This window comes from Methylobacterium sp. J-059 (genome assembly GCF_022829485.1).
GTDB lineage: Bacteria > Pseudomonadota > Alphaproteobacteria > Rhizobiales > Beijerinckiaceae > Methylobacterium.
In genome coordinates, this window is the sequence record NZ_JAKSYA010000133.1 from 1 (window position 1) to 54851 (window position 54851).

General features: G+C 71.4%; 57 protein-coding genes (1 of these 57 running past the window's edge). 34 read left to right on the forward strand and 23 right to left on the reverse strand.

The window, feature by feature from the left end:
• The coding region (locus tag MKK55_RS19165; protein ID WP_409566091.1) for an elongation factor 1-alpha C-terminal domain-related protein at nucleotides 1-724 on the forward strand (724 nt) is incomplete at its 5' end.
• A gap of 142 nt (nucleotides 725-866) precedes the next feature.
• Here MKK55_RS19165 and MKK55_RS19170 read toward each other — a convergent pair.
• Together MKK55_RS19170 and MKK55_RS19175 are read right to left on the reverse strand one after the other, a co-directional pair.
• The gene (locus MKK55_RS19170; RefSeq protein ID WP_243937168.1) at nucleotides 867-1883 is read right to left on the reverse strand and encodes a fumarylacetoacetate hydrolase family protein; all 1017 of its coding nucleotides are present in this window, start codon (nucleotides 1881-1883) and stop codon (nucleotides 867-869) included.
• A gap of 173 nt (nucleotides 1884-2056) precedes the next feature.
• Nucleotides 2057-3079, reverse strand: a complete 1023-nt coding sequence (locus MKK55_RS19175) for an LLM class flavin-dependent oxidoreductase (protein WP_243937245.1) — start codon at nucleotides 3077-3079, stop codon at nucleotides 2057-2059.
• A gap of 184 nt (nucleotides 3080-3263) precedes the next feature.
• Here MKK55_RS19175 and MKK55_RS19180 point away from each other — a divergent pair, with 184 nt between their 5' ends.
• The 3 genes from MKK55_RS19180 (at nucleotide 3264) to MKK55_RS19190 (ending at nucleotide 6078) form a co-directional block, all read left to right on the forward strand.
• A complete protein-coding gene (locus tag MKK55_RS19180) occupies nucleotides 3264-4466 on the forward strand; it encodes a pyridoxal phosphate-dependent aminotransferase (RefSeq protein ID WP_243937170.1) in 1203 nt (400 codons plus the stop codon).
• Nucleotides 4467-4561: 95 nt separating this feature from the next.
• Entirely contained in the window at nucleotides 4562-5425 is an 864-nt protein-coding gene (locus MKK55_RS19185) for an NAD(P)-dependent oxidoreductase (RefSeq protein WP_243937172.1), read from the forward strand.
• A gap of 356 nt (nucleotides 5426-5781) precedes the next feature.
• Entirely contained in the window at nucleotides 5782-6078 is a 297-nt protein-coding gene (locus MKK55_RS19190; protein WP_147725955.1) for a hypothetical protein, read from the forward strand.
• Between the two features lie 78 nt (nucleotides 6079-6156).
• Here the strand turns inward: MKK55_RS19190 and MKK55_RS19195 are convergent, their stop codons facing one another.
• On the reverse strand, nucleotides 6157-6735 hold the full coding sequence (locus tag MKK55_RS19195; RefSeq protein ID WP_147843062.1) for a type 1 glutamine amidotransferase domain-containing protein: 579 nt from the start codon (nucleotides 6733-6735) through the stop codon (nucleotides 6157-6159).
• A gap of 145 nt (nucleotides 6736-6880) precedes the next feature.
• Between MKK55_RS19195 and MKK55_RS19200 the strand changes: the two genes are divergently transcribed.
• Nucleotides 6881-7087 carry a hypothetical protein gene (locus tag MKK55_RS19200; protein WP_243937174.1) on the forward strand — a complete coding sequence of 69 codons (207 nt, stop codon included), beginning with the start codon at nucleotides 6881-6883 and terminating at the stop codon, nucleotides 7085-7087.
• 7 nt (nucleotides 7088-7094) lie between these two features.
• Here MKK55_RS19200 and MKK55_RS19205 read toward each other — a convergent pair whose 3' ends face one another.
• On the reverse strand, nucleotides 7095-7484 hold the full coding sequence (locus tag MKK55_RS19205) for a hypothetical protein (RefSeq protein ID WP_147843063.1): 390 nt from the start codon (nucleotides 7482-7484) through the stop codon (nucleotides 7095-7097).
• A gap of 292 nt (nucleotides 7485-7776) precedes the next feature.
• Between MKK55_RS19205 and MKK55_RS19210 the strand changes: the two genes are divergently transcribed.
• Together MKK55_RS19210 and MKK55_RS19215 are read left to right on the forward strand one after the other, a co-directional pair.
• Nucleotides 7777-7986, forward strand: coding sequence for a cold-shock protein (locus MKK55_RS19210; protein ID WP_147725959.1), 210 nt, complete (start codon nucleotides 7777-7779; stop codon nucleotides 7984-7986).
• Between the two features lie 187 nt (nucleotides 7987-8173).
• On the forward strand, nucleotides 8174-8410 hold the full coding sequence (locus MKK55_RS19215) for an AsnC family transcriptional regulator (protein ID WP_147725966.1): 237 nt from the start codon (nucleotides 8174-8176) through the stop codon (nucleotides 8408-8410).
• A 73-nt stretch (nucleotides 8411-8483) separates the two neighbouring features.
• Here the strand turns inward: MKK55_RS19215 and MKK55_RS19220 are convergent, their stop codons facing one another.
• Nucleotides 8484-9317: a 3'(2'),5'-bisphosphate nucleotidase CysQ gene (locus MKK55_RS19220; RefSeq protein ID WP_147843064.1), complete on the reverse strand. Its 834-nt coding sequence runs from the start codon at nucleotides 9315-9317 to the stop codon at nucleotides 8484-8486.
• A gap of 354 nt (nucleotides 9318-9671) precedes the next feature.
• Here MKK55_RS19220 and MKK55_RS19225 point away from each other — a divergent pair, with 354 nt between their 5' ends.
• Nucleotides 9672-10196: a DUF6101 family protein gene (locus tag MKK55_RS19225; RefSeq protein WP_243937176.1), complete on the forward strand. Its 525-nt coding sequence runs from the start codon at nucleotides 9672-9674 to the stop codon at nucleotides 10194-10196.
• Nucleotides 10197-10200: 4 nt separating this feature from the next.
• Here the strand turns inward: MKK55_RS19225 and ubiA are convergent, their stop codons facing one another.
• Nucleotides 10201-11151: a 4-hydroxybenzoate octaprenyltransferase gene (ubiA, locus tag MKK55_RS19230; protein WP_147843065.1), complete on the reverse strand. Its 951-nt coding sequence runs from the start codon at nucleotides 11149-11151 to the stop codon at nucleotides 10201-10203.
• Between the two features lie 52 nt (nucleotides 11152-11203).
• A complete protein-coding gene (locus MKK55_RS19235; RefSeq protein ID WP_147843066.1) occupies nucleotides 11204-11668 on the reverse strand; it encodes a hypothetical protein in 465 nt (154 codons plus the stop codon).
• A 294-nt stretch (nucleotides 11669-11962) separates the two neighbouring features.
• On the opposite strand from MKK55_RS19235, the gene MKK55_RS19240 reads away from it, so the two are divergent.
• From MKK55_RS19240 to MKK55_RS19255, 4 genes are all read left to right on the forward strand, one after another.
• On the forward strand, nucleotides 11963-12715 hold the full coding sequence (locus MKK55_RS19240; protein ID WP_147725963.1) for a 16S rRNA (uracil(1498)-N(3))-methyltransferase: 753 nt from the start codon (nucleotides 11963-11965) through the stop codon (nucleotides 12713-12715).
• 225 nt (nucleotides 12716-12940) lie between these two features.
• Nucleotides 12941-14311: a glutamate--cysteine ligase gene (locus tag MKK55_RS19245; RefSeq protein WP_243937179.1), complete on the forward strand. Its 1371-nt coding sequence runs from the start codon at nucleotides 12941-12943 to the stop codon at nucleotides 14309-14311.
• 131 nt (nucleotides 14312-14442) lie between these two features.
• Entirely contained in the window at nucleotides 14443-14718 is a 276-nt protein-coding gene (locus MKK55_RS19250; RefSeq protein ID WP_147728331.1) for a sulfurtransferase TusA family protein, read from the forward strand.
• Between the two features lie 55 nt (nucleotides 14719-14773).
• Nucleotides 14774-15346: an NUDIX domain-containing protein gene (locus tag MKK55_RS19255; RefSeq protein ID WP_147844208.1), complete on the forward strand. Its 573-nt coding sequence runs from the start codon at nucleotides 14774-14776 to the stop codon at nucleotides 15344-15346.
• Between the two features lie 25 nt (nucleotides 15347-15371).
• Here MKK55_RS19255 and MKK55_RS19260 read toward each other — a convergent pair whose 3' ends face one another.
• The 5 genes from MKK55_RS19260 to selD form a co-directional block, all read right to left on the reverse strand.
• The gene (locus MKK55_RS19260; RefSeq protein WP_243937180.1) at nucleotides 15372-16304 is read right to left on the reverse strand and encodes a WecB/TagA/CpsF family glycosyltransferase; all 933 of its coding nucleotides are present in this window, start codon (nucleotides 16302-16304) and stop codon (nucleotides 15372-15374) included.
• The gene (locus tag MKK55_RS19265; protein ID WP_147728333.1) at nucleotides 16297-17781 is read right to left on the reverse strand and encodes a GumC family protein; all 1485 of its coding nucleotides are present in this window, start codon (nucleotides 17779-17781) and stop codon (nucleotides 16297-16299) included. The genes MKK55_RS19260 and MKK55_RS19265 overlap by 8 nt, the downstream gene beginning before the upstream one ends.
• A 262-nt stretch (nucleotides 17782-18043) precedes the next feature.
• Nucleotides 18044-19144: a glycosyltransferase gene (locus MKK55_RS19270; RefSeq protein WP_243937181.1), complete on the reverse strand. Its 1101-nt coding sequence runs from the start codon at nucleotides 19142-19144 to the stop codon at nucleotides 18044-18046.
• Complete coding sequence (locus MKK55_RS19275; RefSeq protein WP_243937182.1) at nucleotides 19144-21321, reverse strand: glycosyltransferase; 2178 nt, start codon at nucleotides 21319-21321, stop codon at nucleotides 19144-19146. Before MKK55_RS19275 ends, MKK55_RS19270 begins: the two co-directional genes overlap by 1 nt.
• An 85-nt stretch (nucleotides 21322-21406) precedes the next feature.
• The gene (gene selD, locus MKK55_RS19280) at nucleotides 21407-22456 is read right to left on the reverse strand and encodes a selenide, water dikinase SelD (protein WP_243937183.1); all 1050 of its coding nucleotides are present in this window, start codon (nucleotides 22454-22456) and stop codon (nucleotides 21407-21409) included.
• A gap of 159 nt (nucleotides 22457-22615) precedes the next feature.
• Between selD and moaB the strand changes: the two genes are divergently transcribed.
• The gene (gene moaB, locus MKK55_RS19285; protein WP_243937184.1) at nucleotides 22616-23170 is read left to right on the forward strand and encodes a molybdenum cofactor biosynthesis protein B; all 555 of its coding nucleotides are present in this window, start codon (nucleotides 22616-22618) and stop codon (nucleotides 23168-23170) included.
• 3 nt (nucleotides 23171-23173) lie between these two features.
• Here moaB and MKK55_RS19290 read toward each other — a convergent pair whose 3' ends face one another.
• A complete protein-coding gene (locus MKK55_RS19290; protein WP_147844223.1) occupies nucleotides 23174-23692 on the reverse strand; it encodes a hypothetical protein in 519 nt (172 codons plus the stop codon).
• Between the two features lie 174 nt (nucleotides 23693-23866).
• Between MKK55_RS19290 and MKK55_RS19295 the strand changes: the two genes are divergently transcribed.
• On the forward strand, nucleotides 23867-24979 hold the full coding sequence (locus MKK55_RS19295) for a PA0069 family radical SAM protein (protein WP_243937185.1): 1113 nt from the start codon (nucleotides 23867-23869) through the stop codon (nucleotides 24977-24979).
• Between the two features lie 102 nt (nucleotides 24980-25081).
• On the opposite strand, the gene MKK55_RS19300 is transcribed toward MKK55_RS19295, so the two are convergent.
• From MKK55_RS19300 to MKK55_RS19310, 3 genes are all read right to left on the reverse strand, one after another.
• On the reverse strand, nucleotides 25082-25708 hold the full coding sequence (locus MKK55_RS19300) for a ribonuclease HII (protein WP_409566092.1): 627 nt from the start codon (nucleotides 25706-25708) through the stop codon (nucleotides 25082-25084).
• 78 nt (nucleotides 25709-25786) lie between these two features.
• The gene (locus tag MKK55_RS19305; RefSeq protein WP_243937189.1) at nucleotides 25787-26857 is read right to left on the reverse strand and encodes a glycosyltransferase family 4 protein; all 1071 of its coding nucleotides are present in this window, start codon (nucleotides 26855-26857) and stop codon (nucleotides 25787-25789) included.
• A complete protein-coding gene (locus MKK55_RS19310) occupies nucleotides 26854-27693 on the reverse strand; it encodes a UDP-2,3-diacylglucosamine diphosphatase (RefSeq protein ID WP_279593195.1) in 840 nt (279 codons plus the stop codon). The genes MKK55_RS19305 and MKK55_RS19310 overlap by 4 nt, the downstream gene beginning before the upstream one ends.
• A gap of 48 nt (nucleotides 27694-27741) precedes the next feature.
• On the opposite strand from MKK55_RS19310, the gene MKK55_RS19315 reads away from it, so the two are divergent.
• The 12 genes from MKK55_RS19315 (at nucleotide 27742) to MKK55_RS19370 (ending at nucleotide 40665) form a co-directional block, all read left to right on the forward strand.
• Nucleotides 27742-27966: a hypothetical protein gene (locus tag MKK55_RS19315; RefSeq protein WP_243937190.1), complete on the forward strand. Its 225-nt coding sequence runs from the start codon at nucleotides 27742-27744 to the stop codon at nucleotides 27964-27966.
• Between the two features lie 399 nt (nucleotides 27967-28365).
• Nucleotides 28366-29574, forward strand: a complete 1209-nt coding sequence (locus tag MKK55_RS19320) for an aminotransferase class V-fold PLP-dependent enzyme (RefSeq protein WP_147842908.1) — start codon at nucleotides 28366-28368, stop codon at nucleotides 29572-29574.
• A 144-nt stretch (nucleotides 29575-29718) separates the two neighbouring features.
• Nucleotides 29719-30657, forward strand: coding sequence for a D-2-hydroxyacid dehydrogenase (locus MKK55_RS19325; protein ID WP_147726357.1), 939 nt, complete (start codon nucleotides 29719-29721; stop codon nucleotides 30655-30657).
• Between the two features lie 223 nt (nucleotides 30658-30880).
• Nucleotides 30881-31741: an NADP-dependent methylenetetrahydromethanopterin/methylenetetrahydrofolate dehydrogenase gene (locus tag MKK55_RS19330; RefSeq protein ID WP_147726359.1), complete on the forward strand. Its 861-nt coding sequence runs from the start codon at nucleotides 30881-30883 to the stop codon at nucleotides 31739-31741.
• A gap of 17 nt (nucleotides 31742-31758) precedes the next feature.
• Nucleotides 31759-32385 carry a methenyltetrahydrofolate cyclohydrolase gene (gene fchA, locus MKK55_RS19335; RefSeq protein ID WP_147842904.1) on the forward strand — a complete coding sequence of 209 codons (627 nt, stop codon included), beginning with the start codon at nucleotides 31759-31761 and terminating at the stop codon, nucleotides 32383-32385.
• A gap of 243 nt (nucleotides 32386-32628) precedes the next feature.
• The gene (locus MKK55_RS19340; protein ID WP_147726361.1) at nucleotides 32629-33801 is read left to right on the forward strand and encodes a malate--CoA ligase subunit beta; all 1173 of its coding nucleotides are present in this window, start codon (nucleotides 32629-32631) and stop codon (nucleotides 33799-33801) included.
• A gap of 29 nt (nucleotides 33802-33830) precedes the next feature.
• Nucleotides 33831-34721 carry a succinate--CoA ligase subunit alpha gene (gene sucD / locus MKK55_RS19345; protein WP_147726362.1) on the forward strand — a complete coding sequence of 297 codons (891 nt, stop codon included), beginning with the start codon at nucleotides 33831-33833 and terminating at the stop codon, nucleotides 34719-34721.
• A 179-nt stretch (nucleotides 34722-34900) separates the two neighbouring features.
• Nucleotides 34901-37660: a phosphoenolpyruvate carboxylase gene (locus MKK55_RS19350; protein WP_243937192.1), complete on the forward strand. Its 2760-nt coding sequence runs from the start codon at nucleotides 34901-34903 to the stop codon at nucleotides 37658-37660.
• Nucleotides 37661-37800: 140 nt separating this feature from the next.
• A complete protein-coding gene (locus tag MKK55_RS19355; RefSeq protein WP_147726364.1) occupies nucleotides 37801-38775 on the forward strand; it encodes an HpcH/HpaI aldolase/citrate lyase family protein in 975 nt (324 codons plus the stop codon).
• 175 nt (nucleotides 38776-38950) lie between these two features.
• Nucleotides 38951-39385 carry a GlcG/HbpS family heme-binding protein gene (locus tag MKK55_RS19360; RefSeq protein ID WP_243937195.1) on the forward strand — a complete coding sequence of 145 codons (435 nt, stop codon included), beginning with the start codon at nucleotides 38951-38953 and terminating at the stop codon, nucleotides 39383-39385.
• A gap of 288 nt (nucleotides 39386-39673) precedes the next feature.
• On the forward strand, nucleotides 39674-40393 hold the full coding sequence (locus tag MKK55_RS19365; RefSeq protein ID WP_243937197.1) for a cache domain-containing protein: 720 nt from the start codon (nucleotides 39674-39676) through the stop codon (nucleotides 40391-40393).
• 95 nt (nucleotides 40394-40488) lie between these two features.
• Nucleotides 40489-40665 carry a hypothetical protein gene (locus MKK55_RS19370; RefSeq protein WP_187274652.1) on the forward strand — a complete coding sequence of 59 codons (177 nt, stop codon included), beginning with the start codon at nucleotides 40489-40491 and terminating at the stop codon, nucleotides 40663-40665.
• A 112-nt stretch (nucleotides 40666-40777) separates the two neighbouring features.
• Here the strand turns inward: MKK55_RS19370 and MKK55_RS19375 are convergent, their stop codons facing one another.
• The 6 genes from MKK55_RS19375 to MKK55_RS19400 all read right to left on the reverse strand — a co-directional run bounded on the left by MKK55_RS19375 (nucleotide 40778) and on the right by MKK55_RS19400 (nucleotide 46091).
• Complete coding sequence (locus tag MKK55_RS19375; RefSeq protein WP_243937199.1) at nucleotides 40778-41173, reverse strand: hypothetical protein; 396 nt, start codon at nucleotides 41171-41173, stop codon at nucleotides 40778-40780.
• 117 nt (nucleotides 41174-41290) lie between these two features.
• A complete protein-coding gene (locus MKK55_RS19380; RefSeq protein ID WP_147729737.1) occupies nucleotides 41291-41497 on the reverse strand; it encodes a hypothetical protein in 207 nt (68 codons plus the stop codon).
• Nucleotides 41498-41641: 144 nt separating this feature from the next.
• Entirely contained in the window at nucleotides 41642-42436 is a 795-nt protein-coding gene (locus tag MKK55_RS19385) for a formylmethanofuran dehydrogenase subunit C (protein ID WP_243937201.1), read from the reverse strand.
• Complete coding sequence (fhcD, locus tag MKK55_RS19390; RefSeq protein ID WP_243937203.1) at nucleotides 42433-43386, reverse strand: formylmethanofuran--tetrahydromethanopterin N-formyltransferase; 954 nt, start codon at nucleotides 43384-43386, stop codon at nucleotides 42433-42435. Before fhcD ends, MKK55_RS19385 begins: the two co-directional genes overlap by 4 nt.
• Before the next feature lie 33 nt (nucleotides 43387-43419).
• Nucleotides 43420-45063, reverse strand: coding sequence for a formylmethanofuran dehydrogenase subunit A (locus tag MKK55_RS19395; RefSeq protein WP_243937205.1), 1644 nt, complete (start codon nucleotides 45061-45063; stop codon nucleotides 43420-43422).
• Nucleotides 45063-46091, reverse strand: coding sequence for a formyltransferase (locus MKK55_RS19400; protein ID WP_243937207.1), 1029 nt, complete (start codon nucleotides 46089-46091; stop codon nucleotides 45063-45065). Before MKK55_RS19400 ends, MKK55_RS19395 begins: the two co-directional genes overlap by 1 nt.
• Before the next feature lie 335 nt (nucleotides 46092-46426).
• Here MKK55_RS19400 and MKK55_RS19405 point away from each other — a divergent pair, with 335 nt between their 5' ends.
• From MKK55_RS19405 to MKK55_RS19440, 8 genes are all read left to right on the forward strand, one after another.
• Complete coding sequence (locus tag MKK55_RS19405) at nucleotides 46427-47401, forward strand: beta-ribofuranosylaminobenzene 5'-phosphate synthase family protein (protein WP_243937209.1); 975 nt, start codon at nucleotides 46427-46429, stop codon at nucleotides 47399-47401.
• An 81-nt stretch (nucleotides 47402-47482) separates the two neighbouring features.
• Complete coding sequence (locus MKK55_RS19410) at nucleotides 47483-48376, forward strand: NAD(P)-dependent methylenetetrahydromethanopterin dehydrogenase (protein ID WP_147842522.1); 894 nt, start codon at nucleotides 47483-47485, stop codon at nucleotides 48374-48376.
• A gap of 25 nt (nucleotides 48377-48401) precedes the next feature.
• Nucleotides 48402-49601 carry an ATP-grasp domain-containing protein gene (locus MKK55_RS19415; RefSeq protein ID WP_243937211.1) on the forward strand — a complete coding sequence of 400 codons (1200 nt, stop codon included), beginning with the start codon at nucleotides 48402-48404 and terminating at the stop codon, nucleotides 49599-49601.
• Nucleotides 49537-50505 carry a methenyltetrahydromethanopterin cyclohydrolase gene (gene mch / locus MKK55_RS19420; protein ID WP_243937213.1) on the forward strand — a complete coding sequence of 323 codons (969 nt, stop codon included), beginning with the start codon at nucleotides 49537-49539 and terminating at the stop codon, nucleotides 50503-50505. The genes MKK55_RS19415 and mch overlap by 65 nt, the downstream gene beginning before the upstream one ends.
• A 253-nt stretch (nucleotides 50506-50758) precedes the next feature.
• The gene (locus MKK55_RS19425) at nucleotides 50759-51667 is read left to right on the forward strand and encodes a RimK family alpha-L-glutamate ligase (protein ID WP_243937215.1); all 909 of its coding nucleotides are present in this window, start codon (nucleotides 50759-50761) and stop codon (nucleotides 51665-51667) included.
• Entirely contained in the window at nucleotides 51667-52515 is an 849-nt protein-coding gene (locus MKK55_RS19430) for a triphosphoribosyl-dephospho-CoA synthase (protein WP_243937216.1), read from the forward strand. The genes MKK55_RS19425 and MKK55_RS19430 overlap by 1 nt, the downstream gene beginning before the upstream one ends.
• A 222-nt stretch (nucleotides 52516-52737) precedes the next feature.
• Nucleotides 52738-53250, forward strand: coding sequence for a 5,6,7,8-tetrahydromethanopterin hydro-lyase (gene fae / locus MKK55_RS19435; protein WP_147726855.1), 513 nt, complete (start codon nucleotides 52738-52740; stop codon nucleotides 53248-53250).
• A gap of 216 nt (nucleotides 53251-53466) precedes the next feature.
• A complete protein-coding gene (locus MKK55_RS19440; protein WP_187274654.1) occupies nucleotides 53467-53640 on the forward strand; it encodes a hypothetical protein in 174 nt (57 codons plus the stop codon).
• 262 nt (nucleotides 53641-53902) lie between these two features.
• Here the strand turns inward: MKK55_RS19440 and ccrA are convergent, their stop codons facing one another.
• Nucleotides 53903-54851 carry the 3' portion of a crotonyl-CoA carboxylase/reductase gene (gene ccrA / locus MKK55_RS19445; protein ID WP_243937217.1) on the reverse strand. The gene runs 353 nt beyond the window's last position, so the window shows 949 of its 1302 coding nt (coding positions 354-1302); the start codon falls outside the window, past its right edge; its stop codon occupies nucleotides 53903-53905.

Consider the following 54851-nt stretch of genomic DNA (forward strand, 5'->3'; position numbering starts at 1 on the left):
GGCCTATCTCGAGAGCGTGCCGGTGCACGAGGAGGCGCTGGCCGCGCCGTTCCGCATGGCGGTGCAGTGGGTTAACCGGCCGAACTCGGAGTTCCGCGGGTTCTCGGGCCTCATCGCCGCCGGCACGGTGAAGCCGGGCGACGCGGTGGCGATCGCCCCGTCGGCGCGCACCTCCACGGTGGCGCGGATCGTCGGCCCGGACGGCGATCTCGCCAGCGCCCAGGAGGGCCAGTCGGTCACCCTGGTGCTCGCCGACGAGGTCGACGCCTCGCGCGGCAGCGTCATCGCCGCCGCCTCGCATCCGATGCAGGTCTCCGACACCCTCGACGTGCGCCTGTTCTGGGCCGCCGAGACCGAGCTCGCCCCCGGCACGGCGCTGCTCGCCAAGGTCGGCACCGTCACGGCCAACGCCGTGGTGGACCGCATCCGCAACCGCATCGACCCCGAGACCGGGCAGCCCGGCTCGGCGGAGAAGCTCGTCGCCAACGACATCGCCGACGTCACGCTCAAGCTCGACCGCGCGGTGCCGTTCGACCCCTACGCGGAGACCCGCGACACCGGCGGCCTGATCCTGATCGATCGCGAGAGCACGGACACGGCGGCTTTGGGGCTGGTTCAGGCGCCGACGCGGGCGGCCGCGGCCGCGCCGACGAGCGCCGCCGCCGCCGCGACGACCCCGACCGGCGGCTTCCTCAGCCGCCTGCGCGGGTTGTTCGGCGGCTGAGACGCGGCGGCCTCGGCCCTAGACGACAGAAAGGACCGCGCGGTGATCCGCGCGATCCCTCGGTTGCCGGTACGGAGCCACGTCGTTCCCGCAAGCGGTGTGGACCGTTGAGAGCGGGCGGATAGGTATTTCCGAACGCCGGTCAGACCAGGCTGAACTGCAGCTCGCCCAGCCCTTCGAGGCTCGACACGATGACGTCGCCCGGCTTCAGCCATTGCCGCTCCGCCCGCGGGATCTTCTCGCCGAAGATCACCCCCTGCGGCGTGCCGGTGTAGAAGACGTCGCCCGGCTTGATGGTCATCACCTTCGAGGCGAAGCTGATCAGCTGGCGGCAGTTGAAGATCATGTCCGCGGTCGTCCAGTCCTGCCGCACCGCGCCGTTGACCTTGGTCACCAGGCGCAGATTGTTCGGGTCGGGCACGCGGTCGGCGGTGACGAGGTAGGGCCCGAGCGGAGCGAACCCGTCCGAGGTCTTGCCGAGCATGAACTGCGAGGTCAGCGTCTGCAGGTCGCGGGCGCTGAAGTCGTTGCCGGTGGCGTAGCCGGCGATGTAGTCGAGCGCGTCGGCCTCCGAGACGTCGCGGCATTCCCGGCCGAAGACGATCACCAGCTCGGTCTCGTAGTCGAACTCGCGCGCCGCCTGCGTCGGCAGCCGGATCGTGCCGCCGTGATGGTTGAGCGTGTTGTTGTACTTGTTGAACAGCGGCGGGTCCTTCGGCGGCGGCGTTCCCGTCTCCTCGGCGTGCTTGCGATAGTTGAATCCCATCATGATGATCTTTTCCGGCCGGGTGACCAGCGGCGCGTAGGCGATCCGGTCCTCGGGGATCGTCAGCCGCGGGTCGGGGGCCGCCTCGACCGCATCGATCACCGCGCGCAGCATCGGGCCCTTCCCGTTCTGCAGAAGGTCGTCCATGTCGGCCGGCACCGGCAGGCCGACCGCCTTCCCGGCGGCGGCGACGTCGAGCACGCCGTCCGGGGTCTTCAGGCCGAGGCCGTAGCCGCCGTCGCGGCGCAGGTTGATCAGGATCATGTCGCGCGGCATGCCGAAGGCAGTCGGCGCGGGCGGCCCCTTCTCCGCGGCCCGTGCCGCGACCGGGGCGGCCATGGCGGTGGCCGCGAGACCGGCCGTCGCCTTCAGGAAATCGCGTCGATCGCCCATCGTTCTCTCCTCCCGAGATCGTCGATGCCTGGGTGGTGGCCCTTCGACGGGCCATCCGCGTGCCCGACGCCGCGAAGCCGCGTCGAGACCGCCAGGATGCGCCGATCCCGGATCGATGTCAGGAGCCCGGGACCGGTCGAGGCGACAGGCTGGTCAGGATGTCGTCCGGCGATTCACGCTGCCGCGGCCGTCTCGGCGAGTTCCCAGGCCTGCGCCAGCAGGCTGTAGGAGCGCCGCCGGGCCTCCTGATCGGGAACGGCGCAGACCACCATGATCTCGTCGGCCTGCGTCGCCTCGGCGAGGCCCGAGAGCAGGGCGCGCACAGTCTCCGGCGTGCCGACATGCAACCGGTCTCGGCCGCGGGCGATGCGGGCGCGCTCGGCATCGCTGTAGGGATAGGCTTCGGCCTCGGTAAGCGTCGGGATCGGAGCGTACTCGCCGCGCTCGCGCCGGAGCGTCGCCAGCTGGGTGCTGAGCGCCAGACGCTCGGCCTGCGCCTCGGTCTCGGCGCAGACGGCCGCGACCGCGAGGATCGCATGGGGCCGGGTGCCCCACCGCGAGGGCTGGAAGCCGCGGCGATAGTCGAGCATCGGGCCACGCGCGTCGAATGAGGCGAAGTGCTGCGCGAAGGCGAAGCCGAGCCCGAGGCGTGCGGACAGATGCGCGCTGTAGTCGGACGACCCGAGCAGGAAGATCGGTGGCAGCGGCACGCCGGCCGGCATCACGGTCACGGTGTTGAACGGATGGCCCTCGGGGAAGCCGCCGGTCTCCCACAGCATCAGCTCCTGCAGCCGCTCGAGGAAGTCGTCGCCGCCGCGCGGCGCCTCGCGCCGGCGCAACGCCTGGGCGGTGATGCCGTCGGTGCCGGGCGCGCGCCCTAGGCCGAGGTCGATCCGCCCGGGAAACAGCGCCTCCAGCACCTTGAAGCGCTCGGCGACCATCAGCGGCGCGTGGTTCGGCAGCATGATCCCGCCCGAGCCGACCCGGATCGTCCGGGTCGCGGCCGCGATCTGGCCGACCATGATGTCGGGGGCCGGGCTCGCGACCGAGGGCAGGGCATGGTGCTCGGCGAGCCAGTATCGCCCGTAGCCGAGGCGGTCGACGTGGCGGGCGAGGTCGAGGGTGTCGCGCAGCGCCTGAGCCGGGCTGGAGCCGGAACCGACGAACGACAGGTCGAGGACGGAGAGCGTTGCCATCGCCAGGAGATGGTGTCGCCGGAAGCCGCCGTCGAGGCGGCGGTCGAGCACGAGCCCTGCACCCTGTGCGTGACGTTTGCCGGCGAACCCCGAGCCGGCGCCTTGCTCGTCCCAGGAGCCGCGACTACGGTCCCGCCGCCGTCACGGGACGGCGAAACCTGCATGAAAACCGGAGCACCCGACCATGGGCTTTCTCGCCGACGCCCTCTCGCGCGTAAAACCATCCGCGACGATCGCGATGACGCAGAAGGCGCGCGACCTGAAAGCCGGCGGCATGGACGTGATCAGCCTGTCGGTCGGCGAGCCCGACTTCGACACGCCCGAGCACATCAAGCAGGCCGCGATCGAAGCGATCGCCCGGGGCGAGACCAAGTATCCGCCGGTGTCGGGCATCGTGCCGCTGCGCGAAGCGATCGTGAAGAAGTTCAAGCGGGAGAACGGGCTCGACTACAAGGTCTCCCAGACCATCGTCGGCACCGGCGGCAAGCACGTGATCTACAACGCGCTGCTGGCGACGCTCAACCCCGGCGACGAGGTCGTGATCCCGCGCCCCTACTGGGTGTCCTACCCGGAGATGGTGGTGCTCTGCGGCGGCACGCCGGTCTTCGCCGAGACCGACATGGCGCACGACTTCAAGCTCCAGCCCGAGGAGCTGGAGCGGGTGCTGACGCCGAAGACCAAGTGGATCATCCTCAACTCGCCGTCGAACCCCTCGGGCGCCGCCTACAGCCACGCCGAGCTGAAGAAGATCACCGACGTGCTGATGCGCTACCCGCACGTCTGGGTGCTCACCGACGACATGTACGAGCACCTGACCTACGGCGACTTCGAATTCGTCACCCCGGCGCAGATCGAGCCCGGCCTCTACGAGCGCACGCTGACCATGAACGGCGTCTCGAAGGCCTACGCGATGACGGGCTGGCGCATCGGCTACGCCGCCGGCCCGGAAAAGCTGATCAAGGCGATGGACTTCGTCCAGGGCCAGCAGACCTCGGGCGCGTGCTCGATCTCGCAATGGGCGGCGGTGGCCGCGCTCGACGGCACGCAGGCGCACCTCGCGCAGTTCAAGGCGGCGTTCCAGGAGCGGCGCGACCTCGTGGTCTCGATGCTGAACCAGACCAAGGGCCTGCAATGCCCGACGCCGGAGGGCGCGTTCTACGTCTACCCGTCCTGCGCCGAGACGATCGGGCGCACGACCCCGTCGGGCAAGACCATCGCCACCGACGAGGACTTCGTGACCGAGCTGCTGCAGGCGGAGGGCGTCGCCGCCGTGCACGGCTCGGCCTTCGGCCTCGGCCCGAACCTGCGCATCTCCTACGCCACCTCGACCAAGACGCTGGAGGAAGCGTGCAACCGCATCCAGCGCTTCTGCGGCTCGCTGCGCTAGCACGACGACGGCGGGCACCATCGGGTGCCCGCCACCTCGATACGGATCCGCCGCGGATCGTCCCTGTGGTTCGGGCCATGGCTTGAGGTGATTCGATGCCGACCATCGCCGTCATCGCCCCGGGCGCCATGGGAAGCGCGGTCGCCCGCCGCCTCACCGAGAACGGCGTCCGCGTCCTGACATCGCTGACCGGACGGAGCGCCGGGACCCGCGACCGCGCCCGGGCCGCCGGCATGAGCCACGCCGACGATGCGGAGATCGCCGCGGCCGACCTGATCCTGTCGATCGTGCCGCCGGCCGATGCCGCCGGCCTCGCGGCCCGCCTCGCCCCGAGCCTGGCGGCCCAGCCGAAAAAGCCGGTCTACGTCGATTGCAATGCGGTGTCGCCGGCGACGGTGCACGGCATCGCCGCGATCATCGCGGGCACGGGCGCACCGTTCCTCGATGGTGCGATCCTCGGGCTCCCGCCCGAACCCGGCGCGAAGGGGCCGCGGGTCTACGTCGGCGGCGACGACCTCGCGCCGCTGATGGCCCTGCGCGCATGCGGCCTCGACATGCGGGCCTGCGCGGGCGGCGTCGGGGCGGCGTCCGCCCTGAAGATGGCCTATGCCGGCATCAACAAGGGCCTGAAGGCGGTGGCCGCGGCGATCGTCCTCGGCGCAGAGCGCGCGGGCGCCGCCGACGCGCTGCGGGCGGAGCTGGCGGAGAGCGAGCCGGAGCTGCTCGCCCGCTTCGCCGGCGGGTTTCCCAACATGATGCCGAAGGCCTACCGCTGGGTCGCGGAAATGCACGAGATCGTCGACTTCCTGGCGCCGGACCCGGCCGGCGGCGCGATGTTCGCCGGGGCGGCCGAGACCTTCGCGCATCTCGCGGCGCCCGAGGGCGAGGACGACGTCGCCACGCTCCTCGCCTTCGCCGAAGCGGCAGGCGGATCGTCGCGGACGCGCGGATCGTCCTGAGCATCGGTTGCCGGCTCTTTGCACTTCACCTACATCGGCGGTCCCCGCGGCCGATGCGCCTGAAGGTTTCGCGAGCCCGCTCGGGCCTGCATGGACGCGGGGTCGGCAGTGACGGGGCGGCCCGGACCAGTTCTCTGGACCGCTCCTGTGAATCCTGGTGGGCCGGGGTGCTGCAGGCGTGTCGGAGGCGCGGGGAACAGGAACCGCGGACCCGGCGCATGGCCCACACAAGTTTCGCCCCGTTCCGGGACGGCAGCCGGTGCCGACCTTCGGATTTCGTTCACGCTCATCGGCAACAGTGGCAATGGGCCGGGGAACCGGTCGCGTGTCACTGCGTTTTGTCGGGCTTGACCATCATGCGGGGGTTCCTCACCAGTGGCGTCAAGGCGATCCTGGCGATCGCGGCGCTGTCCACCGCCGCCCATTGGGCGCTGCGGGTCCAGCGCGATCCGGCGCCGAGCACTCAGGTTCTGGCGAGCCTGCCCGATCCGGTGACCACCGGGTCGATCGAGCCGCGCAAGCCCGAGCGCGTCGCCGCCCAGCCGGCGCAGAAGGCGGCCGCGGACCTCGACCAGGATCACCTCTCGGCGCTGATCGCCAGCACCACCGGCCTGAAGCCGAAGGCGCAGAAGGCCGTCGTCGCCAAGCGCTGAGCGGCGCACGAGGCTTCCATTCGACGAAAAGGCCGCCCGCCGAGAGGGCAGGCGGCCTTCCATGATTTCGTCGCGCGATCAGGCGGCGAGGGAGCGGGGCTCGTGCCGCCCTTCGGCGATCTCCTCGATGATCTTCGCCGAGAACGCATCGAGATCGCCGGGATTCCGGCTGGTGACGATGCCGTGGTCGGTCACGACCTCGCGGTCGTGCCAACGGGCGCCGGCATTGATCACGTCGGTGCGGATCGAGGAGAACGAGGTCAGGTCACGGCCCTTCGCTGCGCCGACCTCGATCAGCAGCCACGGCGCGTGGCAGATCGCGGCGACGACCTTTCCCGAGGTCACGAAGGCCTTGATCACCTCCAACGCCTTCGGCTCGAGGCGGAGCTTGTCCGGGTTGATCTGGCCGCCGGGCAGGACGAGGGCATCGTAGGCAGACGGATCGACGGTCTCGAGGTCGAGGTCGACCGCGACGTTCTTGCCCCAATCGGTCTTGTCCCAGCCACGGATCGATTCCGGCTTCTCGCGCGATTTCGGCGACGCGACGTGGACCGTCGCGCCGGCCTGCCGCAGCTTGGCCTGCGGGACGGTGAGCTCGGTCTCCTCGAACCCGTCGGTGGCGAGGATCAGGACCTTGGCTTGCTTGATGTCGGGCATGGCGGTTCGCTCCGATGGATGACGTCGGCCGGCAAACCGGGACGTCTCCCCGCGGTTCCCCGACGATCCGGCAACCCAGGAATGCGCGGAACCCTCGCGCAGGCGATCCGTTGGCTAGCTCATTCCCAACTGCACGAGGCAGCGCATGGCCAATCCCGGCCTTCCGACCCCCGATCCGACCCCCGGGGACCTTCCGCCGCCCGTCCCGCCGGACGAGATGCCCGATATCGGGCCGACCGGGCCGCGCACGCCCTATCCGGTGAACGAACCCGGCATCGACGAGCCCGGCGGCCCCGGCTCGGAGCCGGACGTGTTTCCCGGCGCCCCGACCGATCCCGGCGTCAGGATGTAGGACCGGCTCAGTGGCCGCCGTGCGACGCCCGCACGTCGCGCGGGGCCGCGAGGATCTCGGAGAGGCTCGTCGCCACGTGACGGGCCTCCTCGTCGGTCAGGCGCAGCTGGAACGGCGGCAGGGCGCCGGCCTGGAGCGCGACGACGGCCTGGCCCTGGTCGTCGGTGCCGATCTCGATCGCGGAGGAGGTCACGTCGAGCATCGCGATCTCCTCGTCGCCCATCTCCTCGGCCATGTCGGGCTCCTCGGGTTCGTCGATGGCGGTGAGCAGTTGCCCGACGGCGCGCACGAGGGCGCGGGCGGCGCGGGCATCCATCACCACGGCGGTCGCCTGATCGTCCTTCTGGAAGGAGAGCTGGATGTTGGCCCCTTCCAACGAAACCGAGATACCTGCCATGGATCGCCTAAAAGCCTGAGCGCGAACCCTTATATGCACTGGGGCCCGCGAGAATCCCAGCCGCCGGGCCTCCGCTTTTGCCCGGGCACGCCGAGAACCTGCATCCCTGCCTTGTTGCGGCCGCAGGGAGCCCTTAGATAGGGTTGTGGGGGGCCCAAACCCTGGGACGGACGCCGGTTACGGGTTCCTTGCCCGACGCCCTGCCACCCATACCAGACTTAGAAGTCAGTCGATCCGTTCGCGCTTTCATGAGCGCGAGGGCTCGACCCATCGTCGATACGAGGTTCTTTACGTGAATACCGGTACCGTGAAGTGGTTCAACGAGACCAAGGGCTACGGCTTCATCCAGCCGGATGACGGCGGCAAGGACGTGTTCGTCCACATCTCCGCCGTCGAGCGCGCCGGCATGCGCAACCTGATCGAGGGTCAGAAGGTGTCTTACGAGATCCTGACCGACAAGCGCAGCGGCAAGGACGCCGCCGGCAACCTCCAGGCTGCCTGAGGCCATCGGTCTCCCATCCACGCGGCCGTGAACACGGTCGAAACCATCCGACGCTGCCATCCTCCGGGAGCGGCCGCGCCGGACGGTCAAGGTAAACGCAATCTTAATCGCAACACCACAGAAACAGAGCCGGGCCCGCCGCGTGGCGGAGCAAACCCGGTCACATCGGAAGACAATCAAACACACCATGTTGTTCGAATACACCCGACGCCGTAGCGTCCGGTCGCCCGTCACGGATTCGGCGACCTTCAAGGTGGGGTGCATCAAGCAGAGCGCGACGTCGGACGCCCCGACCCTCGACCTCTCCCACCTCATCGATCGATCCTACAATTATCATTCGCCCCGAGAGTTGCGCTGGCATCTGGCCGACCGCCTCGGGCTCGCGCCGGCCGCTCTGGCCCTTCGCGAAGCCGCCCACGCCTGATCGCGCCGAGCCGATCCTGCAGATGCGGGATCGGCTCTTCTTCGTTTCAGGCCGGCTCAAGCTCGCGAGATCGTCACGACCGGCCCCGGTCCCAGGCCGACACGACGACGTCGCGCAGGTCGTTCGGCAGCGCGACCAGCTCGCCATGCACCGGATCGGTCCGGTTGTAGACGGTCGCGACGCCGGACATGTCGCAGACGGAGCCGCCCGCCTCGCGGAGGATCAGGTCGGCCGCCGCGAGATCCCAGTCGCGGGCATCCGAGGAGACCAGCCCGACATCGACCGAGCCTTCGGCGACGCGGGCCACGCGCAGGGCGAGCGACGGAATCCGGTCGATGCGCTCGAAGGCGGCGTCCCCCAGATCGCGCGAGACGCCACGCCCCAGCCGGTCGATCATTGGCTTCGGGCCTGTGACGCGGGCCGTCGGCAGCGCGACGCCCTGCCGCGCGCCGATCGGCTCGCCGTTGCGCGTCGCGCCCCGCCCGTGGATCGCCTCGTAATCGTGCCCGAGCGCCGGCGCGTTCACGAAGCCGATCACGGGCTCGCCGGCCTTCAGCAGCGCCACCGCGATCGACCAGTCCCGATGCCCGGACAGGAAGGCGCGGGTCCCGTCGATCGGGTCGACGATCCAGACGAGGTCGTGACCGATCCGCACGGCGTCGTCGGCCGTCTCCTCGGACAGCCACGCCGCCGCCGGCACGATCTGGCTCAGGCGGATCTTCAGGAAGGTGTCGACGGCGACGTCGGCTTCCGTCACCGGCGAGCCGCCGGCCTTCGACCAGATCTTCGCCGAGGTCTGGCTGCCGGCCCGGAAGAAGGGCAGGGCGAGGGAGGCCGCCTCGCGAAGCGCCTCGCGCAGGTCCGGCATCAGGGCGTGCACGAAGTCCGCTGAGATCGTATCGGTCATGGCGGTCCGTGTCCGGCGACGGGGGAGGGGATCGGCATCGCGGCTCGCGCCGACCCGCGCGCCGATGCGACGTGCGGATGGTCCCGATCGCGACAGGGGGGCGGCGCGCCGGAGCGCGCGACCGCACCGTTGTAGGGTCTGCCCCGAAGCGCCACAAGGATCGCGAGGCCGCAGCGGGAAACCGGCGGTTTTCATCGATCGCGGCAAGGAACCGTTGAGCATTCCGAGCGCGAACGCGCTGTCCACGATCGCTTAACGCTCACTCTTAAGGCACCGTGGGGAGGTTAGACGCCAATCTGCTTGGCATAACGGACGACCCGAGCAGGTCGCCACTTGCAAATGGACGGCGGGCAGATGAACACGTTCGACACCATGGACCGGAACCCGACCGATCATCTTGCCGAGACCGATCGCCTCGATCGCGACGGCGCCGCGCCGGCGCGCTTCGCCTTCGACGCCTCGCCGCTGCCGGTGTTCGGCGCCGCCACCGCGACGTCCAAGGCCGCCGGCATCGCGCTCACCTTCGCGACCGACGAGGCGGAGAGCTGCGGCGAGGACCGGTTCGACCTCTGCCTCGTCAACGCCGCCGGCGCCGTCGTCGCCCGTCTCGGGCCGTTCTGCGAGGAGGAGGTCGTCGCGATCTGGCGGGACCTCGCCGCCCGCACCGGCTTGCCGCGGATGATCGTGCGCGAGGACGGCGTGCTCGCCACCGTGTCGGCGCAGGTCGGCCGGCTGATGCTCGGCAAGACCCGCATTCGGCGCCGGCACGGCTCGCTCGGCGACCGCCGCCCGCGCTTCCTCGTGCGCCGCAAGACCGGCCGCCTCCCGGTCCGCCCGCAGATCCACCGCGGCGAGAACGAGATCATCGCCCGCTCGTGAGCGCTCAGCCCGGCCAGCCCTGGTTGATCGTATCGGCGGCGAGCCCCGCGAACAGGATCAGCCCGGCCCCGCGATTCGAGCGGAACAGGGCCAGCGCCTCCCGCCCGTCCCGCGCCTTGAGCCGCCAGACCTGCCGGCCGAGATGGCCCGCGAACGCGGCGACGCCCAGGAAACCGAGCAGTCCCGCCCCGGCCCCGTAGGCCGCCGCGCCGATTAGCAGCACGGCCGCCCCGTAGCAGGCCCCGACGGCGACCCGAAGCCGGCCGCCGAAGAACCGCGCCGACGAGCGGATGCCGGCGATCTCGTCGTCCTCGATGTCCTGCACCGCGTAGATCGTGTCGTAGCCGACCACCCAGGCGATCGTGCCGGCGTAGAGCAGCCAGGCCGGTGCTGCGAGCTGGTCGAGCAGGGCGGCCCAGCCCATCAGCGCCCCCCAGGAGAAGGCGAGGCCGAGCACCAGCTGCGGCATCGACATCACCCGCTTCATGAACGGGTAGATCGCCACGGGGATCAGCGAGCACAGCCCGACGCCGATGGCGAACGCATCGAACTGCATCAGGACGAGGAAGCCGACCAGCGCCTGGGCGGCGAGGAAGATGGCGGCGGCGCGCGTGCCGACCTGCCCCGAGGGCAGGGGCCGCGAGCGCGTGCGCTCGACCTGCGCGTCGAGGTCGCGATCGGCGATGTCGTTGTAGGTCGAGCCGGCCCCGCGCATCGCCACCGCGCCGACGAGGAACAGCAGCAGGTGGCGCGGATCGGGCCAGGGCAGGCCGGCGCGGGTGGCGGCCAGCGCCGTCGACCACCAGCACGGCAGCAGCAGCAGCCACCAGCCGATCGGCCGGTCGATGCGGGCGAGGCGCAGGTAAGGCCGGGCGGCCCGCGGGGCGAGCCGGTCGACCCAATGGCCGGTCACCGCGTCGGCGACGCGGGATTCCACCGCCTTCGCGGCATTCACGACCGGGGCCCGGACGGGATGAGGAACGGGTGGGAGGCGGGTCGCATCCGCCTCAGAGCGCGCCCTGCGGCATCTTGAACTGGCCGGTCAGGCCGGGGCCGCCGAGGAGGCCGCCGCCGCCGCCGTTCTGGGCTTGAGCGCGGGCCTGAGCCTCCATCTTGGTCGCCTGGGCCGCGATGCCGCAGATCTTGGTGCGGATGCCCACCACCTTCGAGTGGTCGGCCTTGAAGCCTTCCGCGAACGAGTCGGGGATCGAGCACCACTCCTTGTTGGCGGCGATCCACTTCATGCCCTCGACGCCGTTGGACTGAAGCTTGCCGAACAGCGCGCAGGCCTCCTGCGGGGTCATCTTCTTCTTTCCGTTCGACGCCACGTTCGCCTTGGCGACGAGATCCTTGCGGGTCTGCAGCGTCGTCTGGATCGCGCCGCACTCGGCGGACTGAGCGAAGGCGGCCGTGCTGGCCAGGAAGCTGCCCGCGACGAGGGCGGCGGCCAGTCCGTAGGTCTTGTAGCGCATGGTCTCGTCTCCCTGGAGATCCGCCCCGGTCGCAGGCGATGCGCCGTCGGCATGGCGCGCAGCGTCGACGGATGTCGTCTTCGAGCCGGAGGTCGGCCGCGCTGCGGTACGGCCGGTCCGGAATGTCCGGGCTCCGCTTCGCCATAGGAATGTGGCGTCAATCGAGCCGCAAACGGGCCGGCTCCGACATGGCGGGGTAACGTTTCGAAAACCTGCGCCCGTGATGTTTCGGCAACATCGGCGCCGCCTCGCTCCGGCGTTGACAGCGGCGATCCCGCACGCGACGGAGCCCGGATGGCGGCCTACGACTTCACCGCGCCCCGTCTCCACGTGGCGCACGACCTCTTCGCGGGCGCGAACCTTCCCCTGGACCGGGCGCAGGCGAACTATCTGCTCAACGTCCTGCGCCGGCAGCCGGACGACCCGGTGCTGCTGTTCAACGGGCGGGACGGCGAGTGGCGGGCGAGCCTGGTGCCGTCGGGGCGCAAGAGCGCGCATCTGACCGTCGTCGACCGAGTACGGCCCCAGACCGCACCGCCCGACCTGCACTACCTGTTCGCGCCCCTGAAGAGCGCGCGGCTCGACTACCTCGCCCAGAAGGCGGTCGAGATGGGGGCGGGCACGATCCGGCCGGTCCTGACACGCTACACGCAAGGCGACCGCCTCAACACCGAGCGCCTGCACGCCAACATGATCGAGGCGGCCGAGCAGTGCGGCATCCTCGCCGTGCCGGCCTTGATGGAAGCCGCGCGCCTGCCCGCGGCGCTCGCCGACCTCGCGCCGGAGCGGCTGCTGGTGTTCTGCGACGAGGACGCCGCGATCGCCGACCCCGTCGCCGCCCTGCGCCGGGCCGCCGATCCGGCGGGCCCCGTTCCGCTCGCAGTGCTGATCGGCCCGGAGGGCGGGTTCGCGCCGGAGGAGCGCGCGGCGATCCTGGCGCGGCCCAACTCCGTGGCGCTCTCCCTCGGGCCCCGCATCCTCCGGGCCGACACCGCCGCGGTCGCGGCGCTCGCCCTGGTCCAGGCCGTGCTCGGCGACGCGCGGTGATAGATCGGTCGGCGTGCGCCCGCGCACATCGACCGCGCACGGCGCCTCCGACGCCCGACGATTGCCGGTCGAAGCGGGGCAGGGGCGCTCAAGGTCGCGTTGTCGGGTCCGGCGCCCTGGATTATGGACGACCCATCCCGGCGACGGGGCACGACCGCATCGCTCTTTTCCAGACGGCCGTCGCGCTTCCCGAGTTCAGCCCATGATTTCACGGCGAGGCAGCGCATGGCGCGCGATACGTCCGACACGACACCGCTCACCACGCGTGTCGAACTGATCGACTGGTTCGCGGCCGGCGAGAAGCCGCGCGAGAGCTTCGCGATCGGCACCGAGCACGAGAAGATTCCCTTCTACGTCGAGACGCGCGAACCGGTGCCGTATGAAGGCGAGCGCGGCATCCGCGCCCTGCTGGAAGGCGTCGGCCGCGAGACCGGCTGGGAGCCGATCCTCGATGCCGGCCACGTCATCGGCCTGTCGGCTGCGGAAGGCGGCGCGATCTCGATCGAGCCCGGCGGGCAGTTCGAGCTCTCGGGCGCGCCGGTCGCCGACGTGCACGCCACCGCCCGCGAGCTCGACGAGCACCTGGCCGCGACGAAGCGCGTGGCGGACGGCCTCGGCATCGGCTTCCTCGACCTCGCGATGAGCCCGAAATGGTCGCGCGCCGAGACGCCGGTGATGCCCAAGAGCCGCTACAAGATCATGGCCGGCTACATGCCGAAGGTCGGATCGCTCGGCCTCGACATGATGCTGCGCACCGCCACCGTGCAGGTCAACGTCGACTTCGCGTCGGAAGGCGACATGACGCGCAAGCTGCGCGCCTCGCTCGCGCTGCAGCCGGTGGCGACCGCCCTGTTCGCCAACTCGCCCTTCACCGACGGGCGGCCGAACGGCTTCCTGTCGCGACGCTCCGAGATCTGGCGCGACACCGACGCCGACCGCACCGGGATGCTCGGCTTCGCCTTCGACGCAGGCTTCGGCTACGAGGGCTACGTCGACTGGCTGCTCGACATGCCGATGTACTTCGTCAAGCGCGGCGACACCTACCACGACGTCTCGGGCGCCTCGTTCCGTGACCTGATGGCCGGCAAGCTCGCCCAGTTGCCGGGCGAGTACGCCACGGTCTCCGACTGGGCCAACCACGCCTCCACCGCCTTTCCCGAGGTTCGGCTCAAGCGCTTCCTCGAGATGCGCGGCGCCGACGTCGGCGATGCCGGCATGATCGCGGCGCAGGCCGCGTTCTGGGTCGGCCTGCTCTACGACGAGGCGTCGCTCGATGCCGCCCTCGACCTCGTCTCGGGCTGGAGCGCCACCGACCGGGAGGCCCTGCGCGCCACCGTCCCGCGCCTGGGCCTCGCGACCCCGGTCGCGCGGCGCAGCCTGGGCGCGGTCGCGGCCGAGGCGCTCGCCATCGCGCGGGCCGGCCTCAAGGCACGTGCCCGCCGCGACGGCTCCGGACGGGACGAGACGATCTACCTGCAGCCGCTGGAGGCGATCGTGGCGGCCGGGCGCTCGCATGCCGAGGACCGCCTCGCCGACTACGAGGGATCGTGGAAGCGCTCGGTCGACCCCGCCTTCACCCATTGCCGGTTCCCGTAATCGGGCGGGCGACCCGCACCGCTTCCTCGTCACGCGCTAGGGTTACGGCCGGCCGCTTCGCCCGGCTGACAAGCCGCATCGATCCGGTCTATCGACCCCGGCGACGGCGGCCCCGTCGTCGGGGTTCTCGCATGCCGGACGCACCACCGATCGACCTCGATCTCGCCGGCCTCAAGTGCCCGCTTCCGGTGCTGCGGACGCGCAAGGCGCTGCGCCGCCTGCCGCCGGGCACGCTGCTGCGGGTGACCTGCACCGATCCGCTGGCCTGCCTCGACATCCCGAACCTCGTGCGCGAGGAGGGCGACACCGTCGAAGCCTGGGACCGGATCGGCACGGCGACCCGGTTCTCGATCCGCCGCGGCCCCGGCACCTGCCCCGGAGACTCCGCGAAGCCGCCTCATTCCTGAACGATCGCCTGCCTAGAACGGCCTCGACGCGACTCGGGTAGGAAGATCCACAGGCATGGTACCCATCATCCGCGGGACACGCCTCGTTCATGACGGCTGGGCCCGGTTCCTCGTCGCCGAGGTGACGATGCCGGACGGCACCCGCATCACCCGCGAGATCGAGGATCACGGTCGCGCGGTGGCGGTGCTGCCCTACGATCCGACGCGCCGCGTCGCGCTCCTGGTCTCGCAGTTCCGCGCCCCGGTGTTCTTCGCCGAGGGCCCGCTGGACATGCTCGAGACCCCGGCGGGCATCCTCGACGAGGGCGACCCGGAGGACGGCGCCCGCCGCGAAGCCTACGAGGAGACCGGCGTCGACCTGAACGTGCTCGAGCGGGTGGTCAGCGCCTGGACCGCGCCGGGCATCTCGACCGAGCGGATGGACCTGTTCCTCGCCCCCTTCGGCGCGGCCGACCGGTCGGGACCGGGCGGCGGGCTGGCCGAGGAGAACGAGGCGATCACCGTCCACGAGGTGGCGCTCGACGACCTCGCCCGCCGCAGCGACGCCGGCGAGATCGCGGACATGAAGACGCTGACCCTGGTCTTCGCGCTGCGCCTGCGGCACCCGCACCTGTTCGCGTCCGCCTGAACCCGCGGAGCCGCGAAGCGGCGCGTCAGGCCGCGTCCCGGTTCCCGATTTCGCCGCGCAGGAGCGCGAGGAAGCGCCACGACCGCACGAAATAGCGCCGAAACAGCCGTCGCGGCGCGAAGGCGAACCGGAACGCCCATTCGAGCCCGGCACGCTGCAGCATCACCGGCGCCCGCGGCACCAGCCCGGCGGCGACGTTGACCGCCTCGCCCACCGCCAGCACGAGCGGCGTGCCGAGGGCCGAACCCTGGCGCGTCACCCAGATCTCCGAGCGCGGCGCGCCGACGCCCATGACCAGCAGGGTGGTGCCGTGCTCGCGAATGCGAGCCGACAGCGCGCGGCCGTACTCCGCGTCGTCGTCGAAGCCGAAGGGCGGCACGCAGGTCGCGACGGCATCCGCGTCATAGCCGGACCGCTTGAGCCGGTCGCGGATCGCCTCGGCGACCGCGTCCCGCGAGCAGACGAGGAAGACGCGGCGGCCTTCGACCGGCCGGGCGAACAGCGCGTGCGCGAGGAGGTCGTGTCCGGTGACGCGGGCGGCCGGCTGGCCGCGCAGCCGCGCGAGCCAGACCAGCGGCGTGCCGTCCAGCGTCCGCGCGACGGCGCCGGCATAGGCCTGCCGGAAGGCGGCGTTCTCCGAGAGCAGGACGATGTGGTCGACGTTGGCGGTGACGACGAGGCGCGGCCCGGCCGACGGCTGCATCGCCGAGGCGGCGAGGATCCCGGCTGCGGGACCGGCGGCGAAGTCGTGGCCGAACATCCGCACGCGCCAGGCGCTGCCGGCCTCGCTGCGGCGATCTAAGGGGGTTTCCGGCGTGGCGCCGGCCGCATGACCGGGTTCGAGGCGAGGGCTCGTCCCGCGGACGGCCCGGGGCCGCGGCATCGCGGGGTGAATGGCGAAGCCGGCGACCTTCACCGCGCCGTCGTCCTCGGCCTGCGCCTGTCCCGCCTCAAGCATCGGCAGCTCGGAAGCTCCGGGGCGGCACGGTCGCGGCGCGGCGCTCGTTGCGGTCGTTGCGACGGTCGCGGGCGGCGCCGAGCGACAGCGCGATGGCCACGCCCAGCATCATCCCGACGAGCAGGGCCAGCGGCAGCACCACCTTGGGCGAGGGCGGCCAGGTCCGGGTGCGGGCGGGGACCGCCGGCGAGATGATGCGGACGTTGATGCTGTTCAGGCGCTCCTGCTCGCTCGCCTCGCGCGAACGGCGGAGATAGGTCTCGTACACGCCGCGGCGGGATTCGAGCGTCCGCTCCAGCTCGCGCAGGCCGACATTGGCGCGATCGCTGGTGACGGTCTCGGCCTTGGCCCGGTCGAGGCTCTTGCGGATCGCCGTTTCGCTCGCCGCCGCGCGATCGTAGTCCTTCTGCGTCGTCTCGATGATCCGCTCCTTCTCGCGCTGGATCAGGCGCTGGAGGTCGCGCTGCTGGGCGTACTGCTCGGCCATCGCCGGGTGGCGCTCGCCGAGGCGGGTCGCAAGCTCGGCGGTGTTGCGCGAGAGCGTCGCGTATTGCTGGCGGAGCGCCTGCATCTCGAGCGATTGCAGCATCTCCGGCAGCGCCGTGCTGGCGTCGCCGGCCTTCATCTTGCGCGCCTGCTCGAGGCGCGAGCGCGATTCCGCGGTCTTGATCTGGGCCGTGACGAGCTGCTGGTTGAGGTCGCCGAGCTGCTGGTCGGTCAGCAGGCGACCGCTCGACGCGACGAGGTTGTTGTCCTCGCGGTACTTCAGGAGCTTGCCCTCGGCGAGCTCGACGTCGCGGCGCAGGCTCGACAGGCGGCCGTTGAGGGCGTCCGAGGCGCGGCGAGCGGCCTCGGTGCGGGCGCTGGCCTCCTCGGCGAAGTAGGCGTCGCCGATGGCGTTGGCGATCTTTGCCGCCTTCTCCGGATCGCGCGACTGCACCAGCACGTCGATCACGAAGGTGCGCTCGGCCCGGCGCACGGTCAGCTTGGTCTGCAGGGTGTCGACGGCGACGTTGACCGGGTCGCGGCTGCCGGGCGGCGGCAGCATGCCGAGCGCCGTGCGCAGCCAGACGATCGTCGGGTTGTCGGACTCGGGCTTGGCGAACTCGTCGTCGCGATCGAGGTCGAGCTTCTCGACCGTGCGCCGCAGGACGTTGTCCGACTGGATCACCTTGGTCTGGCTCTCGGCGAGCGACACGCCGCTGTCGGCCTGAGGCGTGCGGGCGCTGACGTCGTTGTCGACGACGCGGAGATCGGAGGGATCGACCAGGATCTGGATGCTGGAGGTGTAGACCGGGGTCAGCAGCCCGAGCAGCGCGACGGCGGCGGCGACCATGAACAGGCCGCCCAGCACGATGAAGCTCGCTCCGCGCCACAGGCGGCGGAGGATCGTGCCCGGGTCGGCCCGATCGGAGAAGCGCGGCGGCAGCGTCACCTCCACGGGCTCGCCGCGGACGGGGGTCGAGAAATCGAACATCGGTCTCTGTCCCTCACCTGCCCAACGGTTTCCAGGAACGATCCCGTTTCGGAGCGTTCCCGTGCCACCTTGAACCGGAAGCGCCCGGCGATGGCGGTGTTCGATGACGTCTCCGCAATCTGCGGACCGCAGGTTGCGCTCTCTGGTTGCCGCAAAATCTTTCCCAATGCCTTGGAAACGGGGGCGAACAGCGTCTCTTCAAGACAAGACAGCGTGGCATGCTTAACGATCCGCCGGCGCGACGTTCAATACGTAGTCCGCCTCACCGCTTGGGGATAACCGGATCGGGCGCGACCCCATCGGGCGCGACGAGGTTGTCTGGCCCGTAGGCCGACACGCCCGCGGCGAGGTAGCCGCGGAACGCCTCCGCGTCGCGCGCGGCCAAGCGATTCCATCGTGCGACGTTTGCCCGCGCGTCGGCCGCGGCTTCCGCCAAGCGGCCGGACCGGACGGCCTGGATCAGCGCCGAGGCGGCGCCCTCGGGATCGCCCGGGCGGAGGAACAGGCCGGATTCGCCGAGCACCTCGCGGAACACCGCGTCGTCGGGGGCGACCACCGGCAGGCCGCCATGCTGGATCTCGAGCAGGGGCAGGCCGAGGCCTTCGGCCTTGGAAGTCGAGAGCAGAAGGTGGGCGCTGGCGGCGAGGGTGCGCAGCGCATCGTCGCCGACATAGCCGTGCCAGGTGAGGAAGGGCGGCGGATCGTCGAGGAAGGCGTGCCGGCCCCAGCCGAGGCGGCCGACGATGTGCAGCTCGGCCGGCACGCCGGCGCGGTTCAACGCCGCCGCGAGCGCGATCGCCGCCGGGTAATCCTTGCGCGGCTCGATCGTGCCGATCGCCAGCATGCGCAGCGGCGCCTCGGGCCGATAGGCGGCGGGGCCGGGGAGCCCGTCGAGGCCGAACACGTCGCGCACCGCCGGCCGCAGCAGGGCGACGAGGGCGTCGTCGGCGCAGTGACGGCGCAAATCCGCGCCGGTCTTGCGCGAGATCACCAGGAAGCGCCGACCCCAGCGCATCGCGTAGCGGAACGCCGGCGCCATGTAGAGCCGGCTCTTCCAGGCGAGATCCTCCGGCCGGTCCAGGAGGAAGGTGTCGTAGACGCAGAGGATGCAGCGCTCCGCGAACGGCGCCATCAGCGGGCCGGGGGGAAAGCCGGCCATCACGAACTGCGCCTCGGGCTCCCGTGCCGCGCGAAGCGGCAGGCCGAGCTGCTGCGCGAGGATCATCCCCGGGATGCTGCGGCTGCGCAGGGGCCGGACCGCGCCGGCGAGCATCGCCGGCGTGAACTGGTCGAGCGCCACCCGCTCGATGCCAGTGACGTGGCCGCGGACATGGGTTTGGTCGAGGTAGATCGGGCCGCGCATCACCGGGCTCCGCCGAGCGATCGAAGCCGGACGGCCCAGTACAGGCCGCGCCGCGCCCAGGGCGGCAGGCGGCGCCCGAGCAGGCGCTGCTTGGCGCGGCGCAGCCCGCGGACGAGCGGGTTGGACGGCGCGGCGACGAGGCCGGTCGCGGCCGCAGCCGGGATCGCGGCGAACGGGAAATGGCCGAGCAGCGCCGGCGCGAAGCGCAGGCGGCCCCCGTCCGGCGGCAACAGGCCGCGCTCGCGAAACACCCGGTCGAGCGAGATCGCGCAGGAAGCCGGGCTGAACCGGCTTTCCAAGGCGATCCGCGCGAAGGCGCCGAGCCGGGCGAGCGCCGGCCGATCGGCGACGAGCTCGACGAGGGCATCGCCCAGCGCGCCGGGCTCGACCGGGACGAGTCGCCCGGAGACGCCGTCGATCACCGAGCTGGTCAGGCCGGCGGTGCGATAGGCCAGCGTCGGCGTTCCGCACAGGCCGGCCTCGATCGGCGTCTGCCCCAGCGTCTCGAGCCGGCTCGCCGTGACGTGCAGGTCGCAGGCGCCGTACCAGGCGGCCAGGTGCGCCTCGTCGGCGATCAGCCCGGGCGCGAACAGGTTCGGCAGGGCGAGGCGCGCGGGATAGTCGAGCCGGCCGATCGCGACGAAGCCGACGCCGGGACCGGCGACGCGGCGCAGGGCGTCCGCGAGATCGCCGACGTTCTTGTCCGGTCCGTCGAGCACCACCGCCGAGACCAGGATCAGCAGGTCGTCGGCGGGAAGCCCGAGTCTGCGACGCAGGGCCGAACGATCGCGGGGCCGGAAGACGCTCGTCGGAAAGGCCAGCGCCAGGGGCGCGACCACGGCGCCCGGCGGCGCGAGCGCCCGGGCGCGCGAGGCCGTCCAGGCCGAGTTGGCGAGCAGGATCGGACCGTCCCGCCGGGTGAGCACCGCACGCTTGCCGGCCTGCGCACCGGCGATGCGATGCCGGCCGAGCTGCGGATACTCGTCCGGCGTCGGGCAGGCGGCGTCGCAGCCGACGGTCTCGATCCGGGCACAGCCGCGGGGGTGGGCGCAGCGGCCGGTCAGCGGGAACAGGTCGTGCAGGACGAGCGCGACGGGCCGCTCGGCAGCGAGGCGCCCGGCGACGGCGAGGCTTCGGGTGGCGCCGTGCAGGTTTCCGGCGAGCACGAGGTCGTGGTCGCCGGCGTGGATCGCGGCTTCGGCGACGGGAAACGCATCGGTCCATTCCGCCGCGGCGGGCGGCGATTCGTGCGCGAGCACGAACTCCGCGACGCGGTGCCCGGCGAGCCGCAGCGCCTCGCCGATGCGCCGATGCGCGATCCCGGCACCGCCGGCATGCCCCGTGCCGGTGAGCGAGGCGATCGAGAGGGAAGCGGCACCACTCTTCCCTCCCCCCTTGGCGGGGGAGGGTACCCTGCGGAGCAGGGGGGGAGAGGGGCGCGACGGTGCCGGATACGGCGCTCCCCTCTCCCGACCCTCGCTGACGCGAGGCCCACCCTCCCCCGCGAAGGGGGGAGGGGAAGACGCGGATGGACTTGAATACGTTGAGTGAATCGTCCGCTCGCGCTGTAGCAGGACGGGCCGGCCGATGCGGGTGACGCCGGCCCTTGTCCGCACGGCTGCCGACCAGGCGCGTGCGGTCCACCCGGCGTCGACCGGATCGAAGCTGTCCAGCATGCCGAGCGCGGCACGCCGCCACAGAACTTCGCCGCCGGTGAAGACGGCGTCCGGCGCGGCGTCATCCCCCGCCGACGAGGGCAGGTCGAGGCCGGTCACCGCGTCGTCGAACAGCACCCGAAGCCCCGCCACCGCATCCGCCCCCGAGAGGACCGCGTCGAGAACGAGGGCGGCGAGCGCGCCGGGCGCCAGGAGATCGCCCGCCCGCAGGACCAGGACGAAGTCGACCCCGTCGTCGGCGAGGATCGCGGCGGGCGACGGCGATCCCGGCGGCACGACGTCGTGCCGGCATTCCGGGTAGTCCTGCCGGGCGACCGAGGCGATGCTGTCCGCCAGACGCGGCGCATCGCCGGAGGCGACGGTGAGCACGCGCAGCCGCGGCCACGGGCGTCCGTCCGGCAAGGCGTCCGGGCGCGCGAGCGCGATGGCGGATCGGCCATAGGGCCAATCCGCGACGCCGTGGGCGGTTTCGAGATCCGGGTCGTAGGGAACGTCGGTCACGACGGGGGCGGGCGGCTCTGCGCGACGCATCGCGGGGCCGCGATGATGCCGGAGGATTGGTTTCGATCGCCTTCCGGCCCTGGGATCAGCCGGCGACGCGAATTCCCGCCGCGCCCGCCTCCGCCCGCCCGACGATCGCCGCCGCCGGATGCCCGGCGGCGCGGATGCGGGCGAGGATCGCGTCGGCGCGCTCGGGGGCGCAGGCGACGAGCAGGCCGCCCGAGGTCTGCGGATCGGTAAGCAGGTGCCGCGCCCATTCGGGGAAGCCGTCCTCCAGCGCGACCTCGCCGCCGAACGCGGTCCAGTTGCGGTGGGACGCGCCGGTGACGAAGCCGTCCCGGGCGAGCGTTTCGGCCGAGGGCAGCAGCGGCACGGACGGCCAGTCGATCACGAGGCGGCAGCCGGCGCCGCGCGCGAACTCGAGGCCGTGCCCGAGCAGGCCGAAGCCGGTGACGTCGGTGATGGCGTGCACGTCCTGGTCGGCGGCCAGCTCGGTGCCGACCTTGTTCAGCAGCGTCGTCGTCGCGACGAACGCGGCGTAGCCGCCCTCCGGCAGGGCGTCGCGCTTGATCGCGGCGGAATAGACGCCGACGCCGAGGGGTTTGGTCAGGATCAGCGCGTCGCCGACCCGCGCGTCGGCGTTGCGGCGCACGTCCTGGCGGCGGCAGGTGCCGATCACCGCCAGGCCGTAGATCGGCTCCGGCGTGTCGATCGAGTGCCCGCCGGCGATCGGGATGCCGGCCTCGGCGCAGGTCGCCGCGCCGCCCTTCAGGATCTCGGCGACGATCTCGGGCGCGATCTTGCCGACCGGCATCCCGAGGATGGCCAGCGCCATGATCGGGCGGCCGCCCATGGCGTAGACGTCGGAGATCGCGTTGGTGGCGGCGATCCTGCCGAAATCGCGTGGGTCGTCGACCATCGGCGTGAAGAAGTCGGTGGTGGCGATGACGCAGGTGCCGTCGTCGAGCGCCCAGACCGCGGCGTCGTCCGCGGTCTCGTTGCCGACGAGCAGGCGCTCGAACGGGCCGGCGATCGGCTGGTCGGCGAGCAGCGACCGCAGGATCGCCGGGTCGAGCTTGCAGCCGCAGCCGCCGCCGTGGGCGAGGCTGGTGAGGCGGACGGGGGTCGCATCCATGAGGGCACCGCGCGTTCGAACGGACAGGGGTCGCTGGTCGGTGCCGATACCATGGATCGCGGGTTCGGCGCGCCTCGGCCCGCGCGCCGCACGCCGGGAAGGATGGGACAATCGCGGGCGGGCGCCCATATTCCGGTCGTTCAACCCGGAGACGGCCCGATGCCCGATACGCCCGCCCGCAGCTTCGTCCCCCTGTCGATCGCGGTGCTGACCGTCTCGGACACGCGCCGGCCGGAGGACGACCGCTCCGGCGACACCCTGGTGCAGCGGCTGACCGAGGCCGGCCACAAACTCGCGGCGCGCGCGATCGTGCCGGACGAGGCGACGGCGATCCGCGGGACGGTCGAGAGCTGGACGCGTGATCCCGGAATCGACGTGGTGATCACCACCGGCGGCACCGGCTTCACCGGCCGCGACGTCACGCCCGAGGCGCTGGAGCCGCTGTTCGAGAAGCGGATGGACGGCTTCTCGGCGGTGTTCCACCGCATCTCCTACGACAAGATCGGCACCTCGACGCTGCAGTCGCGGGCGACGGCCGGGGTCGCCAACGCCACCTACGTCTTCGTGCTGCCGGGCTCGCCGGGCGCCTGCCGCGACGCCTGGGACGGGATCCTGGTCAGCCAGCTCGACTACCGGCACCGCCCCTGCAACTTCGTCGAGATCATGCCGCGCCTGGACGAGCACCTGCGGCGGGGCGCCTCGCTCACGGCCTGAGGATCACATCCGGTCGATCCGCGCGATCAGGCGCCGCGGCACCAGCCGCGGGGCGAAGGTTCCGATCTCGGTGAGGCGATCGCGGCGGACGAGGTCGCCGGGCCGCGCCGCACCCGCGCCGAGCAGCGCCTCGGCCCGAATGGCCAGCCGCGTCGCCAGCCCGGCATGCGGGCGGGACAATCGCCCCAGGGCGTCGGCCGGCGCTGTGCCGACGAAGCGGTCGAGGGTGCGGATCCAGCCGTCGCCGGGCACGTCGCCCGCCTCCAGGCACAGCACCCAATCGCGGCGCGCGACCGCCGCGCCGGCGAACCACCGGTCCGATCCGCGCGGCGGCACCACCAGGGTCGCGCCGGTCGCGTCGGCGATCGTGTCGACCGCCTCGCCCATCGCGGCGGCGACGATCACGGCGTCGCCCACGAGCCCGGCGGCCACGCCTCCGACGAGGGCGCCCAGGGTGTCGGCCAGACGGTCGATCGCATCGGCGTCGCCGGGGTCGGCGACATGAACCAGGGCGGAGATCATGGCCGCGCATACCGTATTTTCGCCGGGCGCGGACAGGCCGGCTCGACGCGGCGGCCCAGCGTTGCACCACAGCCACAGAGCGCGAGAAACTGCCTAAAATCGAGGCGTATCCGGTCGACCATGTTCCTGTTATGTTCCATGTGAAACACGCTTCTCCGGGGTGCTGCTAGTCCGATGTCCACACCCCGTCCTCCGCTCGGCGCCGAATCCACGCCGCGACGCCGGCTCGCCGCGACGTCGGAAACGCTGCGCGGCCGGGGCGCCACCGCCAACCCGGGCGGGCGCTTCGAGGCGATCCGCCGCGAGGCCGCCGACGACGGCTGGCCGGCGGACGAGCCCGCACCGGCCAGACGCACAGAGGTGACGCTGGAGCGAGCGAGCGGGATCATCTCCCGCAACACCTCGCCCGACATCTCGTTCGACCGCTCGATCAACCCCTATCGCGGCTGCGAGCACGGCTGCGTCTACTGCTTCGCCCGGCCGAACCACGCCTATGCCGGCCTGTCGCCCGGGCTCGACTTCGAGACGAAGCTCTTCGCCAAGCCGGACGCCGCGCGCCTGCTCGAGCGGGAGCTGTCGGCGCCGGGCTACGCGCCGCGGACCATCGCTCTCGGAACGGCGACCGACCCGTATCAGCCGATCGAGCGCGAGCACCGCATCACCCGGGAGATCCTCGAGGTGCTGGCCCGCCTGCGCCATCCCGTCGGCATCGTGACGAAGTCGAACCTCGTCACCCGCGACATCGACATCCTGGCCGGGATGGCGGAGCGGAACCTCGTGAAGGTGGCGATGTCGGTGACGACCCTCGATCCGGTGCTCGCCCGGAAGATGGAGCCGCGCGCGCCGCATCCGCGCAAGCGCCTGGAGGCGATCCGGGCGCTCAGCCGAGCCGGCGTGCCGGTGATGGTGATCGTCGCGCCGATCATCCCCTCGCTCAACGATCACGAGATCGAGGCGATCCTGACGGAGGCCCGCGCCTGCGGCGCGCGGGAGGCGAACCACGTGCTGCTGCGCCTGCCGCACGAGCTGAAGGACCTCGTCGCCGACTGGTTCGCCGAGCACTATCCCGGGCGGCAGCGCCACGTGTTCTCCCTGGTCGAGCAGGCCCGCGGCGGCCGCGAATACGATGCCACGTTCGGCAAGCGGATGACCGGGGAGGGCGCCTACGCCGGCCTGATCGCGACGCGGATGCGGCTGGCCAAGGCGCGTCTCGGCTATGCGCAGACCCAAATCACCCTCGACGCCTCGGCCTTCGCCAAGCCCGGCGAGCAGTTCTCGCTGCTGTGACGGGGGCGAAGGCGGCGATCGAGCAATGCTCCGCGGCGGCAGGACGGCTGAATCGTTTTGGCATCGACGGACGACCTCAGGCATCTCGCAAACGAACGCGACCTAATCGGCGCCCGCGATGTTCGCTCCGCCATCGCCGTACGCCCGCGTGAAACTCAGCCGGTGATGCGGGCTGCGGCCGTGGGTCCTGAGGCCGGCGAGGTGCACCGGGGCGCCGTAGCCGACGTTACGCTCCCAGCCGTAATGCGGGTGGCGCCGGGCCAGCACCCGCATCAGCGCATCGCGAAACGTCTTGGCGACGATGGAGGCGGCGGCGATCTGCGGCACCGCGCGGTCGCCGCCGACGACCGCACGGCAGGGCTGCGGCAGGCCGGGAACCGCGTCCCGCCCGTCAACCAGCACCGGCGCATCGAGGGCGAGCCGCAGCACCGCCCGGCGCATCGCGTCGAGGGTGGCGACGCGGACGTTGACCCGGTCGATCAATGCCCGGGATCCCGCCGCGACCGCGACGCGGCCCTGCGCGCGGATCAGCGGCGTCAGGATCTCGCGCAGCGGTTCCTTGACCCGCTTGCTGTCGTCGAGGCGGGCGAGCAGGTCCGGCGGGATCGCAATCGGATCGAACCACACCGCCGCGACGACCACCGGGCCGCACAGGGCGCCGCGCCCGACCTCGTCGCAGCCGATGACGGCGGGGTAGTCGGCGGCGCAGGCGGGATCGAAGGGGGGCACGGGGCGGGTCGGGTCCGAAGGGGCGGCGACCCATCGCATTCCTCGGCCGGCCCGTCACCCTCTCAACCCGTCACCTCATCAGCCAAGCAGGGCCGCCTCGGCGCCGGCCGGCACGCGCAGATCGGCCGCCTGGGCGTGGGCGCTCTCGATGTTGCCGAAGAACTGGCGGGCGCTCTCGGCCCAGGTCCGGCGGAGGGCCTCCGCGCGGCATTGCCCGCGCGGAACGGCGACGGCGGCGAGGCATGCCGCGCGCAGGTCGGCGTCGAGCACCCCGGCCCCGGTCCCAGCGACCACGTCGAGGGGGCCGGTGACCGGGTAGGCCGCCACGGGCAGGCCGCAGGCCATCGCCTCGAGCAGCACGATGCCGAAGGTGTCGGTGAGGCTCGGGAACACGAACACGTCGCTCGCCGCGTAGAGCGCGGACAGCTCCGCGCCGGTGCGGGTGCCGAGGAAGCGGGCCTGCGGGTGGGCGGTCGCGAGCCGGGCGCGGTCGGGCCCGTCGCCGATCACCACCTTGCTGCCCGGCAGGTCGAGACTGAGGAAGGCGGCGACGTTCTTCTCGACCGCGACGCGGCCGACGAAGAGAAAGATCGGGCGCGGCAGCCCCGCGAGCGCAGGGGGAACCTCCGCGGAAGGATCGGCCGGGCGGAACAGGTCGGTGTCGACGCCCCGCGTCCAGCGCATCAGTTTGCGGAAGCCGCGGCCGGCGAGCTCGCGCTCGAGCGAGGCGGTGCTGACCATGGTGCCGCTGGCCGCCCGGTGAAAGCGCCGCAGCCAGGCGTAGCTCCACGCCTCGGGGATCGGCGCCCGGGCGGCGAGATATTCGGGAAACCGCGTGTGGTAGCTCGTGGTGAAGGGGCGGCCCTTCGCGCGGCAGAGCCGCCGCACCGCGTGGCCGATCGTGCCCTCGGTGGCGATGTGGACGTGGGTCGGCTCGATCCGCGCCCAGGCGGCGGCGATGCCGCGCGCGCCCGCCAGCGCCAGCCGGATCTCGGGATAGCCCGGCATCGGCAGCGAGCGGAAGTCGCGCGGGGTCACGAAGAACGGCTCGAAGCCGTGGGCGGGGGCGGCCTCGGCCATGCGCTCGAGCGAGCGCACCACGCCGTTGACCTGCGGCGCCCAGGCATCGGTCGCGACCAGCAGCCTCACGCGACCGCCCGGCGGTCCTGCGCCGGAAGCGCACCGGCGCGCTCGGCCTCCGACGCCTCCGCCGCGCGGGCGCGAAGCACGCTCGGATAATGCAGCACCTCCATGCGGCCGTCGTAATGCTCGACCAGCGCGGTGCAGGATTCGACCCAGTCGCCGGTGTTGAGGTAGCGCAGGCCGTCGATCCGCCGGTCGGCGGCGTGATGGATGTGGCCGCAGATCACCCCGTCGGCACCCTGGCGCCGGGCCTCGTCGGCGAGAAAGGTCTCGAACGCGCCGATGAAGTTGACCGCGTTCTTCACCTTCAGCTTCGCCCAGGCCGAGAGCGACCAGTAGGACAGGCCGAGCCGGCGGCGCAGCTTGTTCAGGCCGGTGTTGACGAACAGCGCGAAGGTGTAGGCGCCGTCGCCGAGATGGGCGAGCCAGCGGGCGTGGCGCACCACCATGTCGAACTGGTCGCCGTGGATCACCAGGTAGCGCCGCCCGTCCGCCGCCTCGTGGATGCGGCTCTCGGCGATCTCGATCCCGCCGAAGGTGGTGCCGATGTAGTCGCGCAGGAACTCGTCGTGGTTGCCCGGCACGTAGACCAGGCTCGAGCCCTTGCGCACCTTGCGCAGGAGCTTCTGCACCACGTCGTTGTGCCCCTGCGGCCAGTACCAGCCCGATCGGAGCTGCCAGCCGTCGACGATGTCGCCGACGAGGTAGAGCGTGTCGGCGTCGTAGTCCTTCAGGAAGTCCAGGAGCAGCCCGGCCTGGCAGCCGCGGGTGCCGAGGTGCAGGTCTGAGAGGAACAGGGTGCGGACGCGGGTCGTCCCTTCCGTGTCGTCGGCCACGAGCATCTCCCGGCGGTCTTCGGCCGAGCCAAACCGGAAACGCGTCTCAGTTTGATGACGGTGGCGCGCATCCGATGCTGCGATGCAGCAAGCAATGCGAAGATCCTTTGTCGGTTTGCTGCAGTGCACGACAATTTTTTTTCGTCGTCCGGGAAGTTTTTCCAGTTTTGCTTGTGGAGCTTCGGCGTTCATAATGGATTCAAAGCGATCGCCTGCCGTAAGGCCGGCGCCGGCGACGGCCAATGGATCGCCGACCTGGATGGTCGACTTGGATCGTGAACCACTTGGATCGTGAGCCGGGGCGGGACGACGGGGAGGAAGGTGTCGAGGGTCGGCGGAGCGCCGGCGTGCAGGATCCGCATTCCGCGGCTTGCGCGACGGCCACGGCCGACGCATGGAAGACGAGGCTTTTCGGAGGCGACCGGCATGGATCCATGCCGCGACCGCGAGCGGTGCCAGACCGTTCCGCCGCTCCGCATCGCCCGGTGAAGCGACCGACCGACGACGCGGAAGTTCCGCGCGGGACAGCCCTCCCGCGCGCTTCCGGCCGCGCCGGTTCGGCGTCCCCCTCACCAGACCGCCCACGGATCACCACACGCCCATGCGTCGCAAGCCGGCGCATCGTTCCTGACGCCGGCTTGCCGGCCAACGTTTCTTGGTAATCGGAGGACACACCCCATGGCTGCAACGCGGCGCCCCGGACGCAATCACCTCTTCATTCCCGGCCCGACCAACATCCCGGACCGCGTGCTGCGCGCGATGCACGTCCCCTCGGAGGACCATCGCTCCCCCGACTTCCCGGCGCTTGTGAAGCCGCTGTTCCAGGACGCCAAGATGGTGTTCGGCTCCGAGGCGGGCACGATCATCTTCTATCCGTCCTCCGGCACCGGCATCTGGGAATCGGCCCTGGCGAACACGCTCTGCCGCGGCGACAAGGTCCTGACCGCCCGCTACGGCCAGTTCAGCCACCTCTGGGTCGACATGGCCCAGCGCCTCGGCCTCGACGTCATCGTGCAGGACGAGGCTTGGGGCACCGGCGCCGACCCGGAGAAGATCGGCCAGGCGCTGCGCGCCGACACCGAGCACAAGATCAAGGCCGTGATGGTCGTCCACAACGAGACGGCGACCGGCGTCACCAGCGACATCGGCGCGGTCCGCAAGGCGATCGACGCCGCCGGCCACCCGGCGCTGCTGTTCGTCGACGGCATCTCGTCGATCGGCTCGCTGCCGTTCGAGATGGACGCGTGGAAGGTGGATTGCGCCATCGCCGGCTCGCAGAAGGGCTTCATGCTCCCCGCCGGCCTCGGCGTGCTCTGCGCCAGCGCCAAGGCGATCAAGGCCTCCGAAGGCACCGCCGGCGGCAACGACCGCCTCGGACACGTCTACTTCGCCTGGTCCGACCAGCTGAAGCAGAACCCGACCGGCTACTTCCCCTACACACCGCCGCTGCCGCTGCTCTACGGCCTGCGCGAGGCCCTCGAGTGCATCAAGGAAGAGGGGCTGCAGAACGTCTACCACCGCCATCACGTGCTCGCCGAGGCGACCCGTCAGGCCGTGGCGGCGTGGGGCCTGAAGACCTGCGCCAAGGAGCCCAAGTGGAACTCCGACACGGTGACGGCGATCCTGGCGCCCGAGGGCGTCGATGCGGCCAAGATCATCAAGCACGCCTACGACCGCTACAACCTCTCGCTCGGCGCTGGCCTGAGCCAAGTCGCCGGCAAGGTGTTCCGCATCGGCCACCTCGGTGATCTCAACGAGCTGTCGCTGCTCGGCGCGATCGCCGGCGCCGAGATGGCGATGATCGATTGCGGCGTGCACGTCACCCCGGGCTCGGGCGTCGCCGCCGCGTCGAGCTACCTGCGCGAGCATCCGCTCACCCAGGGCTGACGCTAGGCCGACACCATCGCGCGGGGGCGGCGACGCCCCCGCGCCATCCCGGACGAGAGGGGATCATCTCGAACCGGATCGGGATCGCCGCGACCGGCGCGTCGCGGGCAGGGCCCGATCCGGCCGTCGCATGAAAGGCGTTCCATGACGAAGAAGATCGTATTCCTCGACCGCGAGTCCCTCGACGCCACGGTCCGGCCGTTCAACTTCCCGCACGACTACAAGGAATACGATTCGACCTGGACACCGGAGGAGATCGTCTCCCGGCTCCAGGGCGCCGAGATCGCGCTGATCAACAAGGTGCCGATGCGCGCCGACACGTTGAAGCAGCTGCCCGACCTCAAGCTCATCGCCGTCGCCGCCACCGGCACCGACGTGGTCGACAAGGAGCAGGCGAAGGCGCAAGGCATCACCGTCGTCAACATCCGCAACTACGCCTTCAACACCGTGCCCGAGCACGTCATCGCGCTGATCTTCGCCCTGCGGCGCGCGATCGTGCCCTACGCCAACTCGGTGCGCCGGGGCGATTGGAACAAGTCGACCCAGTTCTGCTACTTCGACTACCCGATCCACGACATCGCCGGCTCGACGCTCGGCATCGTCGGCTACGGCGCGCTCGGCAAGTCGATCGGCAAGCGGGCGGAAGCGCTCGGCATGAAGGTCATCGCCTACGACGTCTTCCCGCAGGAGGGCCTCGTCGACCTCGAGACGATCCTGACCCAGTCCGACGTCATCACGCTGCACGCGCCGCTGACGCCCGAGACCCGGAACATGATCGGCGCCGAGCAGCTGGCGAAGATGAAGAAGCACGCGATCCTCATCAACACCGCCCGCGGCGGGCTGGTGGACGAGGAGGCCCTGGCCGAGGCGCTGAAGGCCGGCACGATCGGCGGCGCCGGCTTCGACGTGGTGGTGCAGGAGCCGCCCAAGAACGGCAACATCCTGTGCGACCTCGACCTGCCGAACCTGATCGTCACGCCGCACGTGGCCTGGGCCAGCAAGGAGGCGATGCAGATCCTGGCCGACCAGCTCGTCGACAACGTCGAGGCCTTCGTCGCCGGCAAGCCGCAGAACGTGGTCTAGGTCGAACTCTCCCTCCCCCCGCTGCGGGGGAGGGTGGGCCTCGCGTCAGCGAGGGTCGGGAGAGGGGAGCCACGTTTCCGGACGTCGCGCGGCCCCTCTCCCGACCCGCTTCGCGGGCCACCCTCCCCCGCAGGGGGGAGGGAAGGCTGAGCGACAGACGAGCCCGGACCCAATTTCCAACACGAACGCCATCCGCGCCGAGACGCGGGCGAGAGGACGCACCATGAAGAAGCTTCTGTTCCTGTTCGACACCGATGCGATGCCGTCCGTGTTCGACACCGTCGTCGGCTACGACGGCGGCGCCGACCACATCACCGGCTACGGCGGCGTGACGCCCGAGAACGTCGGCGCGCTCGTCGACGGCACGATCTACACCCGCGGCGGCTCGGAGAAGAAGTCGACGGCGATCTTCGTCGGCGGCGGCAACATGGCGGCCGGCGAGGCGGTGCTCGAGGCGGTGAAGAAGCGCTTCTTCGGCCCGTTCCGCGTCTCGACCATGCTCGATTCCAACGGCTCGAACACCACCGCCGCCGCCGGCGTCGCTCTGGTGGCGAAGGCCGCCGGCTCTCTGGAGGGCAAGAAGGCCGTGGTGCTCGCCGGCACCGGCCCGGTCGGCATGCGCTCGGCGGCCCTGCTCGCCCAGGAGGGCGCCGAGGTCGTCCTCGCCGCCCGTCAGCTCGACCGCGCGCAGGCGGCGGCGGACGCCGTCAACAAGCGCTTCGGCGTCGCCGTGACGGCGGCCGCGACCCCGGACGAGGCCTCGCGCGCCGAGATCGTCAAGGGCAAGAACCTGGTGTTCTCGGCCGGCGCCATCGGCATCGAGCTGCTGCCCGAGTCGGCCTGGAAGGACGAGGCCTCGATCGAGTTCGTAGCCGACTACAACGCCCAGCCGCCGCTCGGCTTCGGCGGCATCGACGCCATGGACAAGGGCAAGGACCGGCACGGCAAGAAGTCGTTCGGCGCACTGGGCATCGGCGGCCTGAAGCTGAAGCTCCATCGCGCCTGCGTCGGCCAGCTCTTCGACAGCACCGAGCAGGTGCTGGATGCCGAGGAGATCTACGCGCTCGCCAAGAAGATGGCCTGAACGGGGGAGTGGGGCGCATGGCCGAGCACGATACGATCGCGACCTTCCTCGACGGGCTGGCCAGCGCCGCCCCGACCCCCGGCGGCGGCGGTGCCGCCGCCATCTCCGGCGCCATGGGCGCGGCCCTGGTCTCGATGGTGTGCAACCTCACCATCGGCAAGAAGAAGTACGTCGAGGTCGAGGCCGAGCTGAAGGACATGCTCGTCCAGTCCGAGGCGCTGCGGGCGCAGCTCACCGGCATGATCGCCGAGGACGTCGCCGCCTTCGACGCGGTGATGGGGGCCTACGGGCTGCCCAAGGCCACCGACGACGAGAAGGCGGTCCGCGCCGAGCGGATCCAGGCGGCGCTGAAGGTGGCGACCGACGTGCCGCTCGCCTGCTGCCGCGCCTGCCGCGCGGTGATCGACCTCGCCGAGGTGGTCGCCGACAAGGGCAACCTCAACGTCATCTCGGATGCCGGCGTCGCCGTGCTCTCGGCCCATGCCGGCCTGCGCAGCGCGGCGCTGAACGTCTACGTCAATGCCAAGGGCCTCGACGACCGCGATTTCGCGCAGGCGCGCCTGACCGAGCTCGAGGCGCTGCTCGGCGATGCCGGCCCGCTCAACGAGAAGGTCTACGACGTGGTCAAGGCCAAGGTGAGCTGACGCGAAGCCCGTCGGCGGTCCCCGATCGGCGGCGATCGGGGACCGCCATCGGGCGAATTGCGAAGTCGGGAAACGATCGTCGCCAGAAGATTGTGCGACGCAACAAGAAGACCGCAAGCATTCCTTCGCCGATCAAGGCGAACTCAACGAGAATGCAAAAAAATTTAATGCGACACTGCTCTCCCCCAAAGTAAAATGAGGGCGTAGAAACGCAGCCAAGAACAGTACCGAAGGAGGCGCCCGATGGACGTGCACGAGTATCAGGCCAAGGAGCTGCTCGCGAGCTTCGGCGTCGCGGTTCCCAAGGGCGCCGTCGCCTTCAGCGCCGATCAGGCCGTCTATGCCGCGACCGAGCTCGGCGGCTCGTTCTGGGCGGTGAAGGCCCAGATCCATGCCGGCGCCCGCGGCAAGGCCGGCGGGATCAAGCTGTGCCGAACCTACAACGAGGTCCGCGATGCCGCCCGCGAGCTGCTCGGCAAGCGCCTCGTCACCCTGCAGACCGGGCCCGAGGGCAAGCCGGTGCAGCGGGTCTACGTCGAGACCGCCGACCCGTTCGAGCGCGAGCTGTATCTCGGCTACGTCCTCGACCGGAAGGCCGAGCGCGTCCGCGTGATCGCCTCCCAGCGCGGCGGCATGGACATCGAGGAGATCGCGGCCAGCGAGCCCGAGGCGCTGATCCAGGTGGTGGTCGAGCCGGCCGTCGGCCTGCAGCAGTTCCAGGCCCGCGAGATCGCGTTCCAGCTCGGCCTCAACATCAAGCAGGTCTCGGCCGCGGTGAAGACGATCATGAACGCCTACCGGGCGTTCCGCGACTGCGACGGCACCATGCTGGAGATCAACCCGCTCGTCGTCACCAAGGACGACCGCGTGCTGGCGCTCGACGCCAAGATGTCGTTCGACGACAACGCGATGTTCCGCCGCCGCAACATCGCCGACATGCACGACCCGTCGCAGGGCGACCCGCGCGAGGCCCAGGCCGCCGAGCACAACCTCAGCTACATCGGGCTCGAGGGCGAGATCGGCTGCATCGTCAACGGCGCCGGCCTCGCCATGGCGACCATGGACATGATCAAGCACGCGGGCGGCGAGCCGGCGAACTTCCTCGACGTCGGCGGCGGCGCGAGCCCCGAGCGCGTCGCCACCGCCTTCCGCCTCGTCCTGTCGGACAAGAACGTGAAGGCGATCCTCGTCAACATCTTCGCCGGCATCAACCGCTGCGACTGGGTCGCGGAGGGCGTGGTCCAGGCGGCGCGCGAGGTGAAGATCGAGGTGCCGCTGATCGTCCGGCTCGCCGGCACGAACGTCGAGGCCGGGCAACGCATCCTGGCCGAGAGCGGGCTCGACCTGATCACCGCCGAGACCCTGTCGGAGGCCGCGCGCAAGGCCGTCGAGGCCTGCAACGGCACCAAGCACTGACGTCCGTGAGATAAGCGAAGGATACCGCCATGAGCATTCTCATCGACGAGACCACCCCCATCATCGTCCAGGGCATCACCGGCGACAAGGGCACCTTCCACGCCAAGGAGATGAAGGATTACGGCGCCAACGTCGTCGGCGGCGTCACCCCCGGCAAGGGCGGCAAGACCCATCTCGGCCTGCCGGTGTTCAACACCGTCAAGGACGCCGTGGAGGCGACGGGCGCCACCACCTCGATCACCTTCGTCGCCCCGCCCTTCGCCGCGGACGCGATCATGGAGGCGGCCGATGCCGGGCTGAAGCTGGTCTGCTCGATCACCGACGGCATCCCGGCCCAGGACATGATGCGGGTGAAGCGCTACCTGATGCGCTACCCCAAGGACCGCCGCACCATGGTGGTCGGCCCCAACTGCGCCGGCATCATCTCGCCCGGCAAGTCGATGCTCGGCATCATGCCGCCGCACATCTACCTGAAGGGCAACGTCGGCGTGATCTCGCGCTCGGGGACGCTCGGCTACGAGGCCGCCTCGCAGATGAAGGCGCACGGCATCGGCATCTCGACCTCGGTCGGCATCGGCGGCGACCCGATCAACGGCTCGTCCTTCCTCGACCATCTCGCGCTGTTCGAGCAGGACCCGGAGACCGCGGCCGTGCTGATGATCGGCGAGATCGGCGGCCCGCAGGAGGCCGAGGCCGCGGCCTGGATCAAGGCGAACTTCTCGAAGCCCGTGATCGGCTTCGTCGCCGGGCTCACGGCGCCGAAGGGCCGCCGCATGGGCCATGCCGGCGCGATCATCTCGGCCACCGGCGACAGCGCGGCCGAGAAGGCCGAGATCATGCGGTCCTACGGGCTGACTGTGGCGCCCGATCCCGGCTCGTTCGGCGACACCGTCGCCGAGGTGATGCGGCGGGCGGCGTAGCGCCCGAAGCGCGAACCTGAAGCGCGGGTCCCCTCTCCCGTTCGGGAGAGGGACAGGGTGAGGGGCGTGACCTCTCCGGAATGACCTAGCCCCTCACCCCGACCCTCTCCCGCTCGGGAGAGGGGGCCGCGCGGTGCCACCCCCGCCAAAATGATATCCGCCCCAGGTGGCTTGATCCGATGCCAAAGACCCTTCACGCCTCCCTCGGCCATGCCGACGAGAACGCCTTCGCCCCGCCGGTGATCACCGGCACCTCGTCGAAGGAAGCCCTCGACATCCTGTTCCACGCGCTGCTCGACGTGGCGCGGCGGCACGAGCCGGAGCTGGAGGCCGTGCTGCACCGCACCGCCGACATCTCGACCTTCACGCCCGAGATGCTGGCCCGCGCGCTCCAGGTGCAGGGCATCTGGTTCCAGCTGCTGTCGATCGCCGAGCAGAACGTCGCCATGCGCCGGCGCCGGCACGTCGAGCGCACGGAGGGCCGCTCGGCCCTCGGCGGGTCCTTCGCCAAGGTGCTGGCGGAAGCCTCGGCCGGCGGCATCCCGGCGCCGCAGATCCATGCCCTGCTGAAGGACCTGCGCATCCGCCCGACGATCACCGCCCACCCGACCGAGGGCAAGCGCGTGACCGTGCTGGAGAAGTTCCGGCGCATCTACCTCGTGCTGCGCGAGCTCGAGTTGCCGCGCTGGACCACGCGCGAGCGCAACGGTCTGATGAACGAGCTGCGCGACCAGATCGAGCTGGTCTGGATGACCGGCGAGCTGCACCTCGAGAAGGCCACCGTCGAGCGCGAGGTCTCCTGGGGCCTGCACTTCTTCGACGAGACCTTGTTCGAGATGCTGCCGGAGGTGGTCTACTCGCTCGAGGAATCCCTGGCGCAGTACTACCCGGACGAGAAGTTCGAGGTGCCGGCCTTCTTCCAGTTCGGCTCCTGGATCGGCGGCGACCGCGATGGCAATCCCTACGTCACCGCCAGCGTCACCCGCGAGACGCTGAAGTGGAACGCCTTGGCCTCGCTCAGGCGCTACCGCGACGGCGTGCTCCATCTCGGCCGGGTGCTGTCGCTCACCGAGCGCTCGATGCCGGTGCCCGAGACCTTCCGGGCCGAGCTGGCCCGGGCCCTGTCCGAGAGCGGCGACGCCAAGGCGATCGCCGGCCGCAACCCCGGCGAGGCCTATCGCCAGTACCTGTCCTGCATCCTGCGCAAGATCGAGGCGACGATCCGGCGCAACGAGGGCGGCCGCACGAGCGGGCCGGACTACCCGAGCGCCGACGGCCTGATCAACGACCTGCGCACCCTGGAGCAGGGCCTCGCGGACGCCAAGTGCACCTCGCTCGCCACCGACCTCGTGCGGCCGGTGCGGCGCATGGTCGAGATCTTCCGGTTCTCCACCGTCCGCCTCGACCTGCGCGAGAACACCACCCGCACCACGAAGACGCTGCACGCGCTCTACGCCCGCCAGAGCGGCGGCAAGGCGCCGCCGGACCTCGAGTCGGCCGAGTGGAAGGCCTGGCTCGTCGCCGAGCTGGCGCGGCCGCGGACCGGCGAAACCTCGTTCGAGGGCCTACCGGACGACGCCCGCGAGACCCTGGCCACCTTCGCGCTCGTCGGCGAGATGCGCGACACCCTCGACCGTGAGGCGTTCGGCGCCTTCGTCCTGTCGATGACCCGCTCGGTGCCCGACATCCTCGGCGCCTACCTGCTGGCCAAGGAGGCCGGCCTCTACCTCGACGCCGCCGGCACCGAGATCTGCCCGCTGCCGATCGTGCCGCTGTTCGAGACCATCGAGGACCTGCGCGCCGCGCCGGCGATCATGAAGGAGCTCGTCGGCATCCCGGTGGTCCGCCGCTCCACCCGCTGGCAGGGCGGCGTGCAGGAGGTGATGATCGGCTACTCGGATTCGAACAAGGACGGCGGCTTCGTCGCCTCGAACTGGGAGCTGTACAAGGCGCAGGCGAAGCTGACGGCGCTCGGCAAGGAAGCCGGCGTGCCGATCGCGTTCTTCCACGGGCGCGGCGGCTCGGTGAGCCGCGGCGGCGTGCCGACCCAGCGCGGGATCGACGCGCAACCGCCCGGCTCGATCAACGGCCGCTTCCGCACCACCGAGCAGGGCGAGGTGGTCTCGTTCAAGTACGCCAACCGCGGCACCGCCGCCTACCAGATGGAGCTGCTGGCGGCCTCCGTGTTCGAACACGCGCTGCAATCCGAGCGGCAGCGCGCGAACCAGCCCCGGCACGAGTTCGACGATGCGCTGGAGGCGCTGTCGGGCGCCTCGCGCGCGGCCTACGTCAACCTGCTCCAGGCCGACGGCCTCGTGGACTACTTCCAGGCCGCGAGCCCGCTCGACGAGATCGCGCTGCTCAACATCGGCTCGCGCCCGGCGCGACGCTTCGGGGCGAAGTCGCTGAGCGACCTGCGCGCAATCCCCTGGGTGTTCGCGTGGTCGCAGAACCGGCACGTCGTCACCGGCTGGTACGGCGTCGGGTCCGGCATCCGCAGCTTCCTCGACGTGCGCGGCGACCAGGGCGAAGCGCTGCTCAAGCGCCTGTTCCAGGAATGCCGGCTGTTCCGCCTGATCCTCGACGAGGTCGAGAAGACGCTGCTGATGGTCGATCTCGGCATCGCCCGGGATTACGCCGGCCTCGTCGCCGACCCGGAGATCCGCGACCGCATCTTCGGGATGATCGAGGCCGAGTACGCGCTGACGCGCGAGATGGTGCTGCGGATCACCGGCGGGCGGGAGCTGGCCGAGCGCGCGCCGCTGTTCCGCGACCGTCTCACCGGCCGCCTGCCGACGATCAACCAGGTCGGCCGCGAGCAGGTCGAGCTGCTGCGCCGGTTCCGCGCCGAGACCGACGAGGACAAGCGCGAGGCGGTGAAATCCGCGCTCCTGCTCTCGATCAACTGCATCGCCGTCGGCTTCGGTGCGACCGGCTGATGCAAACGTATCGCCTAGGCCTGTCGCCGAGAACGCGCAGGCCCATGTTGAAACCGACGGTTCGGGCGGCCTAGCTGAGCCCGCGCTCTGACGGCGGCACCGCAAGCCGCCCGACTTCCCAGGGAAACAGGAGACCCCCCATGAGCTTCACCCTCGTCCAGCAGGCCACCCCGCGGCTCCACCGCTCCGAACTCGCGGTGCCGGGCTCGAACCCGACCTTCATGGAGAAGTCGGCCACCTCGAACGCCGACGTGATCTTCCTCGATCTCGAGGACGCGGTCGCGCCGGACGACAAGGAGAAGGCCCGCACCAACATCATCGCTGCCCTCAACGACATCGATTGGGGCTCGAAGACCATGATGATCCGCATCAACGGTCTCGACACCCACTACATGTACCGCGACGTGGTCGACATCGTCGAAGCCTGTCCGCGCCTCGACATGATCCTGATCCCGAAGGTCGGCGTGCCGGCCGACGTCTACGCCATCGACGTGCTGGTGACGCAGATCGAGCAGGCCAAGAAGCGCGAGAAGAAGCTTGGCTTCGAGGTGCTGATCGAGACCGCGCTCGGCATGGCCAACGTCGAGGCGATCGCGACCTCCTCGAAGCGCCTCGAGGCGATGTCCTTCGGCGTCGCCGACTACGCCGCGTCCTGCCGCGCCCGCGCCCAGGTCATCGGCGGGGTGAACCCCGATTACAGCGTGCTCACCGACAAGGACGAGAGCGGCAAGCGCGAGACCCACTGGCAGGATCCGTGGCTGTTCGCCCAGCAGCGCATGCTGGTGGCCTGCCGCGCCTACGGCCTGCGCCCAATCGACGGCCCGTTCGGCGACTTCTCCGATCCCGACGGCTACACCTCCGCGGCCCGGCGCTGCGCGTCGGCCGGCTACGAGGGCAAGTGGGCGATCCACCCCTCGCAGATCGACCTCGCCAACGAGGTGTTTACCCCGTCCGAGGCCGAGGTCACCAAGGCGCGCCGCATCCTCGTGGCGATGGAAGAAGCCGCCAAGGCCGGCCGCGGCGCCGTCTCCCTCGACGGCCGCCTGATCGACATCGCCTCGATCCGCATGGCCGAGGCGCTGATCGAGAAGGCCAACGCGATGTCGGCCAAGTAGGCCGGCAGAGGCAGGCCGACCGACGCGATCGATCCGCGGCCGCCCCGGGACATCCGGGGCGGCCGTCCTTGTTCTCGGCACCGGGCGCAACCTCGGCCGTTGTCGATCGGTATCCCCGCCGAGGCTGCGGGGACGACGCGCCCCGGTCCGGCGGCGCCATCAGGGAGATGACACCATGCACGTCACCATCGAGCAGGCGGAGACCGCGATCGCCGCCGCCAAAGCCAAGGCCGCCGAACTCGGCACGCAGATGTGCATCGCCGTCGTCGATTCCGGCGGAAACCTGAAGGCGTTCTACCGCATGGACGGCGCCTGGGTCGGCTCGATCGACATCGCCCATAAGAAGGCCAAGACCTCGGTGTTCTTCGGCATGATGACCGGGCAGATCGGCGCGCTGTCGCAGCCGGGCGGCCCGCTCTACGGCATCGAGCACTCGAACGACGGGCTGATCACCTTCCCCGGCGGCATCCCGATCGTCGACGCGGACGGCGAGATGTCGGGCGCCATCGGCGTCAGCGGCTCGACCGTGGAGAACGACCACGTGGTGGCCGAGGCCGGCGCCAGCACGATCGGCAAGACCGAGCTGCCGGCCCACCCCTGGCGGACCTGAGCCGCGCCACGGCCACGCCGATGCCCGGCGCCGAGGGCGCGACCCGGGGACGGGTCGCGCCGCTTCGGCCCGCAGGAGATGCACCGGCGCCGACGCGCGCCGGTCTACTGTTTTCGCGCGTTTCGAATGCTCAATTTCGCGCTTGAAGATTCGACTAAATCGATGGAAGCTGCCGTCCATCCCGGCTGCTTCGACCATGACTTGTCGAACCACGGATCCATCTGCAACGGACGTGCGCACGCCTTGCCGCCGCGCGCGGGCCTTCGCTTGATCGTCGAGGCGCGACCGATGGCATTGCTTCGCTCCGTAGTCGCTGCGTCCCTCCTCGCCGCGATCGGGTTGGCGGCGACGCCCCAGCAAGGGCGCGCCTGCGGCGACGGGGAGGCGCCGGTCTCCTGCGGCGATGCCGGCTCGGAAGCCTCCGCCAAGTGGATGCTGAAGCACGTCGTCGCGGCGATCGCGGCCGACGCGCCGGCGGCGCTCACGCATTTCACCAAGGGGGAGGCGGGGTTCCGCACCGCCGACACCTACGTCTTCTGCGTCGGGCCGGACGGCGTGATGAGCGCGCATCCCAACCCGATCCTGCAGGGCCAGAACGTGCGCGACCTGCACGACAGCAACGGCACCTACTTCATCCGCCAGATGTTGGAGACGGCCAAGGCCGGCACGGTCGCCGAGATCCGCTACCTGTTCCCTAAGCCGGGCAGCACCGTCGCGCTCCAGAAGACCACCTACTACACCCGCGCCGGCGACCAGGTGTGCGGCGTCGGCGTCTACGATTCGGACGGGGCCGGGCCGGCGGACAGCCCCGTCGCCCGGATGGCGCAGCTGCGCGACCGTCTCGACGCCGAGATGCCGCCGGCGCTGCGCGGGAACTGGACCGCCTTCCTCGAAGCGCTGAACGCCGAGACCGGCGCCAAGGCCGCGGCGATGGCGAAGGCGCGGGCCGGCCTGCAGGCGGCCGAGGCCGCGCTGGCGCCGCCCCCACCGACCGCGCCGGACGACTGATGCGGGCCCGCGCGCGAGGAGGCCCGCACACCAACGGTTAAGCCTGTCGACCTATCACCGAGCATCCCTCATGCGTCGTGCCGGGAGAGGCGCCGTTGACCCGTGACCAAGTCGCCACCGCAATCCGGCGCCTCGCCGCCTCGCAGGTCGAGGACATCGAGCGTGCCGTCAAGGACGGGCACAAGACGATCGCGCTGAACGAGCTGGCGGACCTGAACCGCCAGCTGAAGGCCTTCGCCGCCGCCCTCAAGAAGGCGCCGGTCCGGGCGTGACGTCAATCCCGTGATCCCTGGATCACAGGGTGACCGTCGACACGGCAGGACGTCGCGTTTTCCGCCACGGAGATCTCATTCATCTCAGGCGGGGGCGTCCTCGCCCCCCGGGCTACCAGCTCGGGCCGCCCCAATCGCGATCCGGGATGTCGACCGGCGGCCGCGGCGGGTGATCGAAGACGACCGGGCGACGGGGGCCGTCGTCGTATCCGCCCGGCTCGTCGCAGACCCGGACACGGCGCACCACCTCCTCGCCATAGGCGTCGATGCGGCGCTTCACAAAGCTGCGGCAGCGCTCGGGCGGCTCGAAATCCGGGCCGGCGGTGAAGCGCGGGCGGCGGAAGGCCGGCTCGGGCGGGGGCGGCTCCCGGTGGGCGTAGCCGCCGTATTCCGGGTGCGGCGGCGGATAGGGCCCGTCGAAATCCGCGGCCCGTGTGGCGCCGACGGAGGCTTGGCCCGCGAGGACGAGCGCGCAGAACCCGGCAAGACGGAAACGGTGGAGCGACACGACATGTCCTCGCGCAATGCGTGGCCGGCGGCCATCGAAGCCCGGAGGATGATCGAGGGAGGCTGAACCGTTCGCGAGCGGACGCGTCGGGATCCGTTCAGCTTCGGTCCGCGGCGGTCACAGGTCCTTCGGCACCGTGCCGCGCACGGCACAGCGCCACTTCGCGACGTGGAGGTCGGGGTGCGCCGCCTGCCATTCGGCGAGGACGCTCTGGGCGTGGCGCAGGCAGATGAACGGGTTGCTGCCCTCGTAGGACATCGGGATCTGGTCGTCGTGGCACTGCGTCGGTTGCGACAGCAGGCAGGCGGACAGCAGGATCAGCATCGGCAGGACGTCCTCGCAGGGTCCCGGCTCCGCGGCCGGGTTGAGAGGATCTTAAGACGACGCCGAGGTCCGTGGGAAGTGATGCGGCGAGGACGGCACGTGAGCCTGCCTCCCCCCCACTGCGAGGGGAGGCAGGAGCGGCTCTCAGGCCGCCGCCCAGATCTCGCCCTTGGCGATCGTCGCGAGGTCGCCGGAATAGCGCCGCAGCGGGCCGGCGGCGATCTCGGCGTGGCGCGGGCTCAGGGTCTTGAGCGAGCGCGCCAGCAGCCGCAGGAAGACGAGGTCGTGCTCGCCGGTCTCGACGAAGGTCGGCGTCAGGCGCCCGTGGCTGCCGAGGAGGAGCGTGCCGCGGCGCATGCCGTAGCCGGCGTCGTCGCCGACGGACCCGGCGGCGATCGTGCCGGCGATCATCCGCGAGCCGGCGTAATCGCCCGCGCGCTCGACCAGGATCAGCCCGCGCCGCATGCGGTCGCCGAGATGGCGGCCGGCGGTGCCCTTGATGACCAGCGTCGCGCCGTCGAGCCCGGCCTTGGCCGCGTAGACCGCGCCGCCGGCGTAATCGCCGGCATCGCCCGCGATGGTGATGGTGCCGCCGGTGGCGCCGGTGCCGGCGAACGGGCCGGCCGTGCCGGTGAGGGTCAGCGTGCCGCCGGCCATGCCCTCGCCGAACCGCTGGCCGACGTCGCCGACGACGCGGATCGTGCCGGCCGCGAGCGCGCCGCCGACGCGGTCGAGCCGCTCGTGGCCACCCTCGATGGTGAGGCTGTCGCCGCCGTCGAGCGACACCTGGAAGCAGTCGCCGAGCACCAGGCCGCGCCGGGTGGTGCCGATCGGCAGGCGCTCGGCCTCGGCCGGCGACAGCGCGGCCAGGGTCGCCGGCGCGATGTTGAGGAAGTCGAGGCGCTCGGGGGGCGCCTGCCGCAGGGAGAGGACGCTCACGCTACGGTCTCCTTCGCGGCGGGATTCTTGTCGAGCAGGTCGCGCAGGCGGTAGTGGTGCCGCCCGAGGTTGCCGCCGTAATTGCCGGCGGTGACCGCGACGAGGCCGTGCTGCGCGCCGATCTCGGTCGCGGCGTGGAGCGCCGCCCGCATCGAATCGGAGACGCCCTGCGAGGTCAGCGCGTCAATGACGATCTCCAGGACCACGCCGCATTCGGGCGGCAGGGCCGAGCCGGCCCGGCCTTTCAGCGTCGGGCAGTAGGCGTCGTTGGTCGAGGCCATCATGCCCTTGGTGCGGCCTCCGACCTTCGAGCCGGAGCGGACGATGCCGCCGGGGAAGGGCAGGATCGCCCCGGGGATGGCCTTGGCGGCCTCCACGGCGACCTCGGCCACCGTCAGCGTCTCGGCGTGGGTGCGGCCGAGGAACAGCAGGTTGCCGCCGCCGACCGCGCCGTCGACCGCGCGCACGGAATCCTCGCACAGGAACTCGCCGTCCATCACCGGGATGCGCCAGTAGCGCCGCATCCTGCCGGTGTGGTCCGGCAGGCGCTTGGCGATGGCGAAACCATCGCCGAAGTAGCGGATCGCGCCGCCGAGCTTGATCTTGGTCGGCCCCTCGACGCCGGCGAAGCACGCCGTCCCGGGGCAGGTGAGGATGCACTGCCCGACGCGCTTCAGCAGCTGCTCCCTGAGCCCGTTCGGCTCGAAGCCGAACAGCAGGATGCGCACGCCCGGGCGCCCGTCCGGCGTCTCCTCGGGCGACAGCTCGGCGTCGATCCCGGCCTCGGCGCCGCAGCCGATCACCGAGGTGGCGAAGCCGGTCATCGTCGTGGCCGCGATCATCGCCCACTTCGCGGTGTCGTTGGTGACGACGATCGCGGTGCCCGCGACGTCAAACGCCTCCGCGAAGGTGTCCTCGACGCGGATGCCGTTGAGGGTGAGGTCAGACATTCCGGTTCCCGTCCCTCGCGCAAAGCCGCTCGCTCATGCCCGGCATGCCACGTCCTCGAACACCTCGGCCTCGGGGAAGGCCGCGTCCGGCACGGCGAAGCTGTCGAGCCCCTGGCCGAACCGGTCCTGCAGGTAGGCGTCGGTGCGGCGCTCCATCGCCTTGTCGGACTCGACGGTGAGCGACAGCGAGCGGCCGACGTGCCAGTGCACGACCTCGCCGTCCTCGACGATCGCCACGCCGTCCTTGAGCACGAGCTTGGCGCTCGCAAACATCGCGGTGCGGTTCCTGTCCTCGCGGTAGACCGCGATGTCGGCGCGCGCGCCGGCGCGCAGGTGCCCGCGATCGGAAAGGCCGAGGAGCTTGGCCGGCCCCGAGCGGGTCAGCTCGGCGATCTCGGAGAAGGAGTATTCGCGCTCGATCTCGGGCAGCGACGAGCGCTCGCCGACGACCTTGGGCAGCGTCGCGATCTCGCGGTCGCGCTCCTCCTTGTCCATCAGCAGGTGGATGATGCGCGGATAGGCGGTGAACGGGCCGCCGTTCGGGTGGTCGGTGGTCAGGATCGTGCGCTCGGGCTCGTTCGAGAGCAGCATGATCTCGAGGCCGATCGCCCATTGCAGCGAGCTCGTCGGCCCGCGCGGCTTATACAGGAACGGCACCACGCCGCCGCCCTCGGCATCGCCCGCGTTCAGCACCCATTTCTTCGGGTTGGCGCCCTTACGGCCGCCGTACTGGCGCAGGATGTCCATCGAGACCGTGACGGTCTGGCCGAACACCACCTGCCCGATGTCGAGGGTCGCGTTCGGGTTCGCGTGCATCGCGTCGACGATGCGGCGCGCCGCCGAGCGGAAGCCGCCTGTGCCCGGATTCGCCGGGTCGGCCGCGCCGTAGGCGTAGAACTGGGCGTGGGCGAAGTGGATGCGCCGGCCCTCGGCCGCATCCAGCGTCTCGATGAAGCTGTCGTCGGCGCCGGGCAGCCCGAGGTTGTTGCAGTGGACGTGCAACGGATGCGGCACGCCGATCGCCTCGACCGCGTCGAGGAGCGAGCCCATGATCTTGCGGGTCGAGAGCCCGTAGACCGGGATCTCGTCGTCGAGGCTGAGCTTGAGCACGCCGTCCTTGAAGGCCGAGGCGCCACCGGCGTTGATGCACTTGACCCCGAGCGCCCGGCTTTGCGCCACGTTGAGCGCCACGAGGTCGCGGACCGCGTCCCAGCTCTCGCCCGCGCGCAGCAGCTGCAGCAGCTGGTCGTCGTTGCCCATCACCGCGAGCGCGCCGCGGTCGAGCAGCGGGATGTCGGCCAATTCGAGCTGCGTCGCGAGCGCGTGGGTCGGCGGCATCGCCGGCTCGACCGCCGTGGTGTAGCCCATCTTGGCGTAGGCCGCGCCGATCCAGGCCGCCGCGCCGCCGGCATGGGCGAAGGGGTGGCCGTTCGGCGCCGTCTCGCTGACGTAGAGGTCGGGCAGCAGCAGCCGCGAGGTGATGACGTTGCCGCCGGCGATGTGCGAGTGCACCTCGACGCCGCCGGCCATCACCACGCAGCCCGTCGCGTCGACGGTGCGGTCGGGGGTCCGCTCGGAGGGGGCGACGACGCGGCCGTCCTCCACCCAGACGTCGCCGACGCCGTCGCGGCCGGCCGTCGGGTCGACCACCCGGCCGCCCTGGATCCGGATCAGCATCAGGAATCCTTCCCAACGAAATGGTGTTCGATGCGGGCCAGCACGTCGGCGGCCGAAGCGCCGCCCCCCGTGCCGGGTCGGTAGGTGAGGGCACCGCGGCCCTCGTTCCAGAGGACGCCGCCGGCGCTCGCGCCGGGCACGCCGACCGCGATCACGACCTCGGCGGTGCCGGGGGCGGCCTCGGGGCTGCCCGTGCCGACGATCGCGATCGAGGGCAGGGCGCCGAGCCAGTCGGGGCGCGCGGCCGGAAGCGTCGAGAGCCACAGCGCGGCGTCGGCCTCGCCGGTCGAGACCTGCCGCGCGGCGTCGAAGCGCCAGGGATCGTGCTCGGGGACCTTGCGGCCGAAGCCGGTGCGCGGGGCCTGGCCCGTGGTCCAGGCCGCGACCTGCACCACCGAGCGGTCCTGGTCGGGGCCGCCGAGCGAGAGCGCGAAGCAGCGCGTGATCTCGTTCACGTCGCGCACCAGCCCCTGCACCGTCTCGACGCCGAGCTCGCCGAGCTCGGCCGGGTCGTAGAGCACCGCGCCGTACCGGGCGGCGTAGAGCGCGCGGGCGATCTCGTTGAGCGGGGTGGCGTCCTTGAGGTGCCCCTTGGCATGGGCGCGGAGCAGGGCGAGGTCGGAGGCCAGCGCCTGAGCGGATGCGCCGGCGACGGCGAGCACCTGGCGGTCGGCCCCGGCTGCGAGGCCGCGCACCGGCTTGCTGCCGCGCAGGGCCGAGGCAAGGGTGCTGGTGCCGGCCTTGGCGCCGACGACGAGCACCACGTCGGCCCGCCCCTGGACCTCGGCCGGCGTCGACGTCATCGCGCCGACGCGGCTGAGCGCTCCGAGGTCGGCGTAGGTGCCGGCGGCGCCCTGCGTATCGAGGGAGGCGCCGATCGTGCCGGCGAGGCGGTAGGCGGCGCGGATCGCGGCGACGTCGGCGTTCAGTCCGGCGAAGACCGGTGCATGCGCGGCGGCGAGCAGAGCGGCGGCGGCCGCGATGGCGCCCTCCGCATCGGTCGCGTCACCCTTCACCCAGGCTGTCATGCGTCCTCACCCGAACCGTTTCTTGAGGCGTCGCAGATCGTCGCCGTAAGACCGGGGAGGACGGCCGAAGGACCGTCGCAGCCGGAATGGCCTGCCCGGACGGGATGCGATCCCGACCCGGCGGCACTCGGAATGCCTGCGCTGGAGGGCACGTTTGCATCGCTCGGACGCCACAGGCAACCCTGTCGCCGCGATTTGCGGCCGCTTCGCCCCGACAGGCGGTTGCCCGGCGGGGCGCCTCCATGGGAGAAGCCGGCTACCGCGGGGACCGATTTCCCGAGAGGTCCGCCGCGACGGCAGGATGAAGCGGCGTGGCGAAGGCGGAGGGGATCGACGTGTCTGAACCCGCACGCGGCCGCTCCGAGGCCGCCTCGCGCTCCGTCCACGTCCACGCGCCGGCGCGCCTGCATTTCGGGTTCCTCGACCTGCATGGCGGCCTCGGCCGCCGCTTCGGCAGCATCGGCCTGGCGATCGACGCCCCCGGCGTCCGACTCACCGCGAGCGCCGCCGACGGGCTGTCCGTCTCGGGACCGGAGGAGGGCCGCGTCCGCGGCTACGTCCACGCGGCGGCGAGCCATCTCGGCGTCGCCGAATCGGTCGCGATCCGGGTCGAGGAGGCGATTCCGGCTCATGCCGGGTTCGGCTCGGGCACGCAGCTCGCGCTCAGCGTGGCCGCGGCCCTGGCCCGCCTCTCGGGCAAGCCGTTCTCGGCCGAGGATTTCTCGAACGCGCTCGATCGCGGCAACCGGTCCGGCGTCGGGCTGTCGGCCTTCACCGAGGGCGGGTTGATCGTCGACGGCGGACGCGACGCCACCGGAGCGCCGCCGCCGGTGATCGCCCGCCTGGCCTACCCCGACTCGTGGCGCGTCGTGCTGATCCTCGACCGCGACGCCACCGGCATCCACGGCTCGCGCGAGCAGCGCGCCTTCGCCGAGCTGCCGCGCTTTCCCGAGCGCCAGGCCGCCGAGATCTGCCGGATCGTGCTGATGCAGGTGATGCCGGCGGCGGTGCTCGCCGAGCCGCAGGGCTTCGGCGCCGGCATCACCCAGATCCAGCGCCTGATCGGCGACCACTTCGCGCCGCACCAGGGCGGCCGCTACGCCAGCCCCGCCGTCGCGGAGGCGCTGCGGACGATCGCCGACCAGGGCGTCGCCGGCTACGGCCAGAGCTCCTGGGGGCCGACCGGCTTCGCGCTGATGCCGTCGGAGGCCGACGCCCGCGCGCTGGTCGCCGGGCTCGACCGGCCGGGCCCGCTGCGCTTCCTCATCGCGCGGGGCCGGAACACGGGCGCCGAGATCACGACCGCCTGAACCGGCACGCTTGACCGCGGGCGTCGATTGCGACTCTCAACGACACCGACCGACGATCCTCGCACCAGACAGGGAATCCCCATGGCCCGCTCGATCCTGCACATGCTGACGCCGCTCAAGCACATGAGCCCGTTCGACGTGAACATGGCCGTCGATGCCGGGTTCGAGACCATTGTCACCTACACCGACGTGACGCTGCCGGACGTGGTCTCGCTCACGCAGGATTCGATCTTCTCGCGCGCGCCCGGAGACGGCGTCCGCACCGGCATCTTCATCGGCGGCAAGAACGCCGAGGACGCCCTCGACATGGTCGACCGGGCCAGGAAGGCTTTCGTGCCGCCCTTCGCCAACCACCTGTTCGCCGACCCGGCCGGCTCCTTCACCACCGGCGCGGCGATGGTGGCGCAGGTCTCGCGGGCCTTGCGCCAGAAATTCGGCACCGGCCTGAAGGACAAGCGCATCGTCATCTTCGGGGGCGCCGGCGTCGTCGCCTACGTCGCCGCGGTGATCGGCGCGCTCGAAGGTGCCAGGACGGTGCTGGTCGGCCATGACGGCGAGGAGCGGGTCTCGAAGATCGCCTTCACGATGAAGTGGCGCTTCGGGATCGAGGTCGGCGCCATCGACGGCACCACGCCGGACGACCGCCGCAAGGCGATCGCGGATGCCGACGTGATCCTTTCGGCCGGCCCCGCCGGCATTCCGATCCTCTCGGCCGAGGACCTGCGCGCGGCCCCGAACCTGCTCGTCGCCTCGGACGTCAACGCGGTGCCGCCGGCGGGCATCGCCGGGATCGACGTCAACGCGGTGGACGTGGCGCTTCCGGTCGGCAAGGGCGTCGGCATCGGCGCGCTCGCCGTCGGCAACGTGAAGTACCAGACGCAGAAGCAGCTGTTCGGGCGGATGCTCGCGGCCGAGGCGCCGCTCTGCCTCGATTTCCGCGACGCCTACGCCCTCGCCGTCGAGATCGCCGGCTGAGACCGGCAAGGCCGGCGGGGCGATCATGGCCGGCGCGGCGATCCTGATCGCGGCCCAGTCGGGGCGGGCCCTGGCCGAGGCCGCCCGCCGCGCCGGGTTGCGCCCGTTCGTCGCCGACCTGTTCGCCGATTCGGACACCCTGGAACTCGCCGCGGCGCATCGCCCGCTCGAGGGCCGGTTCGGCACGGGACGGCTCGCGGAGACGGTGCTCGCCCATCTCGACGCGCTGTCGGCGATGGCCGGCGGTGCTCCGCTCGGCGTGGTGCTCGGCAGCGGCTTCGAGGCCGCACCCGCGCTGATCGCTGCGATCGCGCGGCGCCATCGCCTGGTCGGCGCGGGGGCCGAGACCGTGTCCGCGCTGAAGGACCCGCTGCGCTTCGCGGCCCTGTGCGCGACGCTCGCCATCCCGCATCCGGCGGTGACGCGGGCGCGGCTCGACGACCCGAAGGCCTGGCTGCTCAAGCGGGCCGGGGGCTCGGGCGGGAGCCATATCCGCGCGGCGACAAGCGGGCCGGCGCCGGCGGGCGCCTATTTCCAGGCCCGGGTCCCGGGCCGCGCCTTCGCGCTCAACATCCTGGCCGACGCGTCGGGCGCGCGCATCCTGGCGCTGACCGAGCAGTGGAGCGCGCCGTCTCTCCTGCGCCCGTTCCGCTATGCCGGCGCGCTGGCGCCGGGGCGGCGGGAGGCCTCCGCGCTCCCGGACGCCATCGTCGCCGCCGTCGCGGAGGCGGCCGACGAGCTGGTCCGCGCGACCGGGCTGCGCGGGCTCGCGAGCGTCGACTTTCTGTCCGACGGCGAGGCATGGTGGCTGACCGAGATCAACCCGCGCCCGGGCGCCACCCTCGACGTGCTCGACCGGCGCGGCGTGCCGCTTCTTCGCGCGCATGTCGAGGCCTGCCTCGGCCATGCGCCCGAGATCGGGCCGGCGCCGGAGGATGCGGCGGCCTCGCAGATCTGTTACGCGGCGCGGGATCACGCCGTCGTCCCGGCGGTCGCCTGGCCGGACCACGTGCGGGACCGGCCCCGCGCCGGGACACGGGTGATGCGGGACGCCCCGCTCTGCACGGTCCTGGCGGGGGGGCCGGACGGGCCGGCGGCACGACAAGAATTGGGGACCCGGATCGCCAGCTTGCGCGACCGGCTGTCCGAGGAGGAAACGCATGAGCACCAACCAGCCGAGCCTGAACGCCATCGCGACCCCCCTGGTGGAGCGCTTCGTCGCTGACGCCGACGTTCTGCGCCTGTCCGTGACACAGGTGCCGGGCGGCGCGCGCATGGTCGACGCCGGCGCCTCGGCGCGCGGCTCGATCGAGGCCGGCCGCCGGATCGCCGAGATCTGCCTCGGCGGCCTCGGTACCGTCTCGATCAGCCCGTCGGGCCCGATCCCGTCCTGGCCGTACTCGGTGATCGTCCACGCCGCCGACCCGGTGCTGGCCTGCCTCGGCAGCCAGTATGCCGGCTGGTCGCTCGCCGACGAGGACGGCGATTCCGGCTTCTTCGCCCTCGGCTCCGGCCCGGGCCGCGCCGTCGCCGTGGTCGAGGACCTCTACAAGGAGCTCGGCTACCGCGATTCGGCCACGAAGACCGCCCTGGTGCTCGAGGCCGCCGGCGGGCCGCCGGCCAGCGTCGTCGCCAAGGTCGCCGAGGCCTGCTCCCTGCGCCCGGAGGACCTGACCTTCATCTTCGCGCCGACCCAGAGCCTCGCCGGCGCGACACAGGTCGTTGCCCGCGTGCTCGAGGTCGCCCTCCACAAGGCGCACACGGTCGGCTTCGACCTGCACCGGATCGTCGACGGCATCGGCTCGGCGCCGCTGTCGCCGCAGCACCCGGACTTCATCAAGGCGATGGGCCGCACCAACGACGCGATCATCTACGGCGGCCGGGTCCAGCTCTTCGTCGACGCCGACGACGCGGAGGCCAAGCAGCTCGCCGAGCAGCTGCCCTCAACCACGTCGAGCGACCACGGCGCGCCCTTCGCCGAGATCTTCTCGCGGGTGAACGGCGACTTCTACAAGATCGACGGCGCGCTGTTCTCGCCGGCCGAGGCGATCGTCACCTCCATCCGCACCGGCGCGACCTTCCGCGGCGGCAAGCTGATGCCGGAGCTGGTCGAGGCGTCGTTCTCATAGCGGCAGTCGAGGCCGGCTTTCACGACACGAAGGCCATCGCCCGCGGCTCTCCCGGGGTTTCCCCACCATCGTCATTCCGGGGCGCCACAGGTGAGCCCGGAATCCAGATCCGCCGTGGCGGCAAGCTCGGGCACCGTCGGCGGCTCTGGATCCCGGGCTCCGCTTCGCGGCCCCGGGATGACGGCGTGGAGCGGGAGGGCAATGCGTGTCGGCGGAACCGGCGGCTTGAACCATCCTTGGGGTGACCGACAGAATGCGCATCGCGCTCGCGGCCGACAACGGCAATTGGCACAAGGCCCGGCTCCTGGCGGCGCTTCGCGCGCAGGGCGTCGAGCCGGTGCTGTACTCGCTCGCCGACGTGGCGATCGTCACCGGCGGCGGCGAGCCCCTGCAGGTGCCGGGCTTCGCCGGGACGCTGCCCGACGGCGTGCTGCTGCGGACCATCGCCGGCGGCACCTTCGAGGCCACGACGATGCGTCTGGGCGTGCTGCATGCGCTGGTGGCCTCGGACGTCACCGTCTGGAACGGGCCGGTCGCGATCGAGCGCTCGGTCGACAAGGCGGCGACCAGCCTGATGATCGCCCGCGCCGGCCTGCCGACGCCCGACACCTTCGTGTGCTCGAAGCGCACGGCCGCCGCCGAGATCGTCGCGCGCGAGGCCGGCCCCGGGCGGCCCCTGGTGCTGAAGCCGCTGTTCGGCTCGCAGGGCGAGGGGCTGCAGCTGATCGAGCGGCCGGACGACCTGCCGCCGGAGGATGCGGTCTCGCGGGTCTACTACCTCCAGCGCTACGTGCCCCGCAGCGACGGTCTGTGGCGCGACTACCGCGTCTTCGTCTGCGAAGGCAGGGCCATCGCCGGGATGATCCGCGAGGGCGACGGCTGGATCACCAACGTCCACCTCGGCGGCCGCCCGCTGCCCTGGGCGATGCCGGCGCGGGCGGCCGAGCTCGCCGAGGCCGCCGCCGCCGCGGTCGGCGTCGACTACACCGGCATCGACCTCGTCGAGGACGGGGAGGGCGGCTTCCTCGTGCTCGAGGTCAACTCGATGCCGGCATGGTCGGGGCTGCAGAAGGTCTCGGAGGTCGACATCGCCGGGGCGGTGGTGCGCGGCTTCCTCGCCGCCGTCCGGTCCGCGCGCCGGCCGCGGCTCGTGGTCGCCTGATGCGCCTCGCGCCGGAGGCGATCGCGGCCTCGTACCAGGCGGCGTGCCTGGCCGAGCTCGAGGCCCTGAAACCCGGCAACGTCCACGCCTACGCCGCCGGCCATCGCATGGCGGTGGCCGATTTCACGACGAGCGCCGCGGTGTCGGCGCCCGCCCTGGCACGCGGCGGAGCCGGGCTCGGCGCACGGGTCCGCGACGCGGTCGCGGCGACGATGGCGGCGGTGGGACAGAACACCAACCTCGGCATCCTCCTGCTCTGCGCGCCCCTGGCGCTGGCCGCCGAGCGGGGAACCACCGTGGCCGAGGTGCTGGTCGGCCTCGAACCGGCGGATGCGCAAGGCGTCTTCGACGCGATCCGCCTCGCCAACCCGGGCGGGCTCGGCCGGGCCGGACGGCACGACGTGGCCGCGCCGGCCCCGGATTCCCTGGTGGCGGCAATGCAGGAGGCTGCCCCGCGCGACCGCATCGCCCGCGCTTACACCGACGGCTTCGCCGACCTCGTCCGGGTCGGCCTCCCGGCTCTGGCAGCCGCGCGCGAAAAGGATCTCGAACCGGCCTGGTGCACCACCGCCGTGCATCTCGCCTACCTGCAGGCGTTTCCCGACAGTCACGTGGCGCGCAAGCACGGCGCCGACCGGGCGGAGGCCGTGCGGTCCGAGGCCGTGGAGGCGCTTACAGGCCTCGACCTGCGCGCCCGGCCTGTGGAGCGCCTGCTGGCGCTCGACGCGGCGTGGAAGGCCGCCGGGATCAATCCCGGCACCAGCGCCGATTTCACCGTCGCCACGCTGTTCTGCGATGCCCTCGCATCCGCGGGCGCCCGCGTCGCGGACCCTGCGGGCGCCCTCTGAAAAAGTTCCCGCCGTCAAGCGCCGGGCCGCACTTTTAATATCGATTTCAGCGCGTTGCCATGGGTTGTGACGGGCCGGACCGCGCTGTAGGGTTCGCGCCGCTATCCGGGCTAACCGGCCCGGCTTTTCCAAGGCCGGGCGTCGCGAACAAGGATGGCTTCCGGCCGCGCCCGACTCGACGGGCCGCGGTCCTTGAGTTTGGAATCCAGGGAGAAAACCCGAATGGCAAAGATCACCAAGGTCCAGGTCGGCGAAGCCCTCGTCGGCGACGGCAACGAGGTCGCCCACATCGACCTGATCATCGGACCGCGCGGTTCGCCGGCCGAGACCGCCTTCTGCAACGGCCTCGTGAACAACAAGCACGGCTTCACCAGCCTGCTCGCGGTCATCGCGCCGAACCTGCCGTGCAAGCCCAACACCCTGATGTTCAACAAGGTGACCATCAACGACGCCCGTCAGGCCGTCCAGATGTTCGGCCCCGCCCAGCATGGCGTCGCCATGGCCGTGCAGGACGCCGTCGCCGAGGGCATCATCCCCGCCGATGAGGCCGACGACCTGTTCATCCTGGTCGGCGTGTTCATCCACTGGGAAGCGGCCGACGACGCCAAGATCCAGAAGTACAACTACGAGGCCACCAAGCTGTCGATCCAGCGCGCCGTCTCCGGCGAGCCGAAGGCCGCCGCGGTCACCGAGCAGCGCAAGTCCGCGACCCACCCCTTCGCCGCGAACGCTTAGATCGGGGACAGTCCTGGGCAGAGCGCGCCTCCGCCCGCACCGCGGGGCCTGCTCCAGCGACTGGCCTCTATCTTCCTCGGACGATAGAAACACGAAGGCGGGACGGCGAAAGCCGCCCCGCCTTCTTTCGTTCGTCGCGTTCCCTTGCGATCCGCCTGCCCCGGGCGAGCCAGATCCGGGCACGCCGACCCCGACCACCCCGACGCGAGGCCCGGCATGAGCGAGACGAGCAACACCTTCAAGAAAGCGCCCAAGCGCAAGAAGGAGAAGGCCCGCACGGTTTCCGTCTCCCCGGAGATGCGGCAGGCCTACGCCGACCTGATCACCGAGAAGGCGACCAAGCAGGAAAGCTACGGGCGCCACCTGCCGGGGACCGAGACGAAGCGGTAGCGCGGACGGCACGCTGCACGACCGGCTCGAACCCTCGTCGGGTCGCCTGTCGCGGACGTGCGGTGCGTCCCCTCTCCTGACCCCCCTCACGGGGGCCACCCTCCCCCGCAGAGGGGGGAGGGTGGGCACGGGCGCCTCGATGCGATGCGTGACGATGGCCCGGACGGGAGCGTGCCACGACGCGCCGCGCGCGAATCCCTCGGCCAAAGAAAAACCCGCGCCCCCTGAGGGACGCGGGTCTTAAGGCTTCGAAGAGTTCGCGTCAGCCGCGCGGAAAACCCGCCGCCTCGATCACGTCCTCGACCGTCCGCAGGCCGGCGCGCGGAGAGTTGACGAGGCAGGCCATGTTGCCGGGCGGGTGCTGGTTCTTCCACATCTTGGTATGCGCTTGCGGGATCTTCTCCCAGGGGAACACCTCGCTCATGCACGGGTCGACCCGGCGGTCGATCACGAACTGGTTGGCGGCCGAGGCCTGCTTGAGGTGGGCGAAGTGCGAGCCCTGGATGCGCTTCTGGCGCATCCAGACGTAGCGGGCGTCGAAGGTGATGTTGAAGCCGGTGGTGCCGGCGCAGAACACCACCATGCCGCCGCGCTTCACCACCAGCGCCGAGACCGGGAAGGTCGCCTCGCCCGGGTGCTCGAACACGATGTCGACGTCGTTGCCCTTGCCGGTGATGTCCCAGATTGCCTTGCCGAACTTGCGGGCTTCCTTGGTCCAGGTGTTGAACTCAGGCGAGTTCACCTTGGGCAGCTGGCCCCAGCAGTCGAAGTCCTTGCGGTTGATGACGCCCTTGGCGCCGAGGCTCATCACGTAGTCGCGCTTCGACTCGTCCGAGATCACGGCGATGGCGTTGGCGCCGGACGCGGCGCAGAGCTGGACGCCGAACACGCCGAGGCCGCCTGAGGCGCCCCAGATCAGCACGTTCTGGCCGGGGCGGACGGTGTGCGGCGCGTGGCCGAACAGCATGCGGTAGGCGGTGGCGAGCGTCAGCGTGTAGCAGGCGGCCTCCTCCCAGGTGAGGTGCTGCGGCCGCTTCATCAGCTGGCGCGACTGCACCCGGCAATACTGGGCGAACGAGCCGTCGGGAGTCTCGTAGCCCCAGATCCGCTGCGAGGACGAGAACATCGGGTCGCCGCCGTTGCACTCCTCGTCGTCGCCGTCGTCCTGGTTGCAGTGGACGATGACCTCGTCGCCGACCTTCCAGCGCTTC

Excerpts from the sequence above, each read along its gene's own strand:
- MKK55_RS19170 (WP_243937168.1), bottom strand. The coding sequence starts at position 1,883 with ATGGGCGATCGACGCGATTTCCTGAAGGCGACGGCCGGTCTCGCGGCC.
- MKK55_RS19175 (WP_243937245.1), bottom strand. The coding sequence starts at position 3,079 with ATGGCAACGCTCTCCGTCCTCGACCTGTCGTTCGTCGGTTCCGGCTCC.
- MKK55_RS19180 (WP_243937170.1), top strand. The coding sequence starts at position 3,264 with ATGGGCTTTCTCGCCGACGCCCTCTCGCGCGTAAAACCATCCGCGACG.
- MKK55_RS19185 (WP_243937172.1), top strand. The coding sequence starts at position 4,562 with ATGCCGACCATCGCCGTCATCGCCCCGGGCGCCATGGGAAGCGCGGTC.
- MKK55_RS19190 (WP_147725955.1), top strand. The coding sequence starts at position 5,782 with ATGCGGGGGTTCCTCACCAGTGGCGTCAAGGCGATCCTGGCGATCGCG.
- MKK55_RS19195 (WP_147843062.1), bottom strand. The coding sequence starts at position 6,735 with ATGCCCGACATCAAGCAAGCCAAGGTCCTGATCCTCGCCACCGACGGG.
- MKK55_RS19200 (WP_243937174.1), top strand. The coding sequence starts at position 6,881 with ATGGCCAATCCCGGCCTTCCGACCCCCGATCCGACCCCCGGGGACCTT.
- MKK55_RS19205 (WP_147843063.1), bottom strand. The coding sequence starts at position 7,484 with ATGGCAGGTATCTCGGTTTCGTTGGAAGGGGCCAACATCCAGCTCTCC.
- MKK55_RS19215 (WP_147725966.1), top strand. The coding sequence starts at position 8,174 with ATGTTGTTCGAATACACCCGACGCCGTAGCGTCCGGTCGCCCGTCACG.
- MKK55_RS19220 (WP_147843064.1), bottom strand. The coding sequence starts at position 9,317 with ATGACCGATACGATCTCAGCGGACTTCGTGCACGCCCTGATGCCGGAC.
- MKK55_RS19225 (WP_243937176.1), top strand. The coding sequence starts at position 9,672 with ATGAACACGTTCGACACCATGGACCGGAACCCGACCGATCATCTTGCC.
- MKK55_RS19235 (WP_147843066.1), bottom strand. The coding sequence starts at position 11,668 with ATGCGCTACAAGACCTACGGACTGGCCGCCGCCCTCGTCGCGGGCAGC.
- MKK55_RS19240 (WP_147725963.1), top strand. The coding sequence starts at position 11,963 with ATGGCGGCCTACGACTTCACCGCGCCCCGTCTCCACGTGGCGCACGAC.
- MKK55_RS19245 (WP_243937179.1), top strand. The coding sequence starts at position 12,941 with ATGGCGCGCGATACGTCCGACACGACACCGCTCACCACGCGTGTCGAA.
- MKK55_RS19250 (WP_147728331.1), top strand. The coding sequence starts at position 14,443 with ATGCCGGACGCACCACCGATCGACCTCGATCTCGCCGGCCTCAAGTGC.
- MKK55_RS19255 (WP_147844208.1), top strand. The coding sequence starts at position 14,774 with ATGGTACCCATCATCCGCGGGACACGCCTCGTTCATGACGGCTGGGCC.
- MKK55_RS19260 (WP_243937180.1), bottom strand. The coding sequence starts at position 16,304 with ATGCTTGAGGCGGGACAGGCGCAGGCCGAGGACGACGGCGCGGTGAAG.
- MKK55_RS19265 (WP_147728333.1), bottom strand. The coding sequence starts at position 17,781 with ATGTTCGATTTCTCGACCCCCGTCCGCGGCGAGCCCGTGGAGGTGACG.
- MKK55_RS19270 (WP_243937181.1), bottom strand. The coding sequence starts at position 19,144 with ATGCGCGGCCCGATCTACCTCGACCAAACCCATGTCCGCGGCCACGTC.
- selD (WP_243937183.1), bottom strand. The coding sequence starts at position 22,456 with ATGGATGCGACCCCCGTCCGCCTCACCAGCCTCGCCCACGGCGGCGGC.
- moaB (WP_243937184.1), top strand. The coding sequence starts at position 22,616 with ATGCCCGATACGCCCGCCCGCAGCTTCGTCCCCCTGTCGATCGCGGTG.
- MKK55_RS19290 (WP_147844223.1), bottom strand. The coding sequence starts at position 23,692 with ATGATCTCCGCCCTGGTTCATGTCGCCGACCCCGGCGACGCCGATGCG.
- MKK55_RS19295 (WP_243937185.1), top strand. The coding sequence starts at position 23,867 with ATGTCCACACCCCGTCCTCCGCTCGGCGCCGAATCCACGCCGCGACGC.
- MKK55_RS19310 (WP_279593195.1), bottom strand. The coding sequence starts at position 27,693 with ATGCTCGTGGCCGACGACACGGAAGGGACGACCCGCGTCCGCACCCTG.
- MKK55_RS19315 (WP_243937190.1), top strand. The coding sequence starts at position 27,742 with ATGACGGTGGCGCGCATCCGATGCTGCGATGCAGCAAGCAATGCGAAG.
- MKK55_RS19320 (WP_147842908.1), top strand. The coding sequence starts at position 28,366 with ATGGCTGCAACGCGGCGCCCCGGACGCAATCACCTCTTCATTCCCGGC.
- MKK55_RS19325 (WP_147726357.1), top strand. The coding sequence starts at position 29,719 with ATGACGAAGAAGATCGTATTCCTCGACCGCGAGTCCCTCGACGCCACG.
- MKK55_RS19330 (WP_147726359.1), top strand. The coding sequence starts at position 30,881 with ATGAAGAAGCTTCTGTTCCTGTTCGACACCGATGCGATGCCGTCCGTG.
- fchA (WP_147842904.1), top strand. The coding sequence starts at position 31,759 with ATGGCCGAGCACGATACGATCGCGACCTTCCTCGACGGGCTGGCCAGC.
- MKK55_RS19340 (WP_147726361.1), top strand. The coding sequence starts at position 32,629 with ATGGACGTGCACGAGTATCAGGCCAAGGAGCTGCTCGCGAGCTTCGGC.
- sucD (WP_147726362.1), top strand. The coding sequence starts at position 33,831 with ATGAGCATTCTCATCGACGAGACCACCCCCATCATCGTCCAGGGCATC.
- MKK55_RS19350 (WP_243937192.1), top strand. The coding sequence starts at position 34,901 with ATGCCAAAGACCCTTCACGCCTCCCTCGGCCATGCCGACGAGAACGCC.
- MKK55_RS19355 (WP_147726364.1), top strand. The coding sequence starts at position 37,801 with ATGAGCTTCACCCTCGTCCAGCAGGCCACCCCGCGGCTCCACCGCTCC.
- MKK55_RS19360 (WP_243937195.1), top strand. The coding sequence starts at position 38,951 with ATGCACGTCACCATCGAGCAGGCGGAGACCGCGATCGCCGCCGCCAAA.
- MKK55_RS19365 (WP_243937197.1), top strand. The coding sequence starts at position 39,674 with ATGGCATTGCTTCGCTCCGTAGTCGCTGCGTCCCTCCTCGCCGCGATC.
- MKK55_RS19380 (WP_147729737.1), bottom strand. The coding sequence starts at position 41,497 with ATGCTGATCCTGCTGTCCGCCTGCCTGCTGTCGCAACCGACGCAGTGC.
- fhcD (WP_243937203.1), bottom strand. The coding sequence starts at position 43,386 with ATGTCTGACCTCACCCTCAACGGCATCCGCGTCGAGGACACCTTCGCG.
- MKK55_RS19395 (WP_243937205.1), bottom strand. The coding sequence starts at position 45,063 with ATGCTGATCCGGATCCAGGGCGGCCGGGTGGTCGACCCGACGGCCGGC.
- MKK55_RS19400 (WP_243937207.1), bottom strand. The coding sequence starts at position 46,091 with ATGACAGCCTGGGTGAAGGGTGACGCGACCGATGCGGAGGGCGCCATC.
- MKK55_RS19410 (WP_147842522.1), top strand. The coding sequence starts at position 47,483 with ATGGCCCGCTCGATCCTGCACATGCTGACGCCGCTCAAGCACATGAGC.
- MKK55_RS19415 (WP_243937211.1), top strand. The coding sequence starts at position 48,402 with ATGGCCGGCGCGGCGATCCTGATCGCGGCCCAGTCGGGGCGGGCCCTG.
- mch (WP_243937213.1), top strand. The coding sequence starts at position 49,537 with ATGAGCACCAACCAGCCGAGCCTGAACGCCATCGCGACCCCCCTGGTG.
- MKK55_RS19425 (WP_243937215.1), top strand. The coding sequence starts at position 50,759 with ATGCGCATCGCGCTCGCGGCCGACAACGGCAATTGGCACAAGGCCCGG.
- MKK55_RS19430 (WP_243937216.1), top strand. The coding sequence starts at position 51,667 with ATGCGCCTCGCGCCGGAGGCGATCGCGGCCTCGTACCAGGCGGCGTGC.
- fae (WP_147726855.1), top strand. The coding sequence starts at position 52,738 with ATGGCAAAGATCACCAAGGTCCAGGTCGGCGAAGCCCTCGTCGGCGAC.
- MKK55_RS19440 (WP_187274654.1), top strand. The coding sequence starts at position 53,467 with ATGAGCGAGACGAGCAACACCTTCAAGAAAGCGCCCAAGCGCAAGAAG.